52 protein-coding genes and 2 pseudogenes (2 of these 54 cut by a window edge) are annotated in these 56,802 nt (G+C 61.0%); 18 read left to right on the top strand and 36 right to left on the bottom strand.

Features of this window, described 5'->3' with window-relative positions; translation table 11 throughout:
• Positions 1-497: the beginning of an outer membrane protein assembly factor BamC gene (bamC, locus tag MC269_RS04855; RefSeq protein WP_239954250.1), read on the bottom strand. It extends 535 nt beyond the left edge of the window; 497 of the gene's 1,032 nt are visible here — the first part of the coding sequence; the start codon lies at positions 495-497; the stop codon falls past the left edge of the window.
• Positions 498-511: 14 nt separating this feature from the next.
• Positions 512-1,390 (bottom strand): 4-hydroxy-tetrahydrodipicolinate synthase, encoded by an 879-nt coding sequence (gene dapA, locus MC269_RS04850; RefSeq protein ID WP_081138328.1) that lies wholly within the window; start codon positions 1,388-1,390, stop codon positions 512-514.
• A 143-nt stretch (positions 1,391-1,533) separates the two neighbouring features.
• Between dapA and MC269_RS04845 the strand changes: the two genes are divergently transcribed.
• Positions 1,534-2,112 (top strand): glycine cleavage system transcriptional repressor, encoded by a 579-nt coding sequence (locus MC269_RS04845; RefSeq protein ID WP_081138330.1) that lies wholly within the window; start codon positions 1,534-1,536, stop codon positions 2,110-2,112.
• Positions 2,113-2,254: 142 nt separating this feature from the next.
• Positions 2,255-2,722, top strand: a complete 468-nt coding sequence (gene bcp / locus MC269_RS04840) for a thioredoxin-dependent thiol peroxidase (protein ID WP_081138332.1) — start codon at positions 2,255-2,257, stop codon at positions 2,720-2,722.
• Positions 2,723-2,756: 34 nt separating this feature from the next.
• Here bcp and MC269_RS04835 read toward each other — a convergent pair whose 3' ends face one another.
• From MC269_RS04835 to MC269_RS04795, 9 genes are all read right to left on the bottom strand, one after another.
• Complete coding sequence (locus MC269_RS04835; protein ID WP_239954249.1) at positions 2,757-4,349, bottom strand: diguanylate cyclase; 1,593 nt, start codon at positions 4,347-4,349, stop codon at positions 2,757-2,759.
• Positions 4,350-4,515: 166 nt separating this feature from the next.
• On the bottom strand, positions 4,516-5,346 hold the full coding sequence (locus tag MC269_RS04830) for a phosphodiesterase (RefSeq protein ID WP_239954247.1): 831 nt from the start codon (positions 5,344-5,346) through the stop codon (positions 4,516-4,518).
• A gap of 10 nt (positions 5,347-5,356) precedes the next feature.
• Entirely contained in the window at positions 5,357-6,346 is a 990-nt protein-coding gene (locus MC269_RS04825) for an ABC transporter ATP-binding protein (protein WP_239954246.1), read from the bottom strand.
• A complete protein-coding gene (locus MC269_RS04820; RefSeq protein WP_239954245.1) occupies positions 6,343-7,158 on the bottom strand; it encodes an ABC transporter permease in 816 nt (271 codons plus the stop codon). The genes MC269_RS04825 and MC269_RS04820 overlap by 4 nt, the downstream gene beginning before the upstream one ends.
• Positions 7,158-8,027 carry an ABC transporter permease gene (locus MC269_RS04815; RefSeq protein ID WP_239954243.1) on the bottom strand — a complete coding sequence of 290 codons (870 nt, stop codon included), beginning with the start codon at positions 8,025-8,027 and terminating at the stop codon, positions 7,158-7,160. The genes MC269_RS04820 and MC269_RS04815 overlap by 1 nt, the downstream gene beginning before the upstream one ends.
• Positions 8,027-9,037: an ABC transporter substrate-binding protein gene (locus tag MC269_RS04810; RefSeq protein ID WP_239954241.1), complete on the bottom strand. Its 1,011-nt coding sequence runs from the start codon at positions 9,035-9,037 to the stop codon at positions 8,027-8,029. Before MC269_RS04810 ends, MC269_RS04815 begins: the two co-directional genes overlap by 1 nt.
• Positions 9,016-10,053 (bottom strand): substrate-binding domain-containing protein, encoded by a 1,038-nt coding sequence (locus MC269_RS04805; RefSeq protein ID WP_239954240.1) that lies wholly within the window; start codon positions 10,051-10,053, stop codon positions 9,016-9,018. The genes MC269_RS04810 and MC269_RS04805 overlap by 22 nt, the downstream gene beginning before the upstream one ends.
• Before the next feature lie 127 nt (positions 10,054-10,180).
• Positions 10,181-10,789: a DsrE family protein gene (locus MC269_RS04800; RefSeq protein WP_239954239.1), complete on the bottom strand. Its 609-nt coding sequence runs from the start codon at positions 10,787-10,789 to the stop codon at positions 10,181-10,183.
• A 34-nt stretch (positions 10,790-10,823) separates the two neighbouring features.
• Positions 10,824-11,429 (bottom strand): DsrE family protein, encoded by a 606-nt coding sequence (locus tag MC269_RS04795; protein WP_239954238.1) that lies wholly within the window; start codon positions 11,427-11,429, stop codon positions 10,824-10,826.
• Between the two features lie 734 nt (positions 11,430-12,163).
• On the opposite strand from MC269_RS04795, the gene MC269_RS04790 reads away from it, so the two are divergent.
• The 4 genes from MC269_RS04790 to MC269_RS04775 all read left to right on the top strand — a co-directional run bounded on the left by MC269_RS04790 (position 12,164) and on the right by MC269_RS04775 (position 15,221).
• Positions 12,164-13,627 (top strand): M48 family metallopeptidase, encoded by a 1,464-nt coding sequence (locus MC269_RS04790; protein WP_239954237.1) that lies wholly within the window; start codon positions 12,164-12,166, stop codon positions 13,625-13,627.
• 6 nt (positions 13,628-13,633) lie between these two features.
• Positions 13,634-13,975: an arsenate reductase (glutaredoxin) gene (arsC, locus tag MC269_RS04785; RefSeq protein WP_239954236.1), complete on the top strand. Its 342-nt coding sequence runs from the start codon at positions 13,634-13,636 to the stop codon at positions 13,973-13,975.
• A gap of 124 nt (positions 13,976-14,099) precedes the next feature.
• Complete coding sequence (locus MC269_RS04780) at positions 14,100-14,252, top strand: hypothetical protein (RefSeq protein ID WP_158083423.1); 153 nt, start codon at positions 14,100-14,102, stop codon at positions 14,250-14,252.
• Between the two features lie 72 nt (positions 14,253-14,324).
• Positions 14,325-15,221, top strand: a complete 897-nt coding sequence (locus MC269_RS04775) for a hypothetical protein (RefSeq protein ID WP_239954235.1) — start codon at positions 14,325-14,327, stop codon at positions 15,219-15,221.
• A gap of 36 nt (positions 15,222-15,257) precedes the next feature.
• Here MC269_RS04775 and hda read toward each other — a convergent pair whose 3' ends face one another.
• The 3 genes from hda to upp form a co-directional block, all read right to left on the bottom strand.
• The gene (gene hda, locus MC269_RS04770; protein ID WP_239955065.1) at positions 15,258-15,959 is read right to left on the bottom strand and encodes a DnaA inactivator Hda; all 702 of its coding nucleotides are present in this window, start codon (positions 15,957-15,959) and stop codon (positions 15,258-15,260) included.
• 91 nt (positions 15,960-16,050) lie between these two features.
• The gene (uraA, locus tag MC269_RS04765) at positions 16,051-17,334 is read right to left on the bottom strand and encodes a uracil permease (RefSeq protein WP_081138346.1); all 1,284 of its coding nucleotides are present in this window, start codon (positions 17,332-17,334) and stop codon (positions 16,051-16,053) included.
• Between the two features lie 67 nt (positions 17,335-17,401).
• Positions 17,402-18,028 carry a uracil phosphoribosyltransferase gene (gene upp, locus MC269_RS04760; protein WP_081138348.1) on the bottom strand — a complete coding sequence of 209 codons (627 nt, stop codon included), beginning with the start codon at positions 18,026-18,028 and terminating at the stop codon, positions 17,402-17,404.
• Positions 18,029-18,148: 120 nt separating this feature from the next.
• Here upp and MC269_RS18760 point away from each other — a divergent pair, with 120 nt between their 5' ends.
• From MC269_RS18760 to purN, 3 genes are read left to right on the top strand one after another with little or no spacing between them, the layout of a single operon-like run.
• Entirely contained in the window at positions 18,149-18,271 is a 123-nt protein-coding gene (locus MC269_RS18760; RefSeq protein WP_256461756.1) for a hypothetical protein, read from the top strand.
• Positions 18,268-19,308: a phosphoribosylformylglycinamidine cyclo-ligase gene (gene purM / locus MC269_RS04755; RefSeq protein ID WP_239954234.1), complete on the top strand. Its 1,041-nt coding sequence runs from the start codon at positions 18,268-18,270 to the stop codon at positions 19,306-19,308. The genes MC269_RS18760 and purM overlap by 4 nt, the downstream gene beginning before the upstream one ends.
• Positions 19,305-19,943: a phosphoribosylglycinamide formyltransferase gene (gene purN / locus MC269_RS04750; RefSeq protein WP_239954232.1), complete on the top strand. Its 639-nt coding sequence runs from the start codon at positions 19,305-19,307 to the stop codon at positions 19,941-19,943. The genes purM and purN overlap by 4 nt, the downstream gene beginning before the upstream one ends.
• A 180-nt stretch (positions 19,944-20,123) precedes the next feature.
• On the opposite strand, the gene pstB is transcribed toward purN, so the two are convergent.
• Genes pstB through MC269_RS04735 form a run of 3 tightly spaced genes read right to left on the bottom strand, consistent with a single transcriptional unit; the run spans position 20,124 to position 24,625 of the window.
• A complete protein-coding gene (pstB, locus tag MC269_RS04745; RefSeq protein ID WP_094078493.1) occupies positions 20,124-20,891 on the bottom strand; it encodes a phosphate ABC transporter ATP-binding protein PstB in 768 nt (255 codons plus the stop codon).
• A gap of 12 nt (positions 20,892-20,903) precedes the next feature.
• Complete coding sequence (pstA, locus tag MC269_RS04740) at positions 20,904-22,544, bottom strand: phosphate ABC transporter permease PstA (RefSeq protein WP_239954230.1); 1,641 nt, start codon at positions 22,542-22,544, stop codon at positions 20,904-20,906.
• On the bottom strand, positions 22,541-24,625 hold the full coding sequence (locus MC269_RS04735; RefSeq protein WP_239954228.1) for an ABC transporter permease subunit: 2,085 nt from the start codon (positions 24,623-24,625) through the stop codon (positions 22,541-22,543). The genes pstA and MC269_RS04735 overlap by 4 nt, the downstream gene beginning before the upstream one ends.
• Positions 24,626-24,775: 150 nt before the next feature.
• Here MC269_RS04735 and ppk1 point away from each other — a divergent pair, with 150 nt between their 5' ends.
• From ppk1 to mgtE, 5 genes are all read left to right on the top strand, one after another.
• The gene (gene ppk1, locus MC269_RS04730) at positions 24,776-26,836 is read left to right on the top strand and encodes a polyphosphate kinase 1 (protein WP_081138356.1); all 2,061 of its coding nucleotides are present in this window, start codon (positions 24,776-24,778) and stop codon (positions 26,834-26,836) included.
• A gap of 3 nt (positions 26,837-26,839) precedes the next feature.
• Positions 26,840-28,366: an exopolyphosphatase gene (gene ppx / locus MC269_RS04725; protein WP_239954226.1), complete on the top strand. Its 1,527-nt coding sequence runs from the start codon at positions 26,840-26,842 to the stop codon at positions 28,364-28,366.
• Between the two features lie 41 nt (positions 28,367-28,407).
• Entirely contained in the window at positions 28,408-29,001 is a 594-nt protein-coding gene (gene tehB, locus MC269_RS04720) for a tellurite resistance methyltransferase TehB (RefSeq protein ID WP_174580893.1), read from the top strand.
• A gap of 120 nt (positions 29,002-29,121) precedes the next feature.
• Positions 29,122-29,313 carry a YfgG family protein gene (locus MC269_RS04715; protein ID WP_239954224.1) on the top strand — a complete coding sequence of 64 codons (192 nt, stop codon included), beginning with the start codon at positions 29,122-29,124 and terminating at the stop codon, positions 29,311-29,313.
• 123 nt (positions 29,314-29,436) lie between these two features.
• A complete protein-coding gene (gene mgtE, locus MC269_RS04710; protein WP_081138364.1) occupies positions 29,437-30,870 on the top strand; it encodes a magnesium transporter in 1,434 nt (477 codons plus the stop codon).
• Here mgtE and MC269_RS04705 read toward each other — a convergent pair.
• Together MC269_RS04705 and MC269_RS04700 are read right to left on the bottom strand one after the other, a co-directional pair.
• Complete coding sequence (locus MC269_RS04705) at positions 30,864-31,388, bottom strand: AlpA family transcriptional regulator (RefSeq protein WP_239954222.1); 525 nt, start codon at positions 31,386-31,388, stop codon at positions 30,864-30,866. The genes mgtE and MC269_RS04705 overlap by 7 nt on opposite strands.
• 9 nt (positions 31,389-31,397) lie before the next feature.
• Positions 31,398-31,649, bottom strand: a complete 252-nt coding sequence (locus MC269_RS04700; protein ID WP_081138376.1) for a hypothetical protein — start codon at positions 31,647-31,649, stop codon at positions 31,398-31,400.
• A 195-nt stretch (positions 31,650-31,844) separates the two neighbouring features.
• Between MC269_RS04700 and MC269_RS04695 the strand changes: the two genes are divergently transcribed.
• Entirely contained in the window at positions 31,845-32,024 is a 180-nt protein-coding gene (locus MC269_RS04695) for a DUF2158 domain-containing protein (protein WP_081138368.1), read from the top strand.
• Positions 32,025-32,039: 15 nt separating this feature from the next.
• Here MC269_RS04695 and MC269_RS04690 read toward each other — a convergent pair whose 3' ends face one another.
• The 3 genes from MC269_RS04690 to guaB all read right to left on the bottom strand — a co-directional run bounded on the left by MC269_RS04690 (position 32,040) and on the right by guaB (position 36,041).
• The gene (locus MC269_RS04690; RefSeq protein WP_239954220.1) at positions 32,040-32,822 is read right to left on the bottom strand and encodes a DUF3750 domain-containing protein; all 783 of its coding nucleotides are present in this window, start codon (positions 32,820-32,822) and stop codon (positions 32,040-32,042) included.
• A gap of 99 nt (positions 32,823-32,921) precedes the next feature.
• Positions 32,922-34,502 carry a glutamine-hydrolyzing GMP synthase gene (gene guaA, locus MC269_RS04685; protein WP_239954218.1) on the bottom strand — a complete coding sequence of 527 codons (1,581 nt, stop codon included), beginning with the start codon at positions 34,500-34,502 and terminating at the stop codon, positions 32,922-32,924.
• A 72-nt stretch (positions 34,503-34,574) separates the two neighbouring features.
• Positions 34,575-36,041, bottom strand: coding sequence for an IMP dehydrogenase (guaB, locus tag MC269_RS04680; protein WP_081141519.1), 1,467 nt, complete (start codon positions 36,039-36,041; stop codon positions 34,575-34,577).
• 169 nt (positions 36,042-36,210) lie between these two features.
• Between guaB and xseA the strand changes: the two genes are divergently transcribed.
• The 3 genes from xseA to MC269_RS04665 are packed head-to-tail and all read left to right on the top strand — an operon-like array spanning position 36,211 to position 38,986.
• Positions 36,211-37,584 (top strand): exodeoxyribonuclease VII large subunit, encoded by a 1,374-nt coding sequence (xseA, locus tag MC269_RS04675; protein WP_239954216.1) that lies wholly within the window; start codon positions 36,211-36,213, stop codon positions 37,582-37,584.
• Positions 37,585-37,631: 47 nt separating this feature from the next.
• On the top strand, positions 37,632-38,645 hold the full coding sequence (locus MC269_RS04670; RefSeq protein ID WP_081141513.1) for a M4 family metallopeptidase: 1,014 nt from the start codon (positions 37,632-37,634) through the stop codon (positions 38,643-38,645).
• On the top strand, positions 38,642-38,986 hold the full coding sequence (locus MC269_RS04665; protein ID WP_239954214.1) for a protealysin inhibitor emfourin: 345 nt from the start codon (positions 38,642-38,644) through the stop codon (positions 38,984-38,986). Before MC269_RS04670 ends, MC269_RS04665 begins: the two co-directional genes overlap by 4 nt.
• Positions 38,987-39,086: 100 nt before the next feature.
• Here MC269_RS04665 and MC269_RS18825 read toward each other — a convergent pair.
• From MC269_RS18825 to MC269_RS04600, 14 genes and pseudogenes are all read right to left on the bottom strand, one after another.
• A pseudogene (locus MC269_RS18825) lies at positions 39,087-39,188 on the bottom strand (hypothetical protein); the annotation flags it as partial.
• Positions 39,146-39,241, bottom strand: a pseudogene (locus tag MC269_RS18820) (Hok/Gef family protein); the annotation flags it as partial. The pseudogenes MC269_RS18820 and MC269_RS18825, both read right to left, overlap by 43 nt.
• Positions 39,242-39,561: 320 nt before the next feature.
• A complete protein-coding gene (locus MC269_RS04655; RefSeq protein WP_239954212.1) occupies positions 39,562-41,994 on the bottom strand; it encodes a glucose/quinate/shikimate family membrane-bound PQQ-dependent dehydrogenase in 2,433 nt (810 codons plus the stop codon).
• A 380-nt stretch (positions 41,995-42,374) separates the two neighbouring features.
• Positions 42,375-43,862: a ribosome biogenesis GTPase Der gene (gene der, locus MC269_RS04650; RefSeq protein WP_239954210.1), complete on the bottom strand. Its 1,488-nt coding sequence runs from the start codon at positions 43,860-43,862 to the stop codon at positions 42,375-42,377.
• A gap of 165 nt (positions 43,863-44,027) precedes the next feature.
• Positions 44,028-45,209 carry an outer membrane protein assembly factor BamB gene (gene bamB, locus MC269_RS04645; protein ID WP_239954207.1) on the bottom strand — a complete coding sequence of 394 codons (1,182 nt, stop codon included), beginning with the start codon at positions 45,207-45,209 and terminating at the stop codon, positions 44,028-44,030.
• Positions 45,210-45,228: 19 nt separating this feature from the next.
• Positions 45,229-45,846, bottom strand: coding sequence for a YfgM family protein (locus MC269_RS04640; protein ID WP_239954205.1), 618 nt, complete (start codon positions 45,844-45,846; stop codon positions 45,229-45,231).
• A gap of 39 nt (positions 45,847-45,885) precedes the next feature.
• Positions 45,886-47,160, bottom strand: a complete 1,275-nt coding sequence (gene hisS / locus MC269_RS04635) for a histidine--tRNA ligase (protein ID WP_239954203.1) — start codon at positions 47,158-47,160, stop codon at positions 45,886-45,888.
• A gap of 101 nt (positions 47,161-47,261) precedes the next feature.
• The gene (ispG, locus tag MC269_RS04630; protein WP_033753912.1) at positions 47,262-48,383 is read right to left on the bottom strand and encodes a flavodoxin-dependent (E)-4-hydroxy-3-methylbut-2-enyl-diphosphate synthase; all 1,122 of its coding nucleotides are present in this window, start codon (positions 48,381-48,383) and stop codon (positions 47,262-47,264) included.
• A gap of 37 nt (positions 48,384-48,420) precedes the next feature.
• Positions 48,421-49,428: a cytoskeleton protein RodZ gene (gene rodZ, locus MC269_RS04625; protein WP_239954202.1), complete on the bottom strand. Its 1,008-nt coding sequence runs from the start codon at positions 49,426-49,428 to the stop codon at positions 48,421-48,423.
• Positions 49,418-50,149 carry a type IV pilus biogenesis/stability protein PilW gene (gene pilW / locus MC269_RS04620; protein WP_081141492.1) on the bottom strand — a complete coding sequence of 244 codons (732 nt, stop codon included), beginning with the start codon at positions 50,147-50,149 and terminating at the stop codon, positions 49,418-49,420. The genes rodZ and pilW overlap by 11 nt, the downstream gene beginning before the upstream one ends.
• 83 nt (positions 50,150-50,232) lie before the next feature.
• Positions 50,233-51,402 (bottom strand): bifunctional tRNA (adenosine(37)-C2)-methyltransferase TrmG/ribosomal RNA large subunit methyltransferase RlmN, encoded by a 1,170-nt coding sequence (locus MC269_RS04615; protein WP_239954201.1) that lies wholly within the window; start codon positions 51,400-51,402, stop codon positions 50,233-50,235.
• Positions 51,403-51,588: 186 nt separating this feature from the next.
• On the bottom strand, positions 51,589-52,020 hold the full coding sequence (ndk, locus tag MC269_RS04610; RefSeq protein ID WP_003848684.1) for a nucleoside-diphosphate kinase: 432 nt from the start codon (positions 52,018-52,020) through the stop codon (positions 51,589-51,591).
• Positions 52,021-52,191: 171 nt separating this feature from the next.
• The gene (gene pbpC, locus MC269_RS04605; protein WP_239954199.1) at positions 52,192-54,516 is read right to left on the bottom strand and encodes a peptidoglycan glycosyltransferase PbpC; all 2,325 of its coding nucleotides are present in this window, start codon (positions 54,514-54,516) and stop codon (positions 52,192-52,194) included.
• 3 nt (positions 54,517-54,519) lie between these two features.
• Positions 54,520-56,802: the end of an alpha-2-macroglobulin gene (locus MC269_RS04600; RefSeq protein ID WP_239954197.1), read on the bottom strand. The gene runs 2,601 nt beyond the window's last position; 2,283 of the gene's 4,884 nt are visible here — the last part of the coding sequence; its start codon lies beyond the right edge, outside the window — the gene reads right to left on this strand; its stop codon occupies positions 54,520-54,522.

Below are 56,802 nucleotides of genomic sequence, written 5' to 3'. Positions count from 1 at the left end.
GACTGCACGCTGATCTCGTAGCGGCCGCGATACTGATTGTCTTCGTCGGCGCGGTTCCACTGCACCCAGTCGGTGGTCAGCTGCTGACGCGCGTCGTTGCGCTGCGCCACAGGGAAGTTGCTGGATGCCACCACTTTGTTCACCTGCGACCAGACCGAGCCGCGGTTGTTATCCACCATCAGCACGCCGGTGTTGCCGGTAAACTGCGCGCGCGCACCGTTTACCAGCGCCAGCGGCTGCGCCGGCGGACGAATGTCGAGCTGCTTGCCGACGTTACCGCTGGCGGCGGCGTGCGGCACGTCGTAATCGCCGTGCGCCACCGGCAGGATCATGCCCGCCGGGGCTTTCAGGTCCTGCAGTTCGCTGGCCTGTAAATAGGACTCGTCACCGCTGACCTGACGCTTATAACGCTGATCGCTTGAGCACGCGGTTAACAGCATCGCGGTAGAGAGCGCCACGACGGTCGCAACCGCTGAGCGCTTTACAGAATGATTCATTGAAACTCCCTAACTTATCGCAAACCCGCTTTAATCAGCGCCTGCTCAACTTTTGGTATGGCCGCTGAGGTCAGCGGCGTCATCGGCAGACGCAGCGTGTCACTGGCGATTAATCCTAACTGTTTCGCCGCCCATTTGACCGGGATCGGATTGGGTTCACAGAAAAGCGTCTGGTGCAGATGCATCAGACGCTGATTGAGGCGACGCGCCTCGGCAAAATTACCCTGCTGCGCCAGCGCGCAAAGCTCGGCCATTTCGCGTGCGGCGATGTTGGCGGTGACCGAAATCACGCCTTTGCCGCCCAGCTGCATCAGGTCGAGCGCGCTGGCGTCGTCGCCGCTGACAATAATAAAGTCCTCATCGACCAGTGCTTGGATCTGACTAACGCGTGATAAGTTCCCGGTGGCCTCTTTGATTCCGATAATATTTTTGATTTCAGCGAGGCGCGCGACGGTCTCTGGCAGCATGTCGCAGCCGGTGCGTGAGGGGACGTTGTATAACATTTGCGGCAGCGCCGTGCTCTGCGCGATCGCTTTAAAGTGCTGGAACAACCCTTCCTGCGTCGGACGGTTGTAGTAGGGCGTGACGGTCAGGCAGCCGACTACGCCGCTGTTCTCGAAACGTTTGGTGAGAGAGATGCCTTCTGCGGTGGCGTTGGCGCCGGTTCCGGCGATCACCGGAATGCGGCCGTCCGCCAGTTCAAGCGTCAGCATCACCACGTCGCCATGCTCTTCATGGCTCAGGGTCGCGGATTCGCCGGTGGTGCCGACAGAGACGATCGCCGCGGTGCCGCTGGCGACATGATAATCAATCAGTTTTTTCAGACTCGCACGGCAGACATTACCTTTGTCATCCATTGGCGTAACGAGTGCAACAATACTTCCCGTGAACATTGGCGATCCCCTCGACAAACAAGTGCTTCATGGTACGTTTTACTTCTGTTGAAAAGCAAGCAGGCCACGCCCCTCCTGCGCTTGTCAGCAGTTTTTTTTATGTTTACCTTATGGTTATTAGCGAATGAACAGGAAATCCTACTTTGCCGCAGTCTCAACCCCACCATTTGGTGATCACCGCACTGGGTGTTGACCGTCCGGGTATCGTCAATACCATTACCCGACACGTCAGCAGCTGTGGGTGCAATATCGAAGACAGCCGTCTCGCCATGCTCGGGGATGAGTTCACCTTTATTATGCTGCTCTCCGGCAGCTGGAACGCCATCACGCTGATCGAATCGACCCTGCCGCTGAAAGGCGCGGAGCTGGAGCTGCTGATCGTGATGAAGCGCACCCGCGCCACCACGCGTCCGCCGATGCCGGCAACAGTCTGGGTGCAGGTCGAGGTGCCGGATTCGCCTCATCTGATTGAGCGCTTCACCGATCTGTTCGACAAACACGCGATGAACATCGCCGAACTCGGCTCGCGTATTAAACCGGGTCAGGCGGATCAGACGCCGACGCTCTATATTCAAATAACGGCGCACAGCCCGGCGGGCGTTGGCGACTCCCAGTTTGAACAGGCGTTTTACGCGCTGTGTCGCGAGCTTCACGCCGACGGCACGCTGCGTTTCTATAGCCTGGACGACAACGACGCGGCGACGCTGCAGGCTGCACGCTAAGCTGTAACTGAGCCGGGGCTATTCCTCCACATCACTGAAGTCTGGCTATGTGGCGCAATATCCCCTGATGGCGACTCTCCGCCGGCGCTGTTCGCCAGCCGGTCTGTCGCCCACAGCACAAAGAAAAAAATGGAGAGTAGTGATGAATCCACTGAAAGCCGGTGATACCGCACCGAAATTTAGCTTGCCCGACCAGGATGGCGAACAGGTAAATTTAACCGACTTCCAGGGACAGCGCGTTCTGGTCTATTTCTACCCGAAAGCGATGACGCCGGGATGCACCGTGCAGGCCTGCGGCCTGCGCGACAATATGGATGAGCTAAAGAAAGCGGGCGTAGAAGTGCTGGGCATCAGCACCGATAAACAGGAAAAGCTGTCGCGTTTCGCCGAGAAAGAGCTGCTGAACTTTACGCTGCTCTCTGATGAAGATCATCAGGTCTGTTCGGCGTTCGGCGTCTGGGGCGAAAAGTCCTTTATGGGCAAAACCTACGACGGTATCCACCGCATCAGCTTCCTGGTGGGCGCCGACGGCACCATTGAAAAGGTATTCGACGATTTTAAAACCTCCAACCACCACGATATCGTGATGGATTACCTGAAGTCGGCATAACGCGGCGCGGATGCGGCTTACCGCCGCATCCGCTTTACGGCGTCAGGCTGCCCAGCAGCGGCGTCTGCGCCCCCGCCACCCGCACGCAGTTACGCCCGTCGTGTTTGGCCTGATAGAGCGCGGCGTCCGCCTGCTTCAGGCTCAGTTCCTGCGACGTCTCTTCCCCCTGCCAGACGGCGACCCCCGCCGACAGCGTAATGGTGCCGACATCCGCTATCCACCCCTCGGCGACGCTGATGCGTATGCGCTCGGCGATGCGGCGCGCCTCTTCGATATCGGTCAGCGGCAGCAGCATCAGAAACTCTTCGCCGCCGTTGCGGCAGACCACGTCGCTCTGACGCGCGCTGGCGCTTAGCGTCTGCGCCACCTGTTTAATCACGCTGTCGCCAACGTCGTGTCCCCAGCTGTCGTTGACCCGCTTAAAGTGGTCGATATCCAGCGCCAGCACGGCAAACGGCTGATGCATGGTCTGATAGAAGTCGAGCACCGCACTCAGCCCGCGTCGGTTGAGCAGTTGGGTCAGCGGATCGGTCTGCACCTCTGACTTCAGACGGCCGATCTTGTCCTGCACCAGCCCGATGCCGGTCAGCAGCGCGCGCTTGACCTGCGCCGCCTCAAAATACCAGGCGTGGATAGCGCTCAGCTCTTTCGACACCCCCGGCGCATCCATCTGACGCGCCCTGCGCGCCAGTTGCCAGAGCGGCAGCGCGATCAGCCGCGCCAGGATCACCGCGACCAGCAGCGTCAGCAGCGCGAAGGGCACCGAATGCTTCAGCACCTGCATCAGCAGGCCGGAGAGCGGCTCGAGCGTGACGGCGGTCGGCTTCAGCGCCACCACCGTCCAGCCGGTGGTCGGCACCACCGCATAGCCCGCGAGACGCGCCGGCTCGCCCGCCTGCTGTAGCTGCAGCGATCCGTTGGTGTTCTCGTCGCGCCCGTTGAGCAGCGCGGGCAGCGTTTTGCCAATCAGCTGGCCGTTCTGGTGATAAATCACCTGGCTGGCGCTGTCCAGCACGAAGACGCTGGTGCCGTCGCGGTAGTACTGCTCGCCCAGCAGCGTATTCAGGATGCTTTTCTTTTTCAGGTAGATGGTGCCGCCCACATAGCCGAGATAGCGCCCGTCACGGCCCCAGACTGGCCAGGAGACAAAGATAATCAGGTTGTTGGCCGCCGAAATGGTCGGTCGGCTGATCGCCGGCTGGCGCGCGCTCAGCGCCTCGCGCGAGGCGTCGCTGGTCAGGTGCATGCCCTGCAGCATCAGGGACTCAGGCGAAATCGCCTTAACCACGCCGTTGACGTCCACCACCGCCACCGAGTTGAAGCTGCTGGTCTGCTCGCGCAGGCGATCGACCTCCTGACGCAGCAGCGCGGGATTATTGAAATCGTCGCCCAGCAGTCTGGCGCTGTAGTGCAGCTGCGACTGCGCCAGCTGAAAGAAGATTTCCGTGGTGGAGGCGAGCTTGGTGGCGTAGGCGCGGTTCGCCTCCAGCGTGCTGTCGATCAGCGCCATGCGCTGCACGCGCCAGGTGGCGTAGAGCGCGTTGGTTAGCGTCACCACGATGCTGACGATAGCGAGCAGTGCGATAAGCGTGCGCAGATCGGCTCGGGGTCGCAGGCGCATTAGCATAGCGCGCCCGCCGCAAAAGATAAGTACATGCTGAAAGGCCTGAGAATGTTGTTATTGTTGGATGTCATCTGCCCTGGTGAGGCAAGCCGCCAGTGTACACCCTGCCGCTCGCCTGAGCACCTTTCCAACTGTTACATTCTCAGAAAGTCGTTACCGACGCCTGGCGCTAATCGATCAGGCCGTGCCGATCGTAAAACGGCCAGGGGCCGGAATAGTCGCCGATGGCGCACTGGTGCGTCACCATGCCCTGCTCCGGCTGCCAGCGGTGCAGCAGAAAGCCCGGCGGCTCCATAGTGAAATGGGCCGGACCGTCCGGCTGCAGATCAAAGGCGACCTGATGGGAAACGCCCGGCGCGCAGACCGCCAGCGTGCCGGCGAAGCGCGTTTGCAGGCTGCGGTGCAGGTGGCCGCACAGCACGCGCTCGACCTGAGGATAACGGGCGACCACCGCCGCCAGCGCGTCGGGGTTGCGCAGCCGCTGGCGATCCATATGGTCGATACCGCAGATAAACGGCGGATGATGCAGCATCACCAGCGTCGGCGCGTCGGGTTCGCGCGCCAGGTTCTCCTCCAGCCACGCCAGCTGATACTCGTCGACGTAGCCCCAGGGCTGACCCGGCACGCTGGAGTCAAGCGCCAGCAGCTTCAGCGGCCCGACCCTGAGCGGCCAGTTGAGCGTGGCGCCGTGCTGCAGATAGTCGTGATCGGCAAAGACCGCGCGCAGCGCCTGGCGGTCGTCATGGTTGCCCGGCATCAGGCGGAACGGCAGCTGCAGACGGCGCAGCGCCAGACGCAGCGTCTGATACTCCTCCACCGTGCCGAAATCCACCAGATCGCCGGTGATCACCACCATATCCGGCTGCGGCCGCAGCGCGTTAAGGGTGTCGATGGCGCGCAGCAGCGCGGCCTGAGTATCGACTTTTTTATAGGACAGGCGTCCATTCGCCTTGATATGCAGATCGCTGATCTGCGCGATCAGCGTGGGTTTGTCGCACACAATACTCTCCTTAATAGCCGCTAAAATTCAGCGCGGCGCGCGGCGCCAGCGTCCAGGTGACGCGCTGCCCGGCGTGCCAGGCCTCCCGCGCGTGGCGCTCGACCTGAATCGGCGCGGCGAGCCCGATGTCGATCTGCAAACGCTGCGCCGCACCCAAAAAGGTGCTGCCGACGATATAGCCATGGCGCGCGTAGCGGTTGTCCTCCGCCAGCAGAATATCCTCCGGACGGCAGAACTGACGCGGCGCGCCGTGGGCGTCGGTTTCAACGCAGTTAATCGCGCCGACGAAATCGGCGACGAAGCGCGTCGCCGGGCGCTGATAAATCGCCTGCGGCGTGTCGATCTGGGCGATGCGCCCCTGCTCCATCACCGCGATGCGATCGCCGAGCGCCATCGCCTCCTGCTGATCGTGCGTGACGTAAACCGCCGTGATGGCGAGCTGTTTCAGCAGCGCGCCGATCTCCAGCCGCAGGCGCTCGCGCAGTCTGGCATCGAGCGCCGCCAGCGGCTCGTCGAACAGCAGCACTTTAGGCCGGGCAGCTAAGGCGCGCGCCAGCGCCACGCGCTGCTTTTGACCGCCGGAGAGTTTGTCGATGGCGCGGTTCGCCAGCGCGCTGAGATCCACCAGCGCCAGCATCTCTTGCACGCGCGCGTCACGCTCGGCGCGCGCCACGCCCTGCACCTTCAGCCCGTACGCGACGTTCTGCGCCACGTTCATATTGGGGAACAGCGCGTAGTTCTGAAACACCATGCCGACGTTGCGCTTCTCAATCGGCAGCGCGGTGACGTCGCGATCGTCGAACCACACCTCGCCGCCCGCGTCGCTGCTTTCCAGCCCGCTGATGATGCGCAGCGTAGTGGTCTTGCCGCAGCCCGACGGACCGAGCAGCACCAGAGTTTCGCCGGCGTGCACGGTGAGGTCGAGCGGGTGCAGCGCGGTGTGTTGATGAAAGCGGCGCGAGCAGCCGCGCAGCGTGACGGTAACAGCGGCGTTATTCATGCCAGCTCCTTAACAGCGTTTCGCGTCGCCTGGCGCGTCAGCCAGTGATTGCAGGCGTTGAGCATCAGCAACAGCGGTAAAATCATTGCGATAAAGATCAGCGTGTAGGCCGATCCCACTTCCAGCCGCATCGAGGCGTAGCTGTCCGCCAGCCCGACCGGCAGGGTTTTGGTCAGCGGCGTGTGCAGCATCCAGGTAATATTGAACTCCCCCACCGACAGCGTAATTACCATAAAGGCGCCCGCCAGAATGCCGTTGCGGCAGTTGGGCACCACCACGGTGAAAAAGCGGCGCCAGAAGCCGGCGCCCAGGCTGGCGGCCGCCTCTTCCAGCCGCGGCAGCTGGATCGCCTGCATCACCGCCAGCACCGGCCGGATCATAAAGGGCAGCGTAAAGAGCGCGTGGCCGATCAAAATAAACAGCCAGCTGTCGCGCAGGCCGTTAAACCGACCGTAGAGCAGAATAATGCCGAGCGCGGTGGCGAGGCCCGGCAGCGCCACCGGCAGCATCAGACACTCTTCGACGCGCGCGGCCCAGCGCGGCGGCGCCTTCAGCAGCCCCCAGGCCGCAGGCACGCCGATCGCCAGCGTGACCGCCAGGCAGCAGAGCGCAATCAGCAGCGACAGCCAGAAGGTGTCGGCGTAGAGCGCCCACACCTGCGCGACCCACTTCAGCGTCAGGCCGCTGCGCAGGCCGATAAAATAGTTCTCCGTGACGCCCGCCAGCATCGACAGCACCACCGGCACGATCATAAACAGCGCCGTCAGCGTGGTGATGCTTGCCTGCAGATAAAACAGGGTGCGACGTTTCATCAGGCTTTCTCTCCCGCGCCGTGGGCTAAGGCGCGCGCCAGCATCAGCCCGAGCCAGGCGACCGCGCCCATCACCACCGACAGCGCCGCGGCGGTGGCGAAGTTGGCGTAGTTGGTGAACTCGCCGTAAATGGTCAGCGGCAGCACGTTCAGGCTGGTGCCGAGAGTAAAGGCGGTGCCGAAGGCGCCCATGCTGGTGGCGAAGCAGATCGCGCCGCTGGAGAGCAGCGCTGGCTTCAGGCCCGGCACGATAACGTCCCAGGTAATGCGCCACTGGCTGGCGCCCAGCGAGCGCGCCGCCTCTTCCAGCGAGCGATCGAGCTTTTCGCTCGCCGCCACCAGCGTGATAATGGCGCGCGGCAGCGAGAAGTAGAGATAGCCGATAAACAGGCCGCTGAGCGAATAGGCAAGCGTCCAGCGCTCATGGAACAGGCTGATGCTCAGCTGCGCCAGCAGCCCCTGGCGTCCCGCCAGCATCACCACCAGGAACCCCACCACCACGCCGGGAAAGGCGAGCGGAAAGGTCAGCAGCGCCAGCAGCGTGCCGCGTCCGGCGAAGCGCTGACGCGCCAGAAAACAGCCCACTACCGCGGCGATCAGCAGCGTCAGCAGCGTCACCGCCAGCGACAGCAGCAGGGTATTGAGCAGGCTTTGCAGATACTGCGGCTGGCCAATCGCCGTCCAGTAGCCGCTCTGCTGCGTGGTGCGGTCCGGCGAGAGGCCGACCCGCATCAGGCGGGCAAACGGCAGCAGCCAGAAGGCGGCGAAAAACAGCAGCGCCGGCAGCAGCATCCAGGGCCAGCGCGCGCCTGAACGCGTCCGACGGCGCAAGGCCGTCGGCGCGCGGCTGCGGGTGTCGAGCAGCGACATTAACGGATCTCGCTCAGGTAGCGCGCAGAGAAGGCTTTCTGCGCATCGGCCATCTGCTGGTAATCCACCGTGCGGGCGCGGGCGTAGTCGCTGTCAGGCAGAAACTTCGCCTTCGCCGCGGCAGACATCGCCGACGGGCGCACCGGGCGCAGATAGGCGTTGGCCCAGATCGCCTGTCCTTTATCCGACAGCACGTAGTCGATCACTTTCTTGCCGTTGGCGGCATGCGGCGCGTTTTTCACCAAGCTGATCACGTAGGGCACCGTGACCGTGCCCTCTTGCGGGATCACGAAGGCGACATTGGCGTGGTCTTTATACTTCGCGCGGTAGGCGTTGAAGTCGTAGTCGAGCAGGATCGGGATCTCGCCGGAAATCAGGCGCGCGTAGGCGGTCTGCTTCGGCACAATCGGCTGGTTGGCCTGCAGCTTTTTGAACCAGCTGAGCGCGGGCGTAAAATCCTGCAGGCTGCCTCCTTTCGCCTGGTTTACCGCCACGGCGGCGACGTAGCCGACGAAGGCGCTGGAGGGATCGAGATAGCCCACCATGCCTTTATATTCCGGCTTCAGCAGGTCGTCCCAGGAGGTCGGCAGCGGCGCGCCGCCCAGCGCGTCGACGTTGACCATAAAGCCCATAGTGCCGGAGTGCAGCGCCACCCACTTGCCGTCGGGATCTTTCATGCCAGCCGGGATCTGATCCCAGTGTGCCGGTTTGTAATCGGCGATAACGCCAGCGCCCGCCGCCTGAATGCCGAAGCTGACGCCGTAATAGACCACGTCCGCCACTGGATTACCCTGCTCGGCCACCATCTGCGCCAGCGCCTGGCCGGAATTTTTATTGTCCTGCGGCACCTGAATGCCGGTGTCGCGCGCAATGGCCTGCAGCTGCGTTCCCCAGTCCGCCCACTCCGGCGGACAGTTGTAGCAGATGGCGGTTTCCGCCGCGCTCGCCGTGCCGCAGGCAGCGAGCAGCGCCGCGGCGGTAATCAGTTTTATTTTGTTGTGCGTTGACATGTTGGTTTCCTGGTGTTGACGAAAGAAGAGCGCGGCGCAGGGGCGATGCTTTCGCCCAGCCGCAGATGGTGCGCCAGCAGGCGCGATCCGCCGCCGGCCTGTTGCAACAGCATGTCGATGGCGCAGGCGCCGAGCAGATCGCTGGGCTGCACCACCGAGGCGAGCGAGGGCGAGAGATGTTCCCCCGCCTCAATGCCGTCGAAGCCCATGACCGACAGCTGCGTCGGCACCGCGACGCCCGCCCGCGCGGCGGTGCCCATCAGGCTGATGGCCAGCAAATCGTTGCTGCAGATCACCGCCGTCAGCGGGTTCGCGCGCTGCAGACGCGGCAGCAGCAGCTGAAAGTCGGAGCGCGTGTGGCTCGGCATCTCAATCAGCGAGGAGGGTTTCAGGCCAGCCTGCTGCATGGCGTCGCAGTAGCCGAGAAAGCGCTGCTGCGCGCGATCCGACTGCCACACCGGCCCGGTGACCATGCCGATATGGCAGTGGCCCAGCGCCAGCAGATGCTGCGTGGCTTCGGCCATTGCGCGGCGGTTGTCGACGCACACGCTCGGCCATGCCGCGCTCTGCGGCACGTTGTGCGCCAGCACAAACGGCATCTGCGCTGCGGCAAGGGTCGGCAGCACGGCGCTGCGATCGGCGTCGGCCACCGTCAGCACCAGCCCGGCGACGCGCTGGCGCAGCATATGTTCGACGATCGCCGCTTCGCGTTCGGCCTGATAGTCGCTGGTGGCGATCAGCAGGCCAAAACCGGCCAGCCGCGCCTGACGCTCCATCGCCTGCAGCTGCTGCGCGAACACCGGATTCAGCAGCGAAGGCAGCAGCACTCCCAGCGTGGTGGAACTCTGAGTGCGCAGCTGACGCGCGATATGATTGGGACGAAAGCCCAGCTGTTGCGACGCCGCCAGCACGCGCTGCAGCGTAGCTGCCTTTAGCAGATGGGGATCGGAGAAGGCGCGCGCCGCCGTGGCGCGCGAGACGCCCGCCAGTTTTGCTACGCTGACTAAATCCGTCATATTCTCCCCTTATCCGCTGATGAGAACGATCTCACTGGCGGTCAAAGTAAAGAGAGTGTGTGACAGAACAATCGCAGCGGGATGACGGAGAGATGACAGCGGCGCGGCGCCGCCGTCGGAGAAAGGCTTACAGCATCAAAAAGGCGTAACCTTCGTTTTGCAGGGTCGCGACGGTGGTGCCGCTGGAAATGGTGTGGGTGACGCGCTGATCGATCCAGTCGCGCTGAAGGTTATGAAACGCCACCGACTGGTCGCAGATCGACACCTGCACGCCCGCTTTTTTCAGCTCGTCGATCAGCTTGAGGTTGGGGTTGTCCACGCCGTAGGCTTTATGAAACTGATCGTTGTTGAGCGCCGCCGGCACCGCATCGCTGTTGATCGACACCACGAACTTTAGCTGATCGAGCGGCACGCCTGCGGCGTAATAGAGGTTGGTAACGCGGGCGACGCGCTCCAGCCCCAGGTTCGGCTGACGGATATCCCCTTCGCTGCGGTTAATCTGGAAGACGATTTTATTGCTCAGGCCCGGTACGGTACCCGGTTTAAAAGCCGGGGTATCGACATAGTGAATTTTGCCGAATCCTTCAATCGCCGGCGTGCTCCAGAAGTCCGCTGGCTGGCTGCTGTTGCTGGCGAATTTGCCGCTCACTTTGTCATACAGTTCCGGCAGCTGTAACACATTGCCGCCGATAAAACCGGCTATTGCCGCCACCACAATATAGGCCGCTGGACGCATCGTTATTCTCCTGCTTGTTATTGTCGAAGTGTGATTACATCTGTAGCCATGCGTAACCCTGATTTTCCAGGGTGGAAACCGTGGTCGGGCTTGAGAGCGCATGGACGACCGATTTATCGATCCAGTCGTTGGGATAATGGTGGAACGCCACCGACTGATCGCAGACGGAAACCTTAACGCCCAGCTTATTCAGCTGGCCGATCAGCTTGAGGTTGGGATTGTCTATGCCGTAAAACTGTTTGAAGTGGGCGTTATCCAGCATCGCTGGCGTCGCGTCGCCGGTAACCGACACCACGAATTTCAGATCTTCCGCTGGCACGCCGGAGGCGACGTAAAGATTCACCACGCGCGCCACGCGCTCCAGGCCGAGATTGACGTCAGTCATCGCGCCGTCGCTGCGGGTGATCTGGAAAACGATTTTATTGCTCAGTCCCGCCACCGGCTTAAACGCGGCGTCCGGCTCGTAATGGATCTTGCCGTAGCCGTCGACGGCGGGCGTGCTCCAGAAGCCGTCAGGATCGCCTGGTTTGGCGGCAAAATGATTGACAACTTTTTGATAGAGCGCGCCGCTCTGGGTAACGCCCGCGCCAACAGCACCGCCGATAATGGCAATGAGCGCGTAAGATACAGCTGAACGCATAAATTTTTCTCCGGACAACAGCCTGTGGCTGACTCACATCCTGAATGGGGTGCGCTATCTATACCACAGCGGCAGCGCGGCAAAAGGGCGCGCCGCCGGCCGCCTGAGCCAGATTGATTTCAGATGGAATTATTAACTAAACTAATTAATGAAAGGGATCGATGGAGCCGGGCGTTGGGTCTGCTATCAAACTGGACCGGTTTAAACAGGTGAAAACTTTCGCTGATAAATTATGTAGCCAGCATTATGGACCAGCTATTCCTGCGGCCTGAATTATTCTGCACTTGCGACCATAAAATTTTTTAATTCTGGTCGCTACGCATGTGCAGATTTTCAGGCGTTTTTTTCAGAGTAAGCCTGGAAAAAAACATGCCACATTCAGTTTTTTTGAGCAAATTTACATATCTTTAATCGTGGCGGCTGTTGAAGCGCGCCTGAACAAGGCGACAACGAGTGATTTTTCGTCTGTCCGGCTTAATACGCAGCGAGCAACGGCACGTTTAATCGGCCCTGCGGCGCAGGTCTGCTTAACGCGCCTTTCGCAATGCCGAGAGAGGCCGCCTGTTAGCAACGTTCAATTTTTTGCTGCAAGCAGCCTTCAACGGCGCGCATGAATCGCGGCGCTGCCCGTTTCTTTCTCCAGAGGCTCTGGTTAAGATAGCGCGACGCCTCTTTTGCCCTGAAAAAGCACTCCCTACTTTGCAGGCCTCCGGGCTTCTCTACAGGATCCAGGCATGTTGAACCGGTTAAAGAAAACGCTAGTCGCCGCGCTGCTTCCCACGCTGATGCTGATGCCGCACGCGTCCGTCTGGGCTGACGTCAGCGATTCGCTGCCCGATATGGGCACCACTGCAGGCTCAACGCTCTCCATCGGACAGGAGATGCAGATGGGCGATTTTTATGTGCGCCAGCTGCGAGCCAGCGCGCCGCTGATTAACGATCCCCTGCTTAACCAGTACATCAATCAGCTCGGCCAGCGGCTGGTGGCCCATGCCGACGCGGTAAAAACGCCTTTCCACTTCTTTCTGATCCAGAACGACGAGCTGAACGCCTTCGCCTTTTTCGGCGGCAACGTGGTGCTGCACGCCTCGCTGTTTCGCTTTACCGAAAATGAAAGCCAGCTGGCGTCGGTGATGGCGCATGAAATCTCTCACGTCACCCAGCGCCATCTGGCGCGCGCGATGGAAGATCAGAAGCGCAACGCGCCGCTGACCTGGGTTGGCGCGCTGGGGTCGATTCTGCTGGCGATGGCCAATCCGCAGGCGGGCATGGCGGCGCTGACCGGCACGCTGGCGGGCACGCAGCAGGGCATTATCAGCTTTACCCAGAACAACGAGCAGGAGGCGGATCGCATTGGCATTCAGGTGCTGCAGCGCGCCGGATTCGATCCCCAGGCGATGCCCAACTTCCTGCAGAAGCTGGCCGACCAGAGCCGCTTCTCCTCGAAGCCGCCGGAGATCCTGCTGACGCACCCGCTGCCGGACAGCCGTCTGGCGGATGCGCGCAACCGCGCCAACCAGATGCGCCCGGTGGTAGTGCAGTCGTCGCAGGACTATTACATGGCGAAGGTGCGCGCGCTCGGCATGTACGCCACCGGCCGCAATCAGTTGACCGACGAGCTGCTGGATGAGTATGGCCGCGGCAACAGCCGCGAGCAGCAGGCGGCGCAATATGGCAAAGCAGTGCAGTTTTTACAGGCGAAAAGCTTCGCCAGCGCGAAAAAGCTGATTGAGCCGCTGCTGGCGAAGCAGCCCGACAACGTCTGGTTTCTCGATATCATGACCGATATCGATATCGGCCTGAACCAGCCGCAGCAGGCGATCGCGCTGCTCAACAACGCCGGCACGGCAAAAAACAGCCCGGTGGTGCAGCTCAACCTGGCGAACGCTTACGTTGAGGCGAAGCAGCCCGCCAATGCCAGCCGCATCCTTAACCGCTACACCTGGTCCCATCCAGACGATCCCAACGGCTGGGATCTGCTGGCGCAGGCGTCGGCGCAGCAGGGGCTAAACGACGAAGAGATGTCGGCGCGCGCCGAGACGCTGGCGCTCAACGGCCAGCTCGATCAGGCGATTACCGCGCTTAGCAGCGCCAGCGCCCAGGTGCCGGTCGGCAGCCTGAAGCAGGCGCGCTACGATGCGCGCATCGATCAGCTGCGTCAGCTGCAGAACCGCTTTAAACAGTATCAAAAAGGATAACCTGCCATGGTCACGCTTTATCACAACCCACGCTGCAGCAAGAGCCGCGAAACCCTGGCGCTGCTGACGGCCCACGGCGTCGAGCCGGAGATCGTGCGCTATCTGGAGAGCCCGCCGGATCGCGACACGCTGCAAATTTTGCTGCAAAAGCTCGGTATGGCGAGCGCGCGTCAGCTGATGCGCACCAAAGAGGATCTTTATAAAGCGCTAGGGCTGGAAAACGCCAGCGAGAGTGAACTGCTCGACGCGCTGGCCGCGCATCCCGCGCTGCTGGAGCGGCCGATTGTCATCAACAGCGATCGGGCGCGCCTGGGTCGTCCGCCAGAAGCGGTGCTGGCGATCCTTTAGTTTAAAAGAGGGCGCCGGCTCTCTTTATCGCCTGCAGGGCTAAGTTTCAGGTGATTGTCAGCAGAAGGCTGCTGGCGTATATTTGAGCAACAATTAATTTTCGGCCTCTTAAATCGGTGATTCTATGTCAGCTCAGGAAGCGAAAATCAGACATCAGCGTGAATATCAGCAGCATGTTGAAGCTGTCCGCAAAGGTGAGGCAACTGGCCGTACGCTTGAAAAGCGCCCTGATGGCATTGTTCCTGCTAAAAATGGCCGCAGCCTGGCGTTTTTTTGAGAGAATCATCTTCTGTCTTGTGCCTCCCCTGTTCAGCCTGTAAAGCCGCTCTATCAGTGAGATAGCGTTTTTATGACTGCACGTTCTATTCCGCCAGAAGAGCAGATAATAAAACTCAATCGATATTTGATTGATAATGCATATCAGCTGCCGTCGCCAGTGATAACCGTAGGCGGACAGGCGGTTATGTACTGGTATCTTACCTATCTGCATCTTTATCCTGACCAGCCAGACGTGACAGCTATCACCTCAATCGACGTCGATTATGTGGCGCGAAAAGAAGGTGTGGATGTGATTGCGCGAATCTTTAACGTAGAGAGTAAGACTCAGGACATATTTCATCCTCCCTCTATCGCGGTACTGAATTTAATAGACAGGGATACCGGTAAGGTAAAAGAGGATGACCAGGGGCAGTTTCTCAATGCGCGGCTGAATGAAGCAAACATTGTCGATATTATCGACCGACCGACAGGCTTTGATGCCGATGATTTTGTCGGCGACAAACTCAGGCTAAATACCGAACCTTACCTCGTCATGCCCGATCGGCATGGAGCGGCGATGTACCATGAGTTTGTCAGGGTGCTTAATCCGTTGGCCTGCATTCGGTCGCGGCTCTCCAACGCAACGGTTCCCATGGGAAAAGACAGGTTAACCGAAGCGGAAAGAATTCGCGTGCTGGCATTACCCGCCTTTAACTTCCTGCTTGAAAAATTGCAGACGTTGCCCTTCCGCCTGAGCAGAAAGTACGTTGACTACTTTTTGTCTTTTATCTGGCAAAGAGGATTTAGACGTTTTCAGGCGGAGCACCACATTCCGCTCTACCGCATTGTTGAACAGCTTGCAGTAGAACTGGAGCATAATCCCGGCGATTACCTGTCGCCGGGGCTGTATACGAAAGAGCTGCCGCGCAAAATTGATTACCTGAAGCAAGAATATGAGCGGTATCTAAGACGCATTGCCAGGCATTAGCCGCGCAGTTCTGCTTTGAACAGAGAGCCAGTGCTGTTAAAGCCCGAGCGTCTCTTTGACAAAGGGAATGGTGAGTTTGCGCTGCGCGCTGATCGAAGCGCGATCCAGACGATCCAGCGTGTCGAACAGCGTGCGCATTTCGCGATCGAGGCGTTTCAGCAGGAAACGGCCAACATCTTCCGGCAGTTCAAATCCGCGCATGCCGGCGCGCAGCTGCAGCGCCTGCAGTTTATCTTCGTCGCTCAGCGGCTGCAGGCGGTAGATCTGGCCCCAGTCGAGACGCGACGCCAGATCCGGCAGGTTAAGATTAAGCTGGCGCGGCGGGCGATCGCCGGTGATCAGCAGCCGGGTGTTGCCGGTTTCCAGAATACGGTTATAGAGATCGAAGATCGCCATTTCCCACGCCTCTTCTCCGGCGATGCACTCAATATTGTCGATGCAGACCAGCGCCAGCTGCTCCATGCCTTCCAGCACGTCCGGCACAAACCAGGTGCGTTTATCCAGCGGCACATAGCCGACCGCTTCGCCGCGCGCCGACATTTCCGCGCACGCCGCGTGCAGCAGATGGCTGCGTCCGCCGCCTTCGCGCGACCAGAAATAGAGATAGCTGCCGTGTTGCTGACTGAGGGCGCCTTTAAGGGCGGCAATAAGCGACGGATTTTCTCCCGGCCAGAAGCTGGCGAAAGTTTCGTCGTCCGGTAAATAGAGTGGCAGTGACAGTTGTGCCGGCGTGTTCAGAAGCACCTCAAAAGGAACAGGCAAAAAACGGGGCAAGTCTACCACAGTTTTCAGCAGGAGAGGATAACGGGCGTCCCTGCCCGCGACGCGCTTAGTGGCCGCCCTTTTCGTCCGCTTCCAGCACCACTTCTTCTGGACGTAGCAGCGAAATAACGCGGAAGATCAGCGCCAGCAGCACGCCGACTATCGTCGCCAGCGCCATGCCTTTCAGCTCGGCGGCGCCGATGTGCACCTTGGCCCCGCTGACGCCGATGATCAGGATCACCGAGGTGAGGATCAGGTTTTGCGCCTTGCTATAGTCCACTTTTGACTCGATCAGCACGCGAATACCGGACGCGCCGATCACGCCGTAGAGCAGCAGCGAGACGCCGCCCATCACCGGCACCGGCACCGCCTGGATCGCCGCCGCCAGCTTGCCGACGCACGACAGCAGGATAGCGATAATCGCCGCGCCGCCGATCACCCAGGTGCTGTAGACGCGGGTAATCGCCATCACGCCGATGTTTTCGCCGTAGGTGGTGTTCGGCGTCGAACCGAAGAAGCCGGAGATTACCGTGGAGAGGCCGTTGGCGAACATCGAGCGGTGCAGGCCGGGATCGCGCATCAGATCTTTTTTCACGATATTCGCCGTGACCACCAGATGCCCGACGTGTTCGGCGATCACCACCAGCGCGGCAGGCAGGATAGTCAGCATCGCCGCCCACTCAAAGCGCGGCGTATAGAAGGTTGGCAGCGCGAACCAGGGCGCGTTATATACCGGCGTCCAGTCCACGATGCCCATGGCGAACGAGAGCGCGTAGCCCGCGATCACGCCCACCAGAATCGGAATGATGGCGAGAAAGCCGCGGAACAGCACCGAACCGAAGACCGTCACCGCCAGCGTCACCAGCGAAATGGTGATGGTGGTGCTGTCGGCACTGCTCCCTTCCGCCGGCAGCAGGCCGGCCATATTGGCCGCCACGCCCGCCAGTTCCAGCCCGATCACCGCCACGATGGCACCCATCGCCGCGGGCGGAAACATCACGTCGATCCAGCCGGTGCCGGCTTTTTTCACGATCAGCGCCACCACGCAGAACAGCACGCCACAGAGAATAAAGCCGCCCAGCGCCAGCTCATAGCCCAGCGGCAGCAGCAGCAGCACCGGCGAAATAAAGGCGAAGCTGGAGCCGAGATAGGCGGGAATTTTACCTTTACAGATAAAGAGATAAAGCAGCGTGCCGACGCCGTTGAACAGCAGCACCGTCGCCGGATTGATATGGAACAGAATCGGCACCAGCACCGTGGCGCCGAACATGGCAAAAAGGTGTTGCAGGCTGAGCGGTATGGTTTGCAGTAGCGGCGGGCGTTCGCTGACGCCGATGGCGCGACGAGTCATCATTTATCCCCTTTAAAGAGTCTGTTTTTTGCCAAAAAAAAGCCGACTCTCTGGTCGGCTGATTGAATTATTTGGTTCCGAAAATCTTGTCGCCGGCGTCGCCCAGCCCTGGAATGATATACCCCTTCTCATTCAGGCCGTGGTCGACCGACGCGGTGTAAAGTTCAACGTCCGGGTGCGCCTTCTCCAGCGCGGCGATCCCTTCCGGCGCGGCAACCAGTACCAGCACCTTGATGCTGCTGCAGCCCGCTTTTTTCAGCAGATCGATGGTGGCGATCATCGAGCCGCCGGTCGCCAGCATCGGGTCGACCACCAGCGCCAGGCGCTCTTCGATGTTGGAGACCAGTTTCTGAAAGTAGGGCACCGGCTCCAGCGTCTCTTCGTCGCGATAGACGCCGACCACGCTGATGCGCGCGCTCGGCACGTGCTCCAGCACCCCTTCCATCATCCCCAGACCGGCGCGCAGGATCGGCACGACAGTGATTTTTTTGCCTTTAATCTGATCGATTTCCACCGGGCCGTTCCAGCCTTCGATGGTGACGCGCTCGGTTTCCAGATCGGCAGTGGCTTCATAGGTCAGCAGGCTGCCGACTTCCGACGCCAGCTCGCGGAAGCGCTTCGTACTGATATCATGCTCACGCATCAGGCCCAGTTTATGTTTGACCAGCGGGTGTTTGACTTCCACGATCTTCATTGGTGTTCTCCCGGAATGAGTTGAGCTAAAAAAAAATCGCGGGATTATACCGCCTTTTCGCAAGCGCGCCATATGTCGTTGCGCAAAGAGGGAATGTTTTGATCCGTTATTCAAGGATTGATGAAAATCGCGCTGCGCGCAATTTCACCAGGTAATCGGGCTCGCAAACGTTTGCCTGCGCTGGTAGAATTGCCGCGCTTTTTGTTAACCACCAACCGCAATCGCGTGGGGATTCCGCAGTGACCGACAAGACCTCTCTCAGCTACAAAGACGCCGGCGTTGATATCGATGCTGGTAATGCTCTGGTTGACCGTATTAAAGGCGTAGTGAAAAAGACCCGCCGCCCGGAAGTGATGGGTGGACTGGGCGGTTTCGGTGCGCTTTGCGCGCTGCCGCAGAAGTATCGCGAGCCGGTGCTGGTCTCCGGCACCGACGGCGTCGGCACCAAGCTGCGTCTGGCGATGGATCTGAAGCGCCATGACGCTATCGGCATCGACCTGGTCGCCATGTGCGTGAACGATCTGGTGGTTCAGGGCGCGGAGCCGCTGTTTTTCCTCGACTACTACGCCACCGGCAAACTGGATGTCGACACCGCTTCCGCCGTGATCGCCGGCATCGCCGATGGCTGTCTGCAGTCCGGCTGCGCGCTGGTCGGCGGCGAAACCGCCGAGATGCCGGGCATGTACCACGGCGAAGATTACGACGTAGCTGGTTTTTGCGTCGGCGTGGTCGAGAAGTCTGAAATTATCGACGGATCAAAAGTGCAGGACGGCGACGTGCTGATCGCGCTCGGCTCCAGCGGTCCGCACTCCAACGGCTATTCACTGGTGCGCAAAATCCTCGAAGTGAGCCAGACCGATCCGCTGACCAAACAGCTGGAAGGCCGTCCGCTGGCGGATCACCTGCTGGAACCGACCCGCATCTACGTGAAGAATATTCTCAGCCTGATCGAGCAGGTCGATGTGCATGCGGTGGCGCACCTGACCGGCGGCGGCTTCTGGGAGAACATTCCGCGCGTGCTGCCGGACAATACCCAGGCGGTGATCGACGAGAAGAGCTGGGAATGGCCGGCGGTGTTCAGCTGGATGCAGCAGGCGGGCAACGTCAGCCGTCACGAGATGTACCGCACCTTTAACTGCGGCGTCGGCATGGTGATCGCGCTGAGCGCCGCCGACGCGGACCGCGCGGTTGAGCTGATGCGCGCCGCAGGCGAGAAAGCCTGGAAAATCGGCGTGATTAAGGCGTCCGACGCGGAAGAGCGCGTGGTTATCAACGCATGAAAAAGCTGGTTGTACTGATCTCCGGCAACGGAAGCAATCTTCAGTCCATCCTCGACGCCTGCGCAAGCGGGCGGATTAACGGCAGCGTTGCTGCCGTTTTCAGTAATAAAGCCACGGCTTTCGGCCTGACGCGCGCGCGCGACGCGGGCGTGCCGGCCCATGCGCTGGCGGCCAGCGATTTTCCCGACCGGGAAGCCTTCGATCGTCAGCTGATGGCGGCGATTGATGCCTGCGCACCGGATTTGGTGGTGCTGGCGGGCTACATGCGCATTCTCAGCAGCGCCTTTGTCGCCCACTATCAGGATCGTCTGCTCAATATCCACCCTTCGCTGCTGCCGAAATATCCCGGTTTGCACACCCATCGTCAGGCGCTGGCGAACGGCGACGCCGAGCACGGCACCTCAGTGCATTTCGTCACCGACGAGCTGGACGGCGGCCCGGTGATCCTTCAGGCCCGCGTGCCGATTTTCCCCGGCGACGACGAAGAGGCGATTACCGCGCGCGTGCAGCATCAGGAGCATGCCATCTATCCGCTGGTGATCGGCTGGTTTGTCGAAGGGCGGTTAGCGATGCGCGAAGGCAAAGCCTGGCTTGATAATCAGCCGCTGCCGCCGCAGGGCTACGCGCACGACTAAGGCATAAAGCGGTTTGATTCATCCGTGCTTACCTAGATGGCATGGACCGATCGCAAAGCCGCTCAAGGTATCCATACGCGCTCGGCCTGCGCCGTCCCTGGCGCAGGACGCTTTGCTCTTCTGCCCATGCCAGCTACGTTTTGACTTTGTTAGCTGCCTGTGAGAACAAGTACCGCTACCTCAGCCGTAGCGCCCGGTAATGTAATCCTCGGTGCGCCGGTTGCGCGGCGAGGTAAAGATGCGATCCGTTTCATCAAACTCCACCACCGCTCCCTGATGCATAAACGCCGTGTAATCTGACACGCGCGACGCCTGCTGCATATTGTGGGTGACCAGCACCAGCGTAAAGTGCTGCTTCAGGGTGGTCATCAGCTCTTCAATCACCAGCGTAGAGATGGGATCGAGCGCCGAGGTCGGCTCATCCAGCAGCAGCACCTCAGGCTCGATGGCGATGGCGCGGGCGATGACCAGACGCTGCTGCTGGCCGCTGGAGAGCGTCAGCGCGTTCTGCCCCAGCTGATCTTTCACCTCGCTCCACAGCGCCGCCGCGCGCAGCGCGCGCTCGCACGCCTCATTAAGCACGCGCCGGTCGCGCACGCCCTGCAGCCGCAGGCCATACACCACATTCTCATAAATCGACTTGGGAAAAGGATTCGGCCGTTGAAACACCATGCCGATGCGCCGGCGCAGCGCCGAGAGATCCTGCGACGGCTGCATAATGGCGTGGCTGCCAAGCAGGATATCGCCCTCAATGCGGCAGCTGTCCACCACGTCATTCATACGATTAAAGCAGCGCAGCAGCGTCGATTTGCCGCAGCCAGAGGGGCCGATCAGCGCGGTAATGCGCTTCTGCGGGATCTGCAGCGAAATATCATGCAGCGCCTGCCGCTCGCCATACCATAACGAGAGGTGGTTTAGCGTCAGCGCCGCTTCGGTGTCGGGCATCATAGTCATCATCTTTTATTGGGTCATCAGGCGATAGCGTTCGCGCAGGCGGTGACGCAGCGCCATCGCCAGCAGATTAAGCGACAGAATAATCGCCACCAGCAGCAGCGCCGTGGCGTAAACCAGCGGACGATCGGCCTCTACGTTGGGACTTTGAAAGGCGAGATCGTAAATCTGGAAGCCAAGATGCATAAACTTGCGGTCGAGGTGCAGCCAGGGGAAGACCGCATCGACCGGCAGCTCCGGCACCATCTTCACCACGCCCACCAGCATCAGCGGCGCGGTCTCGCCCGCCGCGCGCGCCACGGCTAAAATCAGGCCGGTCAGCATAGCGGGCAGCGCCATCGGCAGCACCACGTGCCACAACGTCTCCGCCTGGGTGGCGCCCAGCGCCAGCGAGCCCTGACGCAGCGAGTCAGGAATGCGCGACAGCCCCTCTTCCGTGGCGACGATCACCACCGGCAGCGTCAGCAGCGCCAGCGTCAGCGCGGCCCACAGCAGCCCCGGCGTGCCGAAGGTGGGATTAGGCAGCGCGCGTGAAAAGAAGAGCTGATCGAGGGTGCCGCCCACCAGCCAGACAAAAAAGCCCAGCCCGAACACGCCGTAGACGATCGACGGCACGCCAGCCAGATTGACCACTGCAATGCGCACCAGCCGCGTCAGGGGGTTACGGCCGGCATACTCATGCAGCCAGATTGCCGCGATGACGCCGAACGGCATCACCACCACCGACATCAGCAGTACCATCAGCACCGTGCCGAAAATCGCCGGGAACGCGCCGCTGTCGCTCTCGCCGTCGGCGGGCGAATCACTGACGAAATGCCAGATCTGGCGCAGCGTGTGCGCCACCTTTTGCGGCGTGCTCATGGCATTGGGGTACCAGACCTCGACCACCTGCGCCAGCGGAATCACATGCTGGCGATCCTGCGCGTCGCGCAGCACCAGCGCGTCGCGCTGACTCTCGCGCTGCAGATCGGCCAGCTGGCCGCTGAGCTGCGTAAAGCGACGCTGCAGCGCCGCCTGATTCGCCTCGAACTCTGACAGCGCACGCGTATCGAACCGCTGCTCCTGCCGTAGTTTATCGGCGCGCGCGTCGAGCGCCGCCAGCTGATCGTTCAGCCGCGCCAGATCCACATGGCGAATGCGGTTAATTTTACGCAGCAGATCGCGCACCTGCTCCAGCCGCTGATGCAGCAGCGCATCGGGATCGCGCGCCGTCAGCGCTTCGTTATCTTCACGCAGGCCAGCAAACCAGCCGTAGGCGTTGCCGCCGCTGCGCCGCTGTAGCACCATCGCCGCTTGCGGCTGGCTGACCCTGAGCGCCTCGCGCGCATAAATCACGCGGAAATCGGGCGCGTCCCAGTCGCGGTTGCCGGTTTTAATCAGGTAGCGATGCACCTGGCTGACCGACGGCAGCGGCTCGTTTTGCACCGCAGGCGCGGGAAAGTGCGGCTGATGCTCCAGGGTTTCCCCCATCAGCGCCGTGGTTTGTCCTTCCGGCTGCGCCAGATGGTAGAGATCGACGCGCTGCGGCCAGAAGGCGCGCATCCCCTGCCACGCCAGCAGCGCGATCAGCAGGGTAAATGCCAGCAGACAGACGGCGACGGCGCCAGCGGTCAGCCAGCGCCAGCGTTCATTTTGTCGCATCGCCTTCATGCCTGGCCCTCATGCTGGCTATAGCGCTGGCGCAGCCGCTGACGGATCAGCTCGGCCAGCGTGTTAATCATTAACGTAAAGATCAGCAGCATCAGCGCGCTGAGAAACAGAATGCGATAGTGCGCGCTGCCGGCCGCCGCTTCCGGCATCTCAATGGCGATGTTGGCGGAGAGCGCCCGCAGTCCGGAGAAGAGGCCGCCGTGGCTCTGCGGCGTGTTGCCGGTGGCCATCAGCACGATCATGGTTTCCCCGACCGCGCGGCCGAAGCCGATCATCAGCGCGGCGAAAATGCCCGCCGACGCGCCCGGCAGCACCACGCGCGTCAGGGTTTGCCACGGCGTTGCCCCCAGCGCCAGCGACCCCTGCCCCAGCGCGGCGGGCACGCTGAACAGCGCATCTTCCGACAGGGTAAAAATCAGCGGTACCAGCGCAAAGCCCATTGCCAGCCCGGCGACCAGCAGGTTGCGCTGCTCGTAGTGCGGCAGCCATTCCGCCGCATCACGCATCAGCCAGGCCGGGATAGTGAGCGTGGCGAGCGTGACGATCAGCAGCACCGGCAGCAGCAGCATCACCTCGCGTCCCGGCTGTCGCCAGCGCGGCGGCAGGCGACCGCTGAGCGCGCCGCAAATCAGCAGCGTCGCCGCCAGCGTCAGCGGCAGCAGCAGCACGCCCAGCAGCGCCTGGCTGATATGCGGCGCCAGCCAGAGTCCAGCGATCAGCCCGATCACCACGCTGGGCAGCGCGCCCATCATCTCTATCGCCGGTTTCACCCAGCGCCGCAGGCCCGGCGCCATAAACCAGGCGGTATACATCGCGGCCGCCAGCGCCAGCGGCGTGGCGAACAGCAGCGACAGCGCCGCCGCTTTGAGCGTGCCCGTCACCATCGGCATAAAGCTGAACTTGGCCTGATAGCTGTCTGCGGCGTTGGTGGACTGCCACACCCAGTCGGGCGCGGGATAGTTTTCATACCAGATTTTCTGCCAGAAGCTGCGCCAGCTGACGTCCGGCCAGGGGTTGTCGATGCGCAGCACCTGCCAGCTTCCGGCGCGCTCCAGCAGCAGCGCGTCGCCGCGCGGCGAGAAGGCGGCGTTTTCTATGCCGGGCGCCAGCTGACGCTGCAGGATGGGGCCACGCTGTTTGCTGGCGAAAATTTTCAGCGCGCCATCGGGCGCCAGCGTGGCGAAGACGCGACGCTGCGGCTCCGTCACGAGAGTCGCGGTCGGGCTGCTTTCGGCGAAGGTGCGGATTTCATGCAGGCGCGGCCCCTGCGCGCCGGCGATAGCGAACCACTGCGTCACGCCGCGTCCGTCCTGAATCAGCAGGCTCGCCCCGCCCGCCAGCAGATGCAGGCTGCGCGGCGGCTGCGCCAGCGTCACGGTTTCGCGCAGCGTCGCGCCGTCGTCGCGCAATTGCCAGACGCGCAGCAGATTGCCTGCGCTGGCGTAGAGCAGATCGCCCTGCGGCGACAGCAGCAGATGATCGGCCTGCGTCTGCGGCAGTTCGACACGTTGCGGCGCCTGCTGGCGCGTCAGCGTCACGATGTTCAGCCCCGTTTCGGTCTGCGCGGCGATGCGCCACTTCTCTTCGCCCAGCGTCGCCAGCGCCGCAGCTTTCACCGCGCCGCCCGGCAGCTGCACAGGAACCTCACCGAGCGGATAGCGCCACGCGCCGTTCGCCGGCTGCAGCAGCAGCAGCGCGCCCTGCGCGTTAAGCAGCAGCGTGCGCCGATCGGCGCTGCTGACGATCTGCTGCGGTGCCGGACGCAGCGTCAACGCCGCTTCGGCGGGCTGGCCGTTCAGCGGGATCACGCGCGCCGCGCCGTCGCGGCCGATACGCCAGCCCTGCTGGTCGGTAAAGCCCAGGGCCAGCGCAGGCTGGCGATCCCATAGCTGCTGCGCGGGCTGCGGATGCAGCGCCGGCGAGGCGAACAGCGGCAGCACCACCCAGATCAGCCAGAAGAAAAGCAGCAGCATCAGCAGCAAAATGGCGATGCCGCAGCAGGTGACCAGTCGCCGCGTGAAGCGGTCGATAGCGCGGCGTCGGCGGTCGCTGAAGTTAACGGGTATATGCTTTAGGCTCATGCGGCTCTGAATGGGATCGGTAGTAAGCCGCTATGTTGCCCGTAGCTGGTTGATAAGACAACCATTGGCGTTGGACAAGCTTGCCATACTCTCGCCATAATGATGTCGGACACTGGTTCTTTAGTCCTGCAAACGCGATATGGAGTCAGAATGGGTCAGGAAAAGCTATATATAGAAAAAGAATTAAGCTGGTTATCCTTTAACGAACGCGTTCTGCAAGAGGCGGCGGATAAAACCAATCCGCTCATTGAACGCATGCGTTTTCTCGGGATCTATTCCAATAATCTCGACGAGTTTTACAAGGTTCGCTTCGCCGACCTCAAGCGCCGCATCCTGATTGGCGAAGAGCAGGGTTCGCCGGGGCTGCCGCGCCATCTGCTGAAAAAAATTCAGCAGCGCGTGATGAAGTCGGAGCAGGAGTTTGACGGCCTCTACAATGAGCTGCTGCTGGAGCTGGCGCGCAACCAGATCTTTCTGATCAACGAGCGTCAGCTTTCGCCTAATCAACAGATCTGGCTGCGCCACTATTTCAAACACGAGCTGCGCCAGCATATCTCGCCGATCCTGATTAATCACGACACCGATCTCACCGAATTTCTGAAGGATGACTACACCTATCTGGCGGTGGAGATTATTCGCGGCGAGGATATCCGTTATGCGCTGCTGGAGATCCCTTCTGACAAGGTGCCGCGCTTCGTTAACCTGCCCGCTGAATCGCCGCGCCGCCGCAAGCCGATGATCCTGCTGGACAATATCCTGCGCTACTGTCTTGACGACATCTTTAAGGGCTTCTTCGACTATGACGCGCTGAACGCCTACTCGATGAAGATGACGCGCGATGCAGAGTACGATCTGGTAACGGAGATGGAGTCGAGCCTGCTGGAGCTGATGTCCTCCAGCCTGAAGCAGCGCCTGACCGCCGAGCCGGTGCGCTTTGTCTATCAGCGCGACATGCCGGACGCGATGGTGGAGCTGCTGCGCAACAAGCTCACCATCTCTAACTATGATTCCATCGTGCCGGGCGGCCGCTACCATAACTTCAAAGACTTTATCGGCTTCCCGGACGTGGGCAAAAGCAACCTGGTCAACCGTCCGCTGCCGCAGATCCGCCACATCGGCTTCGACGGCTTCCGCAACGGCTTCGACGCCATTCGCGACCGCGATATTCTGCTCTACTACCCCTACCACACCTTTGAGCACGTGCTGGAGCTGCTGCGCCAGGCGTCGTTCGACCCGAGCGTGCTGGCGATCAAAATCAACATCTATCGCGTCGCGAAGCGTTCGCGCATTATGGATGCGATGATCCATGCCGCCTATAACGGCAAAAAAGTCACCGTGGTGGTAGAGCTGCAGGCGCGCTTCGATGAAGAGGCCAATATCTCCTGGGCGAAGCGCCTGACCGAAGCGGGCGTGCACGTTATTTTCTCCGCGCCGGGGCTGAAAATTCACGCCAAGCTGTTTTTGATCTCCCGCCGTGAAGGCGACGAAGTGGTGCGCTATGCCCATATCGGCACCGGCAACTTTAACGAGAAAACCGCGCGCCTCTATACCGACTATTCGCTACTGACCGCCGACGCGCGCATCACCAATGAAGTGCGCCGGGTGTTTAACTTTATCGAGAACCCCTACCGGCCGGTGAGCTTTGAGCATCTGCTGGTGTCGCCACAGAACTCGCGTCAGATGCTTTATCAGCTGATTGATGCGGAAATCGCCAATGCGCAGCAGGGAAATCCGTCTGGCATTACGCTGAAAATTAACAACCTGGTGGACAACGGTCTGGTTGACCGTCTCTATGCCGCTTCCGGCGCCGGCGTGAAGGTGAATTTGCTGGTGCGCGGCATGTGTTCATTAATCCCTGATTTGCCTGGGATCAGTGAAAATATTCGCGTGATCAGTATCGTTGACCGCTATCTCGAGCACGATCGCGTCTATATTTTCGAAAACGGCGGTGATAAAAAAGTCTTCCTTTCCTCCGCTGACTGGATGACGCGTAACATCGATCATCGCATCGAAGTGGCGGTGTCGATCCTCGATCCGCGCGTGAAGCAACGCATTCTGGACATTATCGCTATCCTGTTTAGTGATACGGTGAAGGCGCGTATCGTTGATAAAGAGTTGGGGAACCGCTATGTTCCGCGCGGCAATCGTCGTAAGGTCCGCTCTCAACTGGCGATTTATGATTACATCAAGAAACTGGAACAGCCTGAATAATCTATGCCCATTTCTCATAAAAGTACGCCGAGACCGCAAGAGTTTGCGGCAATCGATCTTGGCTCAAACAGCTTTCATATGGTCATTGCGCGCGTGGTCGACGGCGCTTTGCAGGTGCTTGGTCGCCTGAAGCAGCGCGTCCATCTGGCTGACGGTCTGGACAGCAAAAATCGCCTGAGCGAAGAGGCAATAGAGCGCGGGCTGAGCTGCCTGGCGCTGTTTGCCGAACGACTGCAGGGTTTTAGCCCCAGCAACGTCACCATTGTCGGCACCCATACCCTGCGCCAGGCGGTGAACGCGGAAGAGTTCCTGCAGCGCGCGGCTGAGGTGATCCCCTACCCTATTGAAGTTATTTCCGGCAACGAAGAGGCGCGCCTGATCTTTATGGGCGTCGAGCATACGCAGCCGGAGAAAGGCCGTAAGCTGGTGATCGACATCGGCGGCGGCTCGACCGAGCTGGTGATCGGAGAAAACTTCGAGCCACAGCTGGTTGAGAGTCGCCGCATGGGCTGCGTCAGTTTCGCGCAGCTCTACTTCCCCAACGGTGAAATCAGCCGCGACAACTTCCGGCGCGCGCGCCTGGCGGCGACGCAAAAGCTGGAGACGCTGGCGTGGCAGTATCGTCTGCATGGCTGGCAGTACGCGCTCGGCGCGTCGGGCACCATTAAAGCGGCGTGCGAAGTGCTGCTGGCGATGGGCGAAAAAGAGAAACTGATCACCCCGGAGCGGCTGGACAAGCTCTGTGACGAGGTGCTCAAGCATAAATCCTTTAGCGCGCTGAGCCTGCCTGGCCTTTCTGAAGAGCGCCAGTCGGTGTTCGTGCCGGGTCTGGCGATTATCTGCGGCGTCTTCGACGCGCTGGCGATCCGCGAGCTGCGCCTGTCGGACGGCGCGCTGCGCGAAGGGGTGCTCTACGAGATGGAGGGCCGCTTCCGCCATCAGGATATCCGCAGCCGCACGGCGCAGAGCCTGGCGAATCATTACGCCATCGACAACGATCAGGCGCGGCGCGTGCTGGATACCACCGAGCAGCTCTATCTGCAGTGGCGCGATCAGAACCCCAAACTGGCCAATCCGCAGCTGGCGGCGCTGCTGAAGTGGGCGGCGATGCTGCACGAAGTAGGGCTGACCATCAACCACAGCGGCATGCAGCGCCACTCTGCCTATATCCTGCAAAACACCAATTTGCCCGGATTTAACCAGGATCAGCAAACGCTGCTGGCGGCGCTGGTACGCTTCCATCGCAAAGCCGTCAAGGTGGAAGATCTGCCGCGCGTCACGCTGTTCAAGAAGAAACAGTTCCTGCCGCTGCTGTTTCTGCTGCGCCTTGGCACCTTACTTAACAACCAGCGTCAGGCCACCACCCGGCCTGATTCGCTCAAGCTGACCACCGACGACGGTCACTGGACGCTGACCTTCCCGGCGGGTTATTTCAGCCAGAACAACCTGGTGCAGCTCGATCTGGAGCGGGAGCAAACCTACTGGAACGAGGTCACCGGCTGGAAGCTGATGCTGGAAGAAGAAGCCTGAGGAGGTGGGCGGTCGCGCCCACGCACTAAACGCCAATCATGATGAAACCTGAACACTATTTTGCTGAAACCTACGGGCTGACGCCGACCCATTCTGAAGTGCTGGCGGCGCTGCCGCACCTGAATCCCGGCAAGGCGCTGGATCTGGGCTGCGGCAACGGCCGTAACAGTTTATTCCTGAGCCAGAACGGCTTTGACGTCACCGCCTGGGATCACAATCCCGCCAGCCTGGCACGCCTGCAGCAGATTGTTGCGCAGGAAGGGATAAGCAATATCCATACCGAGCAGCGCGACCTTAACCAGACGCGTTTCAACGGCGGCTACACCTTCGTGCTCTCTACGGTGGTGATGATGTTTCTGCAGCCGGAGACCATTCCGCAGCTGATCGCCGATATGCAGGCGAGCACGGTGCGGGACGGGCACAACCTGATCGTCGCGGCGATGAGCACCGATGATTATCCCAGCCCGCTCGCTTTCCCGTTTACCTTTAAATCGGGCGAGCTAAGCCACTACTATCGCAACTGGCACATTCTGAAATACAACGAGCATGTCGGCCAGCTGCACAAGCGCGACGAACAGGGCAACCGCATCAGCTGCCGCTTCGCCACGCTGCTGGCGCAAAAAGCCAGTCTCTGAACCTGGGCCGCGCCATGCGGCCCAATCTCTGCTCTTTTTTTAATCGGTGATTGATTTCGACGCGGGCTTGTGACTAAATGTTGCCATCGCCCAGCAGGGTCATTACAGGAAACATCTCGCGTGAACAGCGCCATCCCTTCCCGAAGACGAGCCAAAACCCCTTCCTTTACCCGGATCGTTTTACTGATTAGTTTTATTATCCTCGTTAGCCGCCTGATCTTTATCCTGCCCGCTGCCTTTGAGCATCACCAGCAGAAAAAAGCCGCACCGGAATCCGCACCCCTGAGCACGCCTCTGCGCGACAGCCGTTAGCCTTTCGTGTTCTTTGCCTGAACCCACTAAACGCAGACTGAATAACCGCGTCTTTTTTTGCGCCCTTTTGCGAGGCGAACCGCTACACTTCGTGCTGTAACTTTCAGACACAAGGGACTCGTTATGTCTGCCTCGCATACTCAACGTTTAAGTGAAATTCGTCATCGCATTCTGACGCTGCTGCTCAGTGAGCCGGATCTGGTGGATGCGCTGCTGGAGAAATCCGGCGAGCGCAGCCCTGAACAGCAACGTGAAAATGCGGCGCATCAGGCGGCGCTGGAGCAGGATATCGCCCAGCTGCACGCGGCGGACCTCGCCGATATTCTCGAAGCGCTGCCGGAAGAGGAGCGCCAGGCGCTCTGGCGTCTGGTGCCCGTTGGGCAGCGCGGCCATGTGCTGGTGGAAGCCTCGGAAACCGTCTGGGCCAGCCTGACGGAAGAGATGAGCGACCGTGATATCCTGCGCGCTATCGAACCGCTCGATATCGACGACCAGGTGTGGCTGGCGCGCTATCTGCCGCGCAACCTGACGGGACGCCTGCTGGCGTCGCTGGAGCCGAACCAGCGCGCGCGGGTGCTCAGCATGGTCGATTTCGACCGCGACCGCGTCGGACGCATCATGGACTTCAATATCCTGACGGTGCGCGCCGACGTGACGCTGGCGACGGTGCAGCGCTTCCTGCGTCACCGTAAAAGCATGCCAGACGGCACCGACAAGATTTTTATTACCGATGAAAACAACCTGCTGCTGGGCGAGCTTGCGCTGACCGATATTCTGCTCAACAAGCCGAAAAAGCGCGTGGACGAGGTAATGAACACCTCACCCACCACCTTCCAGATAGATGATAAAGCCGAAGACGCGGCGGGCGCGTTTGAACGTTATAACCTGATCTCCGCTGCGGTGATCGACGCCAAAGGCAAGCTGATTGGCCGCGTAACCATTGAAGACGTGGTCGATCTGGTTAACGAAGAGAACGAAAGCAATATTCGCCGCATGGGCGGTATCAGTCAGGAAGAGGACGTTTTCGCGCCGGTGCGCAAAGCGGTGCGCCGTCGCTGGGCCTGGCTGGCAATCAATCTCTGCACCGCCTTTGTCGCGTCGCGCGTGATCGGCCTGTTTGAAGAGACCATCTCGCAGCTGGTGGCGCTGGCGACGCTGATGCCGATCGTCGCGGGCATCGGCGGCAACACCGGCAACCAGACCATTACCATGATCGTGCGCGCGCTGGCGCTGCATCAGGTCGAACCGGGCAACTTCTCTTTCCTTATCGCGCGCGAACTGGGCGTGGCGCTGCTCAACGGTTTGTTCTGGGGCGGCGCGATGGGGCTGATTACCTGGCTGATGTACAGCAACATCGAGCTGGGCGGCGTGATGATGCTGGCGATGATGCTTAACCTGCTGCTGGCGGCGCTGATGGGCGTGCTGATCCCGCTGATCATGACCAAACTAAAACGCGATCCGGCGGTGGGCTCCAGCGTGCTGATCACCGCCATTACCGACACCGGCGGATTTTTCATTTTCCTCGGTCTGGCGACGCTGTTTTTACTGCATCACTGAGTGTGGCTCTCGGCGGCGGCGTCAATACAGTGCGCGTAGCGCTGTAGCGCCTGCTGCAGGTTGAGCCGCAGCGTCACCTGCGCCAGCTCGCGCGTCGCGGCGGGGATCGCATAGCTGCCACGCTGCGCCAGCCACGTCAGCACATCCGCCAGATGCCAGAGCGCGGTTTTGCCGTCATGAACCGGCGGCGGAAAGTGCGGGCTGTGGCTGAGCATCAGCTTACGCATATTCTGACGAGAAACGCCGATGATCTCCGCCACATCGGTTAAGCCGACAAAGTCGGGCGCCGCCTCGGTGAGCAGCGCGCCCGACAGCGCGCGCTGCACATCTTTAATGGCGCTCAGCACCGCCTGTTGCGCGCCAGGCGCTTCGCGGGTGAACTCCAGCGCCACTTTTCCCGGCACGCCCAGACCCACCAGCGCATCGTCACAGCCTGCATCGATCAGCCGCGCCAGCAGCTCTTCTTCCGGCAGGGCTGGCTCAGGCAGCAGAAAACGCAGCGTAAAAATATATTCCATGTTCGCTCCTTAATGCAGTTGGCGCACCGCGATGCACTTATTCACCACGCGCCGCAGCGCGCGCGCATGATTAAAAACGTTACGCGGCGTGCTCCAGATAACGCTGATGCAGAACTCGCCACAGCGGCAGGCCGCTGAATGCGTGGGACAATACATTTTGCCCCAGCCATGGTGCCCGGTGGCGACGATCTGCCAGCCATAGGCTTCGGCATAGCGCAGCGCCGCTTCAATCTCTTTGTCTGGATGCCGTCTTCTTTCCATCTGTATGCACCTTACGCTGAACGAGAGTGGTTGTCAACTGACAACCATGCTGAACCATCTTATCTGGCCGACAGCATGCCTCAGGTCGTTGCACCGCGGGAATTTGATGAAAAATCATGGAAGAAGCGCCGCAAAAAATGTTATGCAGGCGCAGGCTGCCCGCCCTACACTTGCTTAAAACCCAAGGAGAAAAGCATGTTTAAACCTGATGATTTTGTGCAGTCGAAAACCGGCGGCCCCAAAATGCTGGTGCTGCGCGTGGAAGGCGAGACGTTGTGGTGCGCGCGCGTCGATGACGCAACGAAAAAAGAGATCGAGGTCAACGCGGACAGCGTCAACCTCTACCATGAAGATGGCGACTTCGGCGTCTGCTGACGCCTGCGCCGGGCATTAGCCCGGCGGATTATCCTGCTGCACGTTGTCGCCGCCGAGGCCGCCGATAAACGGCAGGCGCAGACGCAACGGCGTAAAATCCACGCCCATATTTAGCCCCAGCACATTCAGCTCGAACCCCTCTTCCGCGCCCAGCGTCACGCCTGCAACGCCCAGCACCGACAGCTGAATGCCCCGTCCCGACGGCGGTAAACCGATCGGACGCCACAGCGGCCGGTAATCTTTGCCGAGCGCGTTGGCGGGCAGATCGAGCTTCAGCGCCGGCACTTCACGCCCGATATGCGCGAGAAAGGTGTTGCTGTTCGGCCCCGGCCAGGCGTGGTAGGTATTCGGCCAGGGATAGGAGCGGATCGCCGCCTCAATCTGCGGGATCATCGCCTCTGCCGCTGCGCCGCGATGCTCAACCAGCAGACGCGGTTTTGCGCCGTACCAGTAGCCGTCCGGCAGATTGCTGTTGCGCCGCACTTTATCACCGCTGCCCCAGCTAATCACCTCATAGCGGTTATAGCGCGTCTCGCCTGCGCGTTTGAAGATAATCCACGGATGCACCGCCACCGCCCCTTTCCAGCCGTAGGTCGGCGCGGCGTAGACCTGCACGATCGCCTGCGCCGCATAGCGCTGCGCATCGGGCGCCAGGCCGGATGAGTCGCGGCGCGCCGACCACCAGCCGCCCTGCGCGCCGGAGAGGTCGCCGTGGCGCGTCGCCTGCGCCAGGCTGGCGCCGAGCGACAGCAGGATCACCAGCAATATGCAGAGGCTCAATGCCTTAAGTGGCAGCATAGAATAGTCCTGGAGTAAAAAGCGGAAAGAAAATCGCCAGCCTCTCTGACGACAGGCTGGCGATGGATTAATCAACGCGCTTCAGTGTAAGCGGAAAGGTTATTCCCACTCAATGGTCGCTGGCGGCTTGCCGCTGATATCGTAGACCACGCGCGAGATGCCGTTAACTTCGTTGATGATGCGGTTAGAGACGCGGCCGAGGAAATCATACGGCAGGTGCGCCCAGTGCGCGGTCATAAAGTCGATGGTTTCCACCGCACGCAGCGAGACCACCCAGTCATATTTACGGCCATCGCCCATGACGCCCACGGAGCGCACCGGCAGGAAGACGGTGAACGCCTGGCTCACTTTGTTGTAGAGATCCGCTTTGCGCAGCTCTTCGATAAAGATCGCATCGGCGCGACGCAGCAGGTCGCAATACTCTTTTTTCACTTCGCCCAGCACGCGCACGCCCAGACCCGGACCCGGGAACGGATGGCGATAGAGCATATCGTACGGCAGGCCCAGCTCCAGGCCGATCTTGCGCACTTCGTCTTTGAACAGCTCTTTCAGCGGCTCAACCAGGCCCAGCTTCATCTCTTTCGGCAGGCCGCCCACGTTGTGGTGCGATTTGATCACGTGCGCCTTGCCGGTCGCAGAGGCGGCGGACTCGATCACGTCAGGATAGATGGTGCCCTGCGCCAGCCACTTCACATCGGTGAGCTTAGTTGCCTCTTCGTCGAACACTTCAACGAATACGCGGCCGATGATTTTACGCTTGGCTTCCGGGTCGTTTTCGCCCGCCAGCGCGTCAAGGAAGCGCGCTTCCGCCGGTACGTGCACGATATTCAGGCCGAAGTGGTCGCCGAACATATCCAGCACCTGCTCCGCCTCGTTCAGGCGCAGCAGACCGTTGTCGACGAACACGCAGGTCAGACGATCGCCAATGGCGCGGTGCAGCAGCATCGCGGTCACCGAGGAGTCAACGCCGCCTGACAGGCCAAGAATAACCTTGTCGTTGCCAACCTGTACACGCAGACGCTCAACCGCGTCCTCGATGATTTTCGCCGGCGTCCACAGCGCTTCGCATTCGCAGATGTCGAGCACGAAACGCTCCAGCATACGCAGGCCCTGACGGGTGTGCGTCACTTCCGGATGGAACTGCACGCCATAGAAACGCTTCTCTTCGTTTGCCATGATGGCGAACGGACAGGTCTCGGTGCTGGCGACGGTGACGAAGTCGGACGGGATGGCGGTAACTTTATCGCCGTGGCTCATCCAGACGTCGAGCAGCGGCTTGCCGGCGGCGCTGATGGCGTCTTCGATATCGCGGATCAGCGCGCTCGGCGTCAGCACTTCAACCTGCGCATAGCCGAACTCACGTTCGTTAGAGCCTTCGACCTTGCCGCCCAGCTGCATCGCCATGGTCTGCATGCCGTAGCAGACGCCGAGAACCGGCACGCCCGCGTTGAACACATATTCCGGCGCGCGCGGGCTGTTGAATTCGGTGGTGCTTTCCGGACCGCCGGAAAGAATGATGCCGTTCGGGTTGAACTGGCGGATCTGCTCTTCGGTGACATCCCATGCCCAGAGTTCGCAGTACACGCCCAGCTCGCGTACGCGGCGCGCGACCAGCTGCGTGTATTGAGAACCAAAATCGAGAATCAGAATGCGATGCTTATGAATATTTTCCGTCGTCATTGAGGCGTTTCCAGAACGGGTAACTAGATAATGAAAGCGCCCGGCTTAAGCCGGGCGATAAATCTTACGGGATCAGGATCCCATACGGTAGTTCGGTGACTCTTTGGTGATGGTCACATCGTGCACGTGGCTTTCGTTGATGCCCGCGCCGCTGATGCGCACGAACTCCGCTTTGGTGCGCAGGTCATCGATGGTCGGACAGCCAGTCAGGCCCATACAGGAGCGCAGGCCGCCCATCTGCTGGTGAACGATCTCTTTCAGGCGGCCTTTATAGGCAACGCGGCCTTCGATGCCTTCCGGCACCAGTTTGTCGGCGGCGTTATCGCTCTGGAAGTAGCGATCAGAGGAACCTTTAGACATCGCGCCCAGCGAGCCCATGCCGCGATAGGATTTGAACGAGCGTCCCTGGTAGAGTTCAATCTCGCCCGGAGACTCTTCGGTGCCAGCCAGCATCGAGCCGACCATAACGGCGGCTGCGCCCGCGGCGATTGCTTTGGCGATATCGCCGGAGAAACGGATACCGCCGTCGGCGATCACCGGAATGCCGGTGCCTTCCAGCGCTTCGACGGCGTCAGACACCGCGGTGATCTGCGGCACGCCGACGCCGGTGACGATACGGGTGGTACAGATTGAGCCAGGGCCGATGCCGACTTTCACTGCGCTTACGCCCGCCTGCGCCAGCGCCAGCGCGCCTGCGCCAGTGGCAACGTTGCCGCCAATGATTTCCAGGTCAGGGTATTTCGCGCGGGTTTCGCGGATGCGCTGCAGCACCCCTTCAGAGTGGCCGTGCGAGGAGTCGATCAGCAGCACGTCCACGCCCGCCGCGACCAGCGCGTCGACGCGCTCTTCATTGCCAGCGCCTGCGCCAACCGCCGCGCCCACGCGCAGACGGCCCTGCGCATCTTTACAGGCGTTAGGTTTACGTTCGGCTTTCTGAAAGTCTTTTACGGTGATCATGCCGAGCAGATGGAAGCTGTCGTCCACCACCAGCGCTTTTTCAACGCGCTTTTCGTGCATGCGCTGCAGCACCACGTCACGCGCCTCGCCCTCTTTCACCGTGACCAGACGCGCTTTCGGCGTCATGACCGCGGTCACCGGCTGGGTCAGATCGGTAACAAAGCGCACGTCGCGGCCGGTGATGATGCCGACCAGCTCGTTGCTTTCGTTTACCACCGGATAGCCGGCAAAACCGTTACGCTCGGTCAGGGCTTTCACTTCCGCCAGCGTGGTGGTCGGCAGCACGGTCTGCGGTTCGGTTACCACGCCGCTTTCATGCTTCTTCACCTTGCGAACTTCTTCCGCCTGGCGCTCAATCGACATGTTTTTGTGGATAAAGCCCAGACCGCCTTCCTGCGCCAGCGCAATAGCCAGTCCCGCTTCGGTTACGGTATCCATAGCGGCGGAGAGCATCGGGATGTTGAGACGAATGTTTTTCGTCAGCTGAGTGCTGAGATCGGCCGTGTTTGGCAGAACGGTGGAGTGAGCAGGAACGAGCAGAACGTCGTCGAAAGTAAGGGCTTCTTTAGCGATTCTTAGCATGGCAATATCTCAACCTGGGGTGAATGAGAACAGATAAAATATTGCCGCGGCATTATACAGGCCGTAATCGTTTGCCTCCAGCATTATTTTAGAAAAACTCTTGATCCTCGCTATCAGCCATGTAGTATCGGTTAATTAACCCTCTGATTTACTATTTGATCTCCATCACATGTCGCTACCGCCAGTTGCTAATGTTTTTACCGTCACTCGCCTGAATACCACGGTGCGTCAACTGCTGGAACAGGAGATGGGATCGGTGTGGCTGAGCGCGGAGCTCTCTAACTTTTCTCAGCCCGCGTCGGGCCACTGGTACTTCACGCTAAAGGATGACGGTGCACAGGTGCGCTGCGCCATGTTCCGCAACAGCAACCGCCGCGTCACCTTCCGTCCTCAGCACGGCCAGCAGATTTTGGTGCGCGCCACCATCACGCTTTATGAGCCGCGCGGCGACTATCAGCTGATTATCGAAAGCATGCATCCAGCTGGCGAAGGCGCGCTGCAGCAGCAGTTTGAGCTGCTGAAGACGAAACTGGCAGGCGAAGGCCTGTTTGACCAGCAGCACAAGCAGCCGCTGCCCGATCCGGCAAGGCAGGTGGGCGTGATCACCTCGGCGACCGGCGCCGCGCTGCACGACGTGCTGCGCGTGCTGCACCGCCGCGATCCTTCGCTGCCGGTGGTGATTTATCCGACGCCGGTTCAGGGCGCCGACGCGCCAGCCGCCATCGTGCACGCCATCGAACTGGCCAATCAGCGCGCGGAGTGCGACGTGCTGATTGTCGGGCGCGGCGGCGGCTCGCTGGAAGATTTGTGGAGCTTTAATGAGGAGCGCGTCGCGCGCGCCATCTTCGCCAGCCGCATTCCGGTGGTCAGCGCCGTCGGCCACGAAACCGACGTCACCATCGCCGATTTTGTCGCCGACCTGCGCGCGCCGACGCCCTCCGCCGCTGCTGAAATTGTGAGCAGAAATCAGACAGAACTGCTGCGACAGTTGCTCTCACAGCAACAACGGCTGGAAATGGCGATGGATTACTATCTGGCGCAGCAGCAACGCCGCTTCTCGCGCCTCGATCACCGCCTGCAGCAGCAGCATCCGCAGCTGCGCCTGGCGCGTCAGCAGACCGCCCTGTTCCGTCTGCAGCAGCGGCTGAACGAGGCGATGGAAAACCGGCTGCGTCAGACGATGCGCCAGCAGGATCGCCTGGCACAGCGACTCGCCGCGCACCAGCCGCAGCCGCGTCTGTTCCAGGCGCAGCGCCAGCTGGAGCAGATGCGCTACCGCCTGCAGCAAAGTCTGGAAAAAAGGCTTAATCACGACAGGCAGCGCTTTGCGACGCTCGCCGCACAGCTGGAAGGCGTCAGCCCGCTGGCGACGCTGGCGCGCGGTTTCAGCGTCACCACCGATCTCTCCGGCCAGGTGGTGAAAAAAACCGCTCAGCTACAAAGCGGCGATACGCTACGCACTCGGCTCGACGACGGCTGGGTGGAAAGTCAGGTGACCAGCGTGCTGCCGGAAAAAAAGCGACGCCGTAAAACTCCATCCTGAACAAAGACTATACTTTTTGACACATTACTTGTGCCAAGGAGTCGGGTATGTCCTACAGCGTTATTCCTCCCTATATGTTGCGCAACATTGTGGCCCACGGTTCTGGCCCGCAGCAGGATTATGCGCGCCGCACGCTGGTGCACGTCCAGCATCTGATGGCGGAGAACTGGCAGAAGCCGGTGGCGCCGCAGACGGCGGCGGGCGGTCATGTCGATCGCGAAATCTACGATGCGAAAAACACCCAAAGCCTGCCTGGCGATCTGCTGCGCAGCGAAGGTCAACCTGAGACGGGCGACGTCGCCGCCAGAGAGGCGTGGGATTATCTTGGCGTCACCTATGACTTTTTCTGGCAGACCTATCAGCGTAATTCGCTCGACAATCAGGGGCTGAAACTGCTTGGCACCGTGCACTACGGCAAAGCGTATCAAAACGCCTTCTGGAACGGTCAGCAGATGGTGTTTGGTGACGGCGACGGCGAGATCTTCAATCGTTTCACCATCGCTATTGATGTAGTGGCGCACGAGCTGGCGCACGGCGTCACCGAGACAGAAGCGGGATTGATCTACTTTGAACAGGCCGGCGCGCTGAACGAATCCCTTTCCGACGTGTTCGGCTCGCTGGTGAAGCAGTTTCACCTGAAGCAGAGCGCGGATAAAGCGGACTGGATTATCGGCGAAGGGCTGCTGGCCAGCGGCATTAACGGCCGCGGTTTGCGCTCGATGGCGGAGCCAGGCACCGCCTATGACGATCCGATGCTGGGCAAAGATCCGCAGCCCGCCCATATGGATCACTATATCCAGACGCGCGAAGATAACGGCGGCGTGCATCTTAACTCCGGCATTCCCAACCGCGCCTTTTATCTGGCGGCGAAAGCGCTGGGCGGCTATGCCTGGGAGCTGGCGGGCCAGGCCTGGTACGACACGGTGTGCGACAAATCCCTGCCGCAGGACGCCGACTTCAGCACTTTCGCCCGCCTGACCGTGCAGCACGGCGAGCGCCGCTTTAATCGCTCGGTCGCGCAGTCAATTGAACAGGCGTGGAAGGAGGTCGGCGTGCTATGAGTTCCCTTCCCGAACTGACCGACGACGCGGTGATCGAAGTTGAGCGCGAAGGCGGCCTGGCTTTTATTCCCGGCCTGCGCGGCGCGCGGCGCTTTGCGCTGGCTCAGCTGCCGCAGCCGCAAAAACAGCGCGTCTGTCAGGTTCTGGAGCAGGCGCTGCCGCTGGGCGAGCCGGAAGATCAAGCACCGCAGATTGGGCGCAGCGATCAGCGCTACTTCCGCATTCAGATTAGCTACGCCACCCACCGTGAAATCGGCACTATTGTGCTGCTGATCCCGGAACAGGTCGCGCCGCCAGAGCTGGAGGCGCTGTGGCGCGACGGCGACGAGGGCGCCCATTAAAAAAGGCCGCCACATCCGTGGCGGCCTTATAAAGGCGCTTAAGCGCTGTCCAGCCAACAGCCGGTGAAAGCGGGGAAATTCCCCGCCTTCCGGTTGCTACTTACCAGATTCGTAAGCCATCGAAGCAGCCACCTCGCGCTGGTTGTCCCGGTAGCGGATCTCGCACAGCGATTTCCGCGTCAGCCAGGTAAAGATTAAAAGTGTGAGACACACCAGTAATACGCAACAAACCAGCGTTAGCTGTGGCAATTTCATGGTCACTCCTCCTTGCGCAGAGCGCGGTAAGAGGCTACCCTGCTGTTGTTCGGACAGTGGGGCAGCCTCGTGGGTTAATGAAAATTAACTACGGGGCTTTCTCTTTTCTGCCTCACAACCAGCTTGCCGATCGCTCAAGGCAGAAACCTCAAGCGCCGCCGCGATTATACCCGCTCCTCTTCCCTGCCCAACCGCCGTACCGCGACTTAGCGACCTGCTTCTCAAAGGCTTTTGCAACAGCCGCCACGCTTACACTTTCCTGTGCGCCAAATAAAAAACCCCGCGCCGGAGCGCAGGGTTTGATGAGTTACGCTTAGCCGTTACGGCAGCGCGTAGGCAATCACATAGTCGCCGCGATCCGGCGACTGACGGGCGCCGCCTGCGGAGATCAGGATGTACTGCTTACCGTTTTTCGGTGAAACGTAGCTGATCGGACCGCCCTGGCTGCCCACCGGCAGACGTGCTTTCCACACCTCTTTACCAGTCGAGCTGTCGAAGGCGCGCAGGTAGTAGTCCTGGGTGCCAGCGATAAACACCAGGCCACCCTGCGTTGCCAGCGTACCGCCCAGCGTCGGCATGCCGATTGGCATCTGCGCGCGCATTTTAATCCCGAACGGGCCGGTATCCTGCACGGTGCCGACCGGCACCTGCCAGACGATTTTACGCGTCTTCATATCGATCGCCGACAGCGTGCCGAACGGCGGTGCCTGACACGGAATGCCCAGCGGCGACATAAAGCGGTTTTTGTTGACCGCATACGGCGTGCCTTTCAGCGGCACCGCGCCCATACCGGTGTTGATCGCTTCGCCGCCGTTGCTGCCGCGTGCGATTTTGCTGGTATCGGCCGGGATCATCTGCACCCACAGGCCCAGACGCATATCGTTGACGAACATATACTGGTTGTTCGGGTCGAACGACATGCTGCCCCAGTTCATGCCGCCGAGCGAACCCGGGAAGCTGAGGGATTTGTCGGTATCCGGCACGGTGAACAGGCCGTCATAGCGCATCGATTTAAAGGCGATGCGGCATGCCAGCTGGTCAAACGGCGTGGCGCCCCACATGTCTGACTCTTTCAGCGTCTGGTTGCCAATCTGCGGCATCTCGGTCGAGTGCGGCTGCGTTTTGGTGTACTGCTCGTTCGGGATATGGCCCTGCGGCATCGGCAGCTCTTCGACTTTCGTCAGCGGCTTGCCGGTTTCGCGGTCCAGCACGAAAATCATGCCGGTTTTACCGCCGATCACCACCGCAGGTTTGGTGGTGCCATCCTTCATCGGGAAGTCCACCAGGCTCGGCTGCATCGGCAGATCGAAGTCCCACAGATCGTTATGTACGGTCTGGTAAACCCACTTCTCTTTGCCGGTGGTAGCGTCCAGCGCCAGCACGGAAGCGCCATATTTATGATCGAGCGCGGTACGGTTGGCACCCCACAGATCGACAGATGAGCTGCCCATCGGGATAAACACGGTGTTCATCGCCGGATCGTATGACATTGGCGCCCAGGAGTTCGGGGTGCTGCGTTTGTAATCCTGACCCGGCATCAGCACGGCGTTTGGATCGACGTTGCCTGGGTCAAACGCCCAGCGCTGCTTGCCGGTGATGACGTCAAAGCCGCGCAGTACGCCGCCAGGCATATCGGTCTGCACGTTATCCGCCACGCGGCCGCCAACCACAACCGTCGTCCCCGCCAGCGTTGGCGCGGAAGTCAGCTGATATTTCGGATCCTGCGCTTCGCCCAGGCCCTCTTTCAGGTTCACCACGCCGTGGTTGCCGAAATCTTCGCAGAACTCGCCGTTGTCGGCATTGATGGCGATAAGGCGCGCATCAATGGTGTTCATCAGAATACGACGCTGGCAGCTGTCGCCCGCCGCAATGCTCGGCGCCGGCACCGGGGTTGAACCCGGCTTGCTCGGCTGCGTCAGCGGTTTAGTGGCGTCAAAGTAGGCCAGACCGCGGCAGCGCGGCCAGACTTCCGCCTGCGCGTTGATTTCGCGTTTCCAGATCTGCTTGCCGCTGTCTGCTTCCACCGCAATCACATTGTTGTGCGGCGTACAGAGATAGAGCGTGTTGCCAATCTGCAGCGGCGTTTGCTGATCTTCCGCGCCGTTACCGGTCGGGCTGATCGGCGTATCGCCGGTGTGGAACGTCCAGGCGACCTTAAGATCTTTCACGTTGTCGCGAGTGATCTGGTCGATAGCGGCAAAACGGTCGCCGCCCGGCGTACGGCCGTAGTTATTCCAGTCCTGCTGCGGCTTGCTCTTATCAACCGGGATCAGCGGCAGTTCTTTGCCGGTGAAGGCCACGGTGGGATGCGGCTGGAACATCTGCACCAGCGTGCCAACCATGCCGACGGCGATCACCGCTGACAGCACGTAAGAGACCTTCGCCAGCGAGGATTTACCTTCGCGCTTGCGCAGCGCAGGCCAGGTGAGAAACGCCAGCAGCATCAGGCCCGACGGCACCATCAGGCGCGACACCAGCGGCCAGAAGGTCCAGCCCGCATCCGCCAGCGCCCAAATCAGCGAGCCGACGAAGACCAGAATAAACAGCACAACGGCAGAGGACTTGCGGCGGAAGAACTGGATCGCCGACAGCAGCATGACAATGCCTGCAATCAGGAAGTACCAGCTGCCGCCAAGCGAGACCAGCTTGCCGCCGCCGATTGCAAAGAACAGGCCGATTGCCAGCAGAACCAGCCCCAGCAAAATCGACCAGATACCCAATCCTTTGCCGGATCGGGATGATGTTTCAGCCATAACACAAACTCTCCTGAAAAAATAAAGCACCCACGCCTCAACGTGGGGTCACAGCGTCTTGTGCGCCGGATATCGCTTTATTTTACGTCGTAATGGTACGGACCTGGGTCCGGGTTGCAGGCATTGTGAGCGAGGAGGCATTAAGAATTTTCTGCCGCCTTGACAATGCGCGCCAGGATTGTACCACCTGGTACATAATCAGGTGAACATCTATAACGGGAACTAAACGTGGCAATAGCATTTTTGCTACAAATAAGGCGTTAAGTGTCTCAAATTGCATGCTTCGTGCAGCGCGTTACGCTTCGATCGCAGACGTAAGCAAATGTGTGACGACCTTTCAGCAGCCCGTAAAAAAGGGGACCTGACGGTCCCCTTTTTAATTAACGCTTGTTTTTCTTCAGGTGCGAAAGCAGACGCTTGCGCTTGCGCTGCTGCGTTGGCGTCAGCAGATTGCGTTTGCCCGCAAAGGGGTTGTCGCCTTCTTTAAACTGGATACGGATCGGTGTGCCCATGACGTTAAGCGAACGACGGAAGTAGTTCATCAGATAACGCTTGTAGGAATCCGGCAGATCCTTCACCTGATTACCGTGGATCACCACGATAGGCGGGTTGTAACCCCCGGCGTGCGCATACTTCAGCTTCACGCGGCGACCGCGCACCAGCGGCGGCTGATGGTCTTCGGCTGCCATGTTCATGATCCGCGTCAGCATCGAGGTGTTAACGCGTTTGGTCGAGCAGTCATAGGCTTCGGTGACCGATTCGAACAGGTTGCCGACACCGCTGCCGTGCAGCGCAGAGATAAAGTGCACGCGGGCAAAGTCGATAAAGCCGAGGCGATAATCCAGCGTCTCTTTGACTTCGTCTTTAATCTCCTGCGTCAGACCATCCCATTTGTTCACCACGATCACCAGCGAGCGACCGCTATTGAGGATGAAGCCGAGCAGCGACAGATCCTGATCGGAGATGCCTTCGCGCGCGTCAATAACCAGCAGCACCACGTTGGCGTCTTCGATCGCCTGCAGCGTTTTAATTACGGAGAATTTCTCTACCGTGTCGGTGATCTTGCCGCGCTTACGCACGCCAGCAGTGTCGATCAGAATATATTCGCGGCCGTCGCGCTCCATCGGAATATAGATGCTGTCGCGCGTGGTGCCCGGCATATCGTACACCACCACCCGATCTTCACCGAGGATGCGGTTGGTCAGAGTCGACTTGCCGACATTAGGACGACCAACGATTGCCAGCTTGATCGGCAGAGCGGTCGGGTCGAACTCTTCTTCCTCTTCTTCCTGCGTTTCGCCGTTCTCTTCCGCCGCCAGCGCCGCCCAGTAGGCTTCGTTTTCGTCTTCTTCGGTTACTTCGCGCGGATCGACTTCATCCATCCACGGCAGCAGCGCGGTTTCCAGCAGGCTGGTGACGCCGCGGCCGTGCGAGGCGGCGATAGCGTGAATTTCGCCCAGACCCAGCGAGTAGAAATCGACAACGGCTGAATCGGGATCGAGACCGTCGGTTTTGTTGGCCACCAGGAACGTTGCTTTCTGACGCGAACGGATATGGTTGGCGATCTGCTTGTCCGCCGGCATCACGCCCGCGCGAGCGTCGACCATAAACAGGACCACGTCGGCCTCTTCAATCGCCAGCAGCGACTGCTCCGCCATACGCGTTTCAACGCCCTCTTCGGTGCCGTCGATACCGCCGGTATCAATAACAATAAATTCGCGCCCTTCCACTTCGGCGCGACCATATTTGCGATCGCGAGTCAGTCCAGGAAAATCCGCCACCAGCGCATCACGAGTGCGCGTTAACCGGTTGAACAGCGTGGATTTCCCCACATTGGGACGCCCAACCAGCGCGACCACAGGTATCATAACAGTGCCTCAATAAAAAAAATGTATCGCCCGAATGGCGTGATTATAACGGTTTTAACCGCGAGGTTCAGGCTGAAGGCGCTAAGAATATCATGCCTGACTAAAAACGAAACGGCTCCTGACGCGTCAGGAGCCGTTAAACGGAAGGCTAACTCCGATAGCAGATTAACGCGTAATCGCGTAAACCTCACCGCCTTTGGCCTGAATGATCAGCTTGTCGCTGGCGACCACCGGCTCGGTCTGGAAGCCGTCGCTGTCGACTTTCTGCTGCGCCACGAAACGCCCGTCCGAGGTGTTGAGCCAGTGCAGATAGCCTTCGCTGTCGCCGACGATCAGGTAGCCATTAAACAGCACCGGCGCCGTCAGGTTGCGGTGCAGCAGATCGCTCTGACGCCAGATGGCAACACCGCCGTCGGCGTTGAGCGCGATCACGCGGTCATCCTGATCAACCAGATAGATGCGGCCCGCGTCGACGATCAGATCTTTCACGCCGCCGATTTCGCGCTTCCACAGGATCTGACCAGAGCGCAGGTCGAGCGCGGTCAGGTTGCCGTTGTAGGCCAGCGCATAAACCACGCCGTTAACGATCACCGGCGTGGTGTCGACGTCGTTCAGGCGATCGATCTCTGTCGCGCCGCTCGGCTGAGAGATGCGCTGCTGCCAGATAATCTGGCCCTGATTCATGATTACCGCGCTGACGCGGCCGTTGTCGCCGCCGACAATGGCGCCGCCGAACGCGGTTGCAGGTGCAGATTCGCCGCGCAGCGACAGCGCAGGCATGTCGAGGTTAACGCTCCACTTCACCGCGCCGCTGCTCTGATCCAGGCCCTGCAGCATGCCGTTGCTGGTGTGCACCAGCACCAGGCCATCGCTGACCACCGGACGCGACAGCGCTTCGCCAGCGACTTTAGTCTGCCAGGCAATGCTGCCGTCGCTGCTGTTAAGCGCGAAAAGCTGACCGCGCTCGCTGCCGATATAGAGATGATCGCCCGCCGCGGTCACGCCGCCAGAGAGCAAGGCTGAGATATTTTTCGAGAAGAAGCCGGTTTTCTCAGAGAGATCGACCTTCCATTTTTCTTTGCCGTTGGAGGCGTCCAGCGCTTTAACCACGCCGAAACGATCCGCCGCAAATACGGTATTGTCCTGCCATGCCGGATGCAGGTTAGAGTAGAAGTCGCCGACGCCGTCACCGACCGACGTGCTCCACACTTCCTGAGGAGTAAACTGGTTTTCCACCTTCGGCAGCGGGGCCATTTTCACTACATCTTCTTCGCCGCTGAACAGCGAGCAACCGCTGAGCAAAGTGACTGAAATCAGCCCTGGCAGCAGGTATTTACGTAATTCCATGCGCTCTCTCTTGACTGGCTTAGCTTAAGTTATTCATCTTCATCTGCATCATTTGCTTCAGCGCCGGAGAGGCGTCTGAGTCAACGCCCTTGCTCCACGCCGCGCGCGCGCCCTGCTTGTCGCCTTTGCTCAGCAGCGCTTCGCCGCGGATATCCGCCACAATGGCTGTCCAGCCATCGCCCTTGACAGCGTCGAGGGTTTTAAGGGCGGCGTCCGCCTGATTCTGTTGCAGTTGAATGCGCGCCAGCCGCAGGTTGATCACCGCCTGCAGATTGGCATCTTTGGTGTTTTTCAGGCCGTTTTCCAGCAGGGAAGCGGCCTTATCCAGCTGGCTGGCGTCGACATACTGCTTCGCCACATCCATCGCCGCCAGCGCGCCATAGGTATTGCTGTTTTCGCTGGCGAACTTCGCCGCCGCATCCAGCGTCGCTGGCTGATCGGCTTTCATCGCGGTGGTCACCTGCTGATACTGTGCAGAGACCGCTTTTGACGAGCTTTCTTCATGGCTGGCCCAGTAGCGCCAGCCGCCCAGCGCGGCAATGCCGATGATCACGCCGACCGCCAGCGCCTTGCCGTTATTGGCAAAAAAGCGGCGTAACGCGTCGACCTGCTCGTTTTCATTGCTATAGACTTCCACGCGATCCCTCTCCTTTTTCTGGTTGGTGCCGTGCCACGCTTACTGCAACAGCGTGCGCAATGCAGCAGCAGCCTCTGTCTGCGCCAGCGTTTGCTGATCGCCGCTGCGCAGATCTTTGATAACCACCTGACCCGCTTTCACTTCATCTTCGCCAACCACCAGCGCGATGCGCGCGCCCCACTTGTCGGCGCGGGCGAACTGCTTCTTGAAGTTGCCGCCGCCAAAGTTAGTCATCAGCTTCAGCTCTGGCGCTTCGTCACGCAGTTTTTCCGCCAGCTGCATCGCAGCGGACTGAACGCCCTGGCCCGAAGCGATAACATAGACATCAACAACGCGCGTCGGTTCAAATTGCGGATTCACCGCCTGCACCAGCAGCACCAGACGCTCTAATCCCATAGCGAAACCAACGGCTGGCGTGGCCCGCCCGCCCAGCTGCTCGACCAGACCGTCGTAGCGACCGCCGCCGCACACCGTGCCCTGCGCGCCGAGGCTCTCGGTCACCCATTCGAAAACGGTGCGGTTGTAGTAGTCGAGGCCGCGCACCAGGCGCTGGTTGACGCGATAGGCGATGCCCGCGTCGTCCAGCAGGGCGCACAGGCCCTGGAAATGCTCGCGTGATTCGTCATCAAGATGGTCCATCAGCTGCGGCGCGTCGTTAAGCAGCGCCTGCACCTCAGGATTTTTGCTGTCCAGCACGCGCAGCGGGTTGGTATACATCCGGCGCTGGCTGTCTTCGTCCAGCGTCTCTTTGTGCTGCTCCAGGAACGCCACCAGCGCCTCGCGGTAGCGCGCGCGCGCCTCCAGCGAGCCGATGGAGTTCAGCTCCAGACGCACATGATCGGCGATGCCCAACACTTTCCACCAGCGCGCGGTCAGCATAATCAGCTCGGCGTCCACGTCCGGGCCGTTCAGGCCGAACACCTCGGCGCCCAGCTGATGGAACTGGCGATAGCGGCCTTTCTGCGGACGTTCGTAACGGAACATCGGTCCCATATACCACAGGCGCTGCTCCTGATTGTAGAGCAGGCCGTGCTCGATGCCGGCGCGCACGCAGCCTGCGGTGCCTTCCGGGCGCAGCGTCAGGCTTTCGCCGTTGCGGTCGTCAAAGGTGTACATCTCTTTTTCAACCACATCGGTCACTTCGCCGATGGCGCGTTTAAACAGCGGAGTCTGCTCGACGATCGGCATGCGGATTTCGCTGTAGCCATAGCTGGCCAGCACCTGCTTGAGCGACCCTTCAATGCGTTGCCAGAGAGCCGTATCCGCCGGCAGATAATCGTTCATGCCGCGGATAGCTTGAATATTCTTCGCCACGTTAAAATCTCTTAATGCAAAAAAACCTGTCCGGCATCATACCTTATGAGGATGAAACCGCACAGGTTCATTAAACAAAGTCGCGCTGCGCGCGCCGACCCTTAGTTTTCCAGCTGCTGAACGTTGATGCGACGATTTTCGTCCAGCATGGTCGCTTTCGCGCGGATGCGCGCTTCAAGCTGATCGATCATATCGTCGTTGTCGAGACGATCGCGCTGGCGCACGCCATCTTCGTAGAAGCCGCTTTTCTTGTTACCGCCGGTCACGCCCAGCGTCGACACCGTTGCTTCGCCGGGGCCGTTGACCACGCAGCCGATAATCGAAACGTCCATCGGCGTGATGATATCTTCCAGCCGCTGCTCAAGGGCATTCACCGTGCCGATAACGTCGAACTCCTGACGCGAGCAGGTGGGACAGGCGATAAAGTTGATGCCGCGTGCGCGAATGCGCAGCGACTTCAGGATGTCGAAGCCAACTTTGACCTCTTCGATCGGATCGGCCGCCAGCGAAATACGCAGCGTGTCGCCAATCCCTTCTGAAAGCAGCAGACCAAGGCCGATAGCTGATTTCACCGCGCCTGCGCGCGCACCGCCCGCTTCGGTGATACCGAGGTGCAGTGGCTGATCGATCTGCTTCGCCAGCAGGCGGTAGGATTCGACGGCAAGAAACACGTCCGACGCCTTCACGCTCACTTTAAACTGATCGAAGTTAAGGCGATCGAGATGATCGACGTGACGCATCGCTGACTCCAGCAGCGCCTGCGGCGTCGGCTCGCCATACTTTTCCTGCAGATCTTTTTCCAGCGAACCGGCGTTAACGCCGATACGGATCGGAATATTGTGGTCGCGCGCGCAGTCCACCACCTGGCGAATACGCTCGTTGTTGCCGATATTGCCTGGGTTGATGCGCAGGCAGTCGACGCCATATTCGGCGACTTTCAGCGCGATGCGGTAGTCAAAATGGATATCCGCCACCAGCGGCACGTTGACGCGCTGCTTGATCAGCTTAAAGGCTTCAGCGGCGTCCATGGTGGGAACGGAGACGCGGACGATATCGACGCCGACGCGCTCAAGCGCTTTGATCTGATTGACCGTGGCGTCAACATCGGTAGTACGGGTATTGGTCATCGACTGGACGGCGATAGGCGCGCCGTCGCCGACAGGCACCTTGCCGACATAAATCCGGGTTGATTTACGACGGATAATGGGTGCTTCGTTATGCATATTCTTTCTCCACAATTGCCCGGGGCGCGATGCTGCGTTATTGCGCACCCAATGTCAGGCGAGCAACCTGGTTAGTACGGATAAAACGACTTAAATCAACAGGCTGATTCTGGTATTGCACCTGCACCGCAGAGGGTGCGCCAATTTTCAGACGATAGGGAGCGGTGCCGGAAAGGCTGAGTTTACCACCGCTACGTTGCATTCCGCTGAACAGTTTTTTACCGGTAGCATCAGAGACTTCCAGCCAGCAGTCGGCGTTGAAGTTCATCACCACGGTGTTGGGATCGGCGGCCGCTTCGCCAACGGCGGCGGCGCTGGTCGGCAGCAGACCGGCGGTGGCCGACGAGCTGGCGGCGTTGTCCACAGGTGCCTGGCTCGGCGAGACCACGGCGTTGTTTGCCGAGGTCGCAGCTGGCGCAGCGCTGTTACCGCTGGCTTGCGCAGGGGCGGTGCTGGTCGGCTGGCTGGCGGCTGGCGCCGCCGCGCTGACGTCCGCGCCGTTGGTTTCGTCCGGCGCGGCTGGCGCGGCGGTCTGGTCGCCAGCGTCATTACCGCCGTCAAGCGGAATCGACTGGCTGTTGTCGCCGCTGCTGCCGTTCTGATCGGCCATAGAGACCAGATCGTCCTGCGACGCTTTATGGTTTTGCCACCACCAGGCGCCGGTCAGGCCAATGACCACGAACAGCACCAGCCAGGTGAAAATCATCAGCCAGCCGTCGCGTTTCTTGCGGCGTTTGCCCAGCGAGAAGTGCTGCATCGGCTCGATTTTGGCCGCGCGCACCGGCGTCTGCTTCGCCATCATCGGCAGCAGTTCCTCTTCAGGAATGTGCACCAGACGGGCATAGGAGCGAATGTATCCACGCAAAAAGGTCGACGCCAGATCGGCAGGCGCTTTGTCCTCTTCGATATCGCGTACGGTCGTAAGTTTCAGGCACAGGCGTTCAGCCACGTTTTGCTGGGTCAGCCCCATTTTCTCACGGGCCAGACGCAGGCGTTCGCCTGTGGAATGTACTGCAGAGTTGTCTTGAGTGGCTTCAGTATTCATTAGCTAAATAACGCTGGTACTGTATCGATTGTGGAAAACTTCGCGCCAACCGGTCGCCATAACGTGTAACGTCAGCAGCGTTTCCCTGTTGCGCGGCGAAACGTATCTGTAACTCTAAGCTGCGCGCCGTAGCAGGCAGATATTGCTGATAAAGCTCAGTTAACAGTAAAGCACGCGCCGGATAGAGTACACGTTGTTTTTCCGCCTCATCCAGCAACGCATCGCCTTTTGCGCGATTCGCCTCGAGCGCCCGACTCAGCGCCGCTCGCGCGGCCAGCGTGTCGTCCGCCTGGAGATAGCAATATCCCGACAGCTCCCACGCATCGGCACGGGCCTCGCTCTCCGACGCATCCCTCGCCCGCTTAAACTGTTGATGCGCTTCGTCATACTGCCCTAAAGCGCAGAGAAACGCACCGTAATTGTTAGCGACAAAGCCATTTGCCGGCGCCAGCCGCTGCGCCTGTTGAAAGCGGCGCGCCGCCTCATCGCGACGCCCCTGTTTTTGCGCCAGCCGCGCCAGCGCCAGGGCCATTCGATAGTCGCGCGGCGCGGCAGCCTGCGCCCGCTGGAGGTTGCGGCGCGCGGCGGCGAAATCCCCCGCCGCCAGATAGTGCATCCCCAGCGTCAGACGGGTCTCCGCCGCGCCCGTTTGCGGGCTGCGACTGACACACCCGGTTACAACAATCAGGGCCAGCAGGCTGGCCGGCAATCCCTTACCCATGTCGATTCTCCTGGTCGCGAAGAGGGCGCGTGGAGGCAGACTGCCACGCGTCACGACCCGGTAAAATCGCTATTTTCCCTTTTTCAGAGCGCCTTCACAGAGATGGGCTCGCCCGCCATTTTTTTACGCATCGTACGCTTGGTGCGGTCGATCACGTCGCCCGCCAGCTGTCCGCAGGCCGCATCAATGTCGTCGCCGCGGGTTTTACGCACGATGGTGGTAAAGCCGTACTCCATCAGCACTTTCGCGAAGCGGTCGACCCGGCTGTTGGAGCTGCGGCCGTAAGGCGCGCCCGGGAAGGGGTTCCACGGGATCAGGTTAATTTTGCACGGTGTCTCTTTCAGCAGCGCCGCCAGCTCATGGGCGTCGTCGGTGCTGTCGTTGACGTGGTCCAGCATCACGTACTCGATGGTGACGCGTCCCTGGTTGGCGTTTGATTTCGCCAGATAGCGCTTCACCGCGCCGAGGAACATTTCGATATTGTACTTCTTGTTAATCGGTACGATATCGTCGCGCAGCTTGTCGTTCGGCGCGTGCAGGGAAATCGCCAGCGCGACGTCGATCATATCGCCCAGCTTATCCAGCGCCGGCACCACGCCAGAAGTCGAGAGCGTAACGCGACGTTTCGACAGGCCGAAACCGAAGTCGTCCAGCATGATCTCCATCGCCGGCACGACATTGTTGAGATTGAGCAGCGGCTCGCCCATACCCATCATCACCACGTTGGTGATAGGACGCTGGCCGGTCACCTTCGCGGCGCCGATGATTTTCGCCGCGCGCCACACCTGCCCGATGATCTCGGAGACGCGCAGATTGCGGTTGAAGCCCTGCTGCGCCGTCGAACAGAATTTACACTCCAGCGCGCAGCCCACCTGCGAGGAGACGCAGAGCGTGGCGCGATCGTCTTCCGGAATATAAACGGTTTCCACCAGCTGATCGCCGACGCGGATCGCCCACTTGATGGTGCCGTCGCTGGAACGCATCTCTTCCGCCACTTCCGGCGCGCGAATTTCCGCGATCTGGCTCAGCTTGTTGCGCAGCACCTTGTTGATGTCGGTCATCTGCTCGAAATCATCGCAGCAGTAATGATACATCCACTTCATCACCTGATCGGCGCGGAACGGCTTTTCGCCCATCGAGAGGAAAAGCTCGCGCATCTGCTGGCGATTAAGATCGAGCAGGTTAATTTTTTCGCTTTTAGGGGCGACAACAACGGGGGAAGCGGACGACGGCGTCACAATCTGTTCGGACATAATGTTCTCTGGCCTCGTTATTACACGTTATGGCTCTGGTTAAGGATAGGAAAAAAAGACGCCCTTGCTGAGCCAGGCTCAACAAGGGCGCGATATTGTACAACATCTGCGGTGTGATGCCAGGGTAGAGGGCAACGCGCTAGCAACAAATTTGTAAAGCGCGCGCTCCAGCTGGCCTCGACGCGATTAACGCGTGCGCGGGCAGATCTCGTTTTCGCCGAAGAAGTAGGCGATTTCACGCGCGGCAGACTCGGCAGAGTCAGAGCCGTGGGTGGCGTTTTCGGTGAAGCTGTCTGCGTAGTCAGCGCGCAGGGTGCCTGCCAGAGCGTTAGCCGGGTTGGTGGCGCCCATCAGATCGCGGTGACGCTGAACGGCGTTTTCGCCTTCCAGCACAGACACCACAACCGGACCAGAAGTCATGAACTCGACCAGGCCGTCGAAGAACGGTTTGCCCTGGTGCTCAGCGTAGAAACCTTCAGCCTGCTCTTTGCTCAGCTGCAGCATTTTAGCGCCAACGATTTTGAAGCCTGCGCTCTCAAAACGGTTGTAGATGGCGCCAATCACGTTTTTAGCAACGGCGTTTGGTTTAATGATGGAGAAGGTACGTTCGATTGCCATGTTGACCTCTGTCTTTAGCATCCTGAAGAAACCGGGAACCCGCTCCCGGTAAGAAAACGCGCCGATTATAGGGAGATCAACGGGCGTTGCCTATTAGCTATCGTATGATTTATGGAAATTTATTGATTTTCGTCGGTGCAGGCAGGCAAATTTTGTGCAACAGGCCGCGGTTCAGTCGCGGGTAAAGGCGACGCTGGCCAGCTGGCCCGCCTCATCCATCACCACCAGCTGACAGGGGCCAGCCTCGCGCAGCGCCAGCTGCACGCGGCTCGACGCCTCCGTTTGCTCCACGGGTTCGCCGTTTAAAAACCACCAGCGCCGCGCGCCCTGCCCGCCCTGCACCGCCACCGGCAGCAGCAGCACCGCGTTGCCGGGCAGCGGCTGCAGATGCTGTCCGTTGATGACGCCGGTGACGATCATCGGCGGCGCGTTGCCCTGCTGCAATGGCGGACAGGCGGGATCGATCGGCGGCAGGCGCTGCGCGCGTCGCTCGGCCTGCGGCAGCCAGGGCTCGAGCGGCAGCGGCCACATCAGCCGCTCGCGGCTCTGCGCGTCGGGGCAGTCTGCCGCCACGCGCGCGCCCTGCGGGTTTTGCCAGTAGCGCAGCCGCAGGCCGTTGATCCCCTCCTGACCCGGCGCCAGCAGCGTCGGCGGCACGGTCTGGTTGAGCACCCAGCTCTGACGGTGCTGGCGGCAGTTCTCATCGCCAACTGGCAGCGGCTGGCCGCCCGGCCAGCAGATACTCTGCGCGCTGACCGAGGCGGGACGCGGATCGCGCGGCGTGCCGCCGGCCGGCATATGTCCGGCGAGCAGATTCGCCACCTGATGCATCACCGGCACCGCCGAGGCGAAGCCGAACTGCCCGGCGACCGGCGTGGCGTCCGGTCGGCCGACCCAGACGCCGATGAGATAGCGCGGCGTAATGCCAATCGTCCAGGCGTCGCGGTAGCCGTAGCTGGTGCCGGTTTTCCACGCCAGCGGCACAATGTCGCCCACCGCGCCGCTGGCCGAGGGTTGCGCCTCGCCCGCCAGCATGCGTCGCACGATCCAGGCTGCGCCCGGCGACAGCAGGCGACGCTGCTGCAGCGGCTGGTCCGCCAGCCAGCGCAGCTGCGCGGCGTTGCCCTGACGGGCGAAGGCGCTGTAGGCCGCTACCAGCTCATCCAGACGCGTGCCGGTTCCGCCCAGCGCCAGCGACAGGTTAGGCTCCGCGCCCGGCGGGAAGCGCAGGTTCAGCCCCACGTTGCGCAGACGCGCCGTCACGCTTTTCGGCCCAAGCGCGTCCAGCAGCTGCACCGCAGGCAGGTTCAGCGATCGCTTCAGCGCCTCGCTGGCGCTGACCGGGCCGTGAAAGCCGCTGTCGAAATTGCCGGGCCGGTAGTCGCCAAAGCGGCGCGGCACGTCCTGCAGCAACGATTCGCCGTGGATCAGGCCGTCGTCGAGCGCCATGCCGTAGATAAAGGGTTTCAGCAGCGATCCCGGCGAGCGCACGCTGGCGATCATATCGACATGGCCGAAACGGCTGTCGTCGCGCAGATCCACCGAGCCGACATAGCCGCGCACGCGCATATCGGTGTGATCCACCACCAGCATCGCCAGCGAGGTGTGCGGCGGCAGCTGTGGCCTGAGCGCGGCGGCGAGGCTTTCCAGCTCGCGCTGCAGTGAAAAATCGATCGTCGACACAATCTTGTTTTGCGGGGAGATCTGTAGCAGACGGCGCGCCAGCAGCGGCGCGGTCTGCGGCATCTGGCGCGGCGGCAGCCAGACTGGCTCCTGCAGGATCTCGTCGACCCGCTGCTGCGGCCAGACGCGGTTTTTCGCCAGCCGCCGCAGCACCTTGTTGCGCGCCGCTTCGGCGCGCTGCGGCCAGCGGTCGGGACGCAGCCGGCCGGGCGCCTGCGGCAGCACCGCCAGCAGCGCGGCTTCGCCCTGCGTCAGCTGAGACGGCGGCTTGCCGAGCCAGATCCAGCTCGCCGCGCCCACCCCTTCCACCGTGCCGCCAAAGGGCGCGCGATTCAGGTAGAGCGTCAGGATGTCGCGCTTCGACAGGTGCCACTCCAGCTGCAGCGCGCGCCACGCCTGCACCGCCTTGCCGCGCAGCGTGCGCGGCTGCGGATCGATCAGACGCGCCACCTGCATCGTCAGCGTACTGCCACCGGAAACAATGGTGCCCGCGCGCAGGTTCTGCCCCGCCGCACGCAGAACCGCCACGGGGTTGATGCCTGGATGACGCCAGAACCAGCGATCTTCATAGTTGAGCAGCGCCTCAAGATAGGCGGGCGCTACTTCATCGAGCGTGACCGGATAGCGCCAGACGCCCTGCTGATCGGCGAAGCGCCAGAGCGGCGTGCCATCTTCCGCCACCACCACGCGCGCCGGCTGCACCTCGCGCAGCGGCAGCGGAAACAGCCAATCCAGCCCGAACAGCGCCAGCAGAAGCGCTAAAAAAGCCAGCGGCAGCCAGCGCCACCGCGTTTTCCCGCCCTGTTGCTTCATCGCTTACCGGACACTAATTTTCTCCGGCGTCGCGCCGACCGCGCGCCACTCCGGCACGTACATCGACTCGACCTGCGGCGGCGGCAACCGGTAGCTGCCCGGTGTCACGGCGCGCGCCAGATAGAGCAGCGTCTCGGTTTTGTAGCCGCTCAGCGCCAGCGCCGTGACAAAGCGATCGTCGCGGAATTCGATATGCCGGATATCCGCCTGCTGCATATCCATCATGCTCTCTTTCAGCGCATCCGCGCCGTCGCCAAGGCTGGCGCTGCTGTCGCTGAGGTTCTGGTTTTCCAGCTCCAGACCGGCCGGTAGCAGATCCACCACCAGCGCGTCGCTGACGCGTTTGCTGGCGGAAACCTTCAGCCGCACCACCAGCAGCTGGCCGCTGCTGAGGTTATCGAGATCCGCCGGTTTGCCGTCGAGCGTAAAGTAGTCGCGCGTGATGTTGAGCACGTTGTGCATCGGCGTCGGCGCGGCGAGCGGATAGCCGGTCACGTTGAGCACGCCGTAGAGCGGCGCCTGGCTGCGGCTGGTCAGCGTCACGCCGCGCTGCAGCTGACTCTCATTCAATCCCTGCGTCAGCGGTGCACTGCCCTCCAGCGGCTGCGCCTCGCCCGCCAGCGTCGCCTGCCAGGCTTCGCCTTTATGCTGCTGCAGCGTGCGCGCCGCGAGAAACAGCGCGTTGTTTTCCTGGGTTGAGAACCAGCGCTGGCCGCGCGCCTCTTTCGCCAGATCGTTCATCAGCGCGCGCTGCGCGTCCGGCATCAGCTGATTCTCCGCCAGCAGCGCGAGGATCAGGGCGCGGTCGCGCAGCGGCGTGCCGTAATCGCCCAGCCAGTTGTCTGAGGCGCGCGTCAGGCCAACGCCCTGTGCCAGCGCCAGCTGGGCGCGCTGCGCATCGCCCATCAGCTTCAGCGCCACGCCAAGCTGCGCCAGTGCCAGTCCCGATTTCGCCTTGTCGCGCTTCTCGTAGAGGGCGCGCAGCGCGCCAAGCGGCGCCTGCTGCTGACGCGCCAGCACCATACCCGCGTAGGCCTGCACGCTAAAGCGCAGCGCCTCTTCGTCGCTGCTGCCGTGTGTGTCGATCTGCGCCGGATCCTGCAGATAGCGCAGCAGCCGCTCGTCGGCGCGGGCGATTGTCTCAGCCGGTACGCCGTAGCCCGCTTCGCTGGCGCGCAGCAGAAAATCGGTGACATAGGCGCTCAGCCAGAACTCCTCTTCGCTTTCTTTGCTCCACAGGCCGAAGCTGCCGTTGCCGCGCTGCATGCCCGCCAGACGCGCGATGCCGGTGTCGACGGCGGCGCGGCGCGCTTCGTCGCTGCCTGTTTTGATGCCCATGGCGCGAAGCTGCGCCTGATTGGTGAACACCGACGGCCAGATGCCGCTGGCGGTCTGCTCCAGGCAGCCGTAGGGATAGGCGTACAGCGCGCTGATATAGGAGGCGATGTTCAGCGGCGGCTGGTTGCTGAGCGAGAGCTGGCCGCTCAGGGTGTCAGGCTGCAGCCCGCTAAAGGCGCTGGCGGGCAGCTGCCAGCTCTGCCCGGCCTGCATCTCGCCGTCGAAACTCAGCGTCTGCGCCGGATAGGCGGGACGTACGCCGATGGTCCAGCTGCGCTGGCTGTCGGCCAGCGCTTCGCCCGCCAGCGTCAGCCCGGAGACCCGCACCTGCACTGCGCCTTCACCGAAGCCGCCCTGCGCTTTCACCGGAATATGCAGCGTGGTGCGCGCCCCTTTCGCCAGCTGAACGCGATGGGACGCGGCGCCGCTCAGCGCCAGCAGCCCCTGGGTTTGCACCTCGACCTTAAGCGACTGCGGCACGTCGGTGAGGTTAGTGAGATCGAGCGCCAGCATCGCCTGATCGCCGCTGGCCATAAAGCGCGGCGTCGCCAGCTCGCTGATCAGCGGCGCGGCCACCACCACTTTGCGATCCGCCGCGCCGAAGCTGTCGTCGCTCCACGCCTGCGCCATCAGCCGCAGCTCGCCGTTGAACTGCGGGATCGGCAGCGCCAGCGTGCCCTCGCCGTTGCTATCCAGCGTCAGGGTCTGCAGCTGCTGCGCCACGATATTGACCTGGGTCAGCGGCTTTTTCCCGCCGCGAGAAGCCGAGTCATCGTCGCCGTCGCCGCCGAAGCGCAGCGCCGCCAGGCGTCCGCCGCCCTCAATCAGCTGACCGAAGACGTCATACTGATCGGCGTTATAGCGCTTGCGGCCGAAGAACCCTTCCCAGGGATCGGGAGTTTTATAGTCGGTGATGCTTAACACCCCGCTGTCCACCGCCGACAGCAG

This window comes from Pantoea sp. Z09, from assembly GCF_022394795.1.
Taxonomy (GTDB): domain Bacteria; phylum Pseudomonadota; class Gammaproteobacteria; order Enterobacterales; family Enterobacteriaceae; genus Pantoea; species Pantoea latae.
Note: the sequence above shows the minus strand (reverse complement) of the source record. Positions and strands in the feature narration are given on the sequence as shown.

What these genes read in the sequence shown, in the direction of transcription:
- MC269_RS04695 (WP_081138368.1), top strand. Translation starts at nt 31,845, where the DNA reads ATGTTTAAACCTGATGATTTTGTGCAGTCGAAAACCGGCGGCCCCAAA.
- ispG (WP_033753912.1), bottom strand. Translation starts at nt 48,383, where the DNA reads ATGCATAACGAAGCACCCATTATCCGTCGTAAATCAACCCGGATTTAT.
- pbpC (WP_239954199.1), bottom strand. Translation starts at nt 54,516, where the DNA reads ATGAAGCAACAGGGCGGGAAAACGCGGTGGCGCTGGCTGCCGCTGGCT.
- MC269_RS04665 (WP_239954214.1), top strand. Translation starts at nt 38,642, where the DNA reads ATGAGTTCCCTTCCCGAACTGACCGACGACGCGGTGATCGAAGTTGAG.
- pstB (WP_094078493.1), bottom strand. Translation starts at nt 20,891, where the DNA reads ATGATGCCCGACACCGAAGCGGCGCTGACGCTAAACCACCTCTCGTTA.
- MC269_RS04670 (WP_081141513.1), top strand. Translation starts at nt 37,632, where the DNA reads ATGTCCTACAGCGTTATTCCTCCCTATATGTTGCGCAACATTGTGGCC.
- MC269_RS04790 (WP_239954237.1), top strand. Translation starts at nt 12,164, where the DNA reads ATGTTGAACCGGTTAAAGAAAACGCTAGTCGCCGCGCTGCTTCCCACG.
- MC269_RS04835 (WP_239954249.1), bottom strand. Translation starts at nt 4,349, where the DNA reads ATGCTAATGCGCCTGCGACCCCGAGCCGATCTGCGCACGCTTATCGCA.
- MC269_RS04655 (WP_239954212.1), bottom strand. Translation starts at nt 41,994, where the DNA reads ATGGCTGAAACATCATCCCGATCCGGCAAAGGATTGGGTATCTGGTCG.
- uraA (WP_081138346.1), bottom strand. Translation starts at nt 17,334, where the DNA reads ATGACTCGTCGCGCCATCGGCGTCAGCGAACGCCCGCCGCTACTGCAA.
- MC269_RS04615 (WP_239954201.1), bottom strand. Translation starts at nt 51,402, where the DNA reads ATGTCCGAACAGATTGTGACGCCGTCGTCCGCTTCCCCCGTTGTTGTC.
- MC269_RS04820 (WP_239954245.1), bottom strand. Translation starts at nt 7,158, where the DNA reads ATGAAACGTCGCACCCTGTTTTATCTGCAGGCAAGCATCACCACGCTG.
- ndk (WP_003848684.1), bottom strand. Translation starts at nt 52,020, where the DNA reads ATGGCAATCGAACGTACCTTCTCCATCATTAAACCAAACGCCGTTGCT.
- guaA (WP_239954218.1), bottom strand. Translation starts at nt 34,502, where the DNA reads ATGACGACGGAAAATATTCATAAGCATCGCATTCTGATTCTCGATTTT.
- pstA (WP_239954230.1), bottom strand. Translation starts at nt 22,544, where the DNA reads ATGAAGGCGATGCGACAAAATGAACGCTGGCGCTGGCTGACCGCTGGC.
- MC269_RS04780 (WP_158083423.1), top strand. Translation starts at nt 14,100, where the DNA reads ATGTCAGCTCAGGAAGCGAAAATCAGACATCAGCGTGAATATCAGCAG.
- purN (WP_239954232.1), top strand. Translation starts at nt 19,305, where the DNA reads ATGAAAAAGCTGGTTGTACTGATCTCCGGCAACGGAAGCAATCTTCAG.
- dapA (WP_081138328.1), bottom strand. Translation starts at nt 1,390, where the DNA reads ATGTTCACGGGAAGTATTGTTGCACTCGTTACGCCAATGGATGACAAA.
- MC269_RS04690 (WP_239954220.1), bottom strand. Translation starts at nt 32,822, where the DNA reads ATGCTGCCACTTAAGGCATTGAGCCTCTGCATATTGCTGGTGATCCTG.
- tehB (WP_174580893.1), top strand. Translation starts at nt 28,408, where the DNA reads ATGAAACCTGAACACTATTTTGCTGAAACCTACGGGCTGACGCCGACC.
- bamB (WP_239954207.1), bottom strand. Translation starts at nt 45,209, where the DNA reads ATGGAATTACGTAAATACCTGCTGCCAGGGCTGATTTCAGTCACTTTG.
- ppk1 (WP_081138356.1), top strand. Translation starts at nt 24,776, where the DNA reads ATGGGTCAGGAAAAGCTATATATAGAAAAAGAATTAAGCTGGTTATCC.
- ppx (WP_239954226.1), top strand. Translation starts at nt 26,840, where the DNA reads ATGCCCATTTCTCATAAAAGTACGCCGAGACCGCAAGAGTTTGCGGCA.
- MC269_RS04825 (WP_239954246.1), bottom strand. Translation starts at nt 6,346, where the DNA reads ATGAATAACGCCGCTGTTACCGTCACGCTGCGCGGCTGCTCGCGCCGC.
- guaB (WP_081141519.1), bottom strand. Translation starts at nt 36,041, where the DNA reads ATGCTAAGAATCGCTAAAGAAGCCCTTACTTTCGACGACGTTCTGCTC.
- MC269_RS04795 (WP_239954238.1), bottom strand. Translation starts at nt 11,429, where the DNA reads ATGCGTTCAGCTGTATCTTACGCGCTCATTGCCATTATCGGCGGTGCT.
- pilW (WP_081141492.1), bottom strand. Translation starts at nt 50,149, where the DNA reads ATGGGTAAGGGATTGCCGGCCAGCCTGCTGGCCCTGATTGTTGTAACC.
- MC269_RS04705 (WP_239954222.1), bottom strand. Translation starts at nt 31,388, where the DNA reads ATGGAATATATTTTTACGCTGCGTTTTCTGCTGCCTGAGCCAGCCCTG.
- MC269_RS04815 (WP_239954243.1), bottom strand. Translation starts at nt 8,027, where the DNA reads ATGTCGCTGCTCGACACCCGCAGCCGCGCGCCGACGGCCTTGCGCCGT.
- MC269_RS04700 (WP_081138376.1), bottom strand. Translation starts at nt 31,649, where the DNA reads ATGGAAAGAAGACGGCATCCAGACAAAGAGATTGAAGCGGCGCTGCGC.
- bcp (WP_081138332.1), top strand. Translation starts at nt 2,255, where the DNA reads ATGAATCCACTGAAAGCCGGTGATACCGCACCGAAATTTAGCTTGCCC.
- mgtE (WP_081138364.1), top strand. Translation starts at nt 29,437, where the DNA reads ATGTCTGCCTCGCATACTCAACGTTTAAGTGAAATTCGTCATCGCATT.
- MC269_RS04775 (WP_239954235.1), top strand. Translation starts at nt 14,325, where the DNA reads ATGACTGCACGTTCTATTCCGCCAGAAGAGCAGATAATAAAACTCAAT.
- MC269_RS04805 (WP_239954240.1), bottom strand. Translation starts at nt 10,053, where the DNA reads ATGACGGATTTAGTCAGCGTAGCAAAACTGGCGGGCGTCTCGCGCGCC.
- MC269_RS04800 (WP_239954239.1), bottom strand. Translation starts at nt 10,789, where the DNA reads ATGCGTCCAGCGGCCTATATTGTGGTGGCGGCAATAGCCGGTTTTATC.
- upp (WP_081138348.1), bottom strand. Translation starts at nt 18,028, where the DNA reads ATGAAGATCGTGGAAGTCAAACACCCGCTGGTCAAACATAAACTGGGC.
- xseA (WP_239954216.1), top strand. Translation starts at nt 36,211, where the DNA reads ATGTCGCTACCGCCAGTTGCTAATGTTTTTACCGTCACTCGCCTGAAT.
- der (WP_239954210.1), bottom strand. Translation starts at nt 43,862, where the DNA reads ATGATACCTGTGGTCGCGCTGGTTGGGCGTCCCAATGTGGGGAAATCC.
- MC269_RS04810 (WP_239954241.1), bottom strand. Translation starts at nt 9,037, where the DNA reads ATGTCAACGCACAACAAAATAAAACTGATTACCGCCGCGGCGCTGCTC.
- MC269_RS18760 (WP_256461756.1), top strand. Translation starts at nt 18,149, where the DNA reads ATGAAAATCGCGCTGCGCGCAATTTCACCAGGTAATCGGGCTCGCAAA.
- rodZ (WP_239954202.1), bottom strand. Translation starts at nt 49,428, where the DNA reads ATGAATACTGAAGCCACTCAAGACAACTCTGCAGTACATTCCACAGGC.
- MC269_RS04735 (WP_239954228.1), bottom strand. Translation starts at nt 24,625, where the DNA reads ATGAGCCTAAAGCATATACCCGTTAACTTCAGCGACCGCCGACGCCGC.
- arsC (WP_239954236.1), top strand. Translation starts at nt 13,634, where the DNA reads ATGGTCACGCTTTATCACAACCCACGCTGCAGCAAGAGCCGCGAAACC.